Origin of the sequence: Streptomyces sp. NBC_01445, from assembly GCF_035918235.1 — a bacterium.
In the GTDB taxonomy this organism is placed as follows: domain Bacteria; phylum Actinomycetota; class Actinomycetes; order Streptomycetales; family Streptomycetaceae; genus Streptomyces.
The window spans coordinates 8,161,475-8,210,000 of sequence record NZ_CP109485.1; the positions used below are offsets into that span (position 1 = coordinate 8,161,475).

Annotated in this window: 36 protein-coding genes and 1 pseudogene (2 of these 37 cut by a window edge); 14 read left to right on the forward strand and 23 right to left on the reverse strand. The window is 71.7% G+C overall.

Going from position 1 to position 48,526, the window contains the following annotated elements:
* The 5 genes in view from OG574_RS37185 to OG574_RS37205 are tightly spaced (at most 33 nt apart) and all read right to left on the reverse strand, a layout consistent with a single transcriptional unit that may run on beyond the window.
* Positions 1-600 carry the 5' portion of a biotin-dependent carboxyltransferase family protein gene (locus OG574_RS37185; protein ID WP_326776775.1) on the reverse strand. The gene continues 270 nt to the left of window position 1, outside the view, so only the first 600 of its 870 coding nucleotides appear in the window; it begins with the start codon at positions 598-600; the stop codon falls past the left edge of the window.
* Positions 597-1,217, reverse strand: a complete 621-nt coding sequence (locus tag OG574_RS37190; protein WP_326776776.1) for a 5-oxoprolinase subunit B family protein — start codon at positions 1,215-1,217, stop codon at positions 597-599. The genes OG574_RS37185 and OG574_RS37190 overlap by 4 nt, the downstream gene beginning before the upstream one ends.
* Positions 1,214-2,005 carry a LamB/YcsF family protein gene (locus OG574_RS37195; RefSeq protein WP_326776777.1) on the reverse strand — a complete coding sequence of 264 codons (792 nt, stop codon included), beginning with the start codon at positions 2,003-2,005 and terminating at the stop codon, positions 1,214-1,216. The genes OG574_RS37190 and OG574_RS37195 overlap by 4 nt, the downstream gene beginning before the upstream one ends.
* A gap of 33 nt (positions 2,006-2,038) precedes the next feature.
* Entirely contained in the window at positions 2,039-2,896 is an 858-nt protein-coding gene (locus OG574_RS37200; protein WP_326776778.1) for a putative hydro-lyase, read from the reverse strand.
* Positions 2,893-4,194 carry an MFS transporter gene (locus tag OG574_RS37205; protein WP_326776779.1) on the reverse strand — a complete coding sequence of 434 codons (1,302 nt, stop codon included), beginning with the start codon at positions 4,192-4,194 and terminating at the stop codon, positions 2,893-2,895. Before OG574_RS37205 ends, OG574_RS37200 begins: the two co-directional genes overlap by 4 nt.
* Before the next feature lie 159 nt (positions 4,195-4,353).
* Here OG574_RS37205 and OG574_RS37210 point away from each other — a divergent pair, with 159 nt between their 5' ends.
* From OG574_RS37210 to OG574_RS37225, 4 genes are all read left to right on the forward strand, one after another.
* Positions 4,354-5,058 carry a GntR family transcriptional regulator gene (locus tag OG574_RS37210; protein WP_326776780.1) on the forward strand — a complete coding sequence of 235 codons (705 nt, stop codon included), beginning with the start codon at positions 4,354-4,356 and terminating at the stop codon, positions 5,056-5,058.
* A gap of 105 nt (positions 5,059-5,163) precedes the next feature.
* Positions 5,164-6,690, forward strand: a complete 1,527-nt coding sequence (locus tag OG574_RS37215; RefSeq protein WP_326776781.1) for a hypothetical protein — start codon at positions 5,164-5,166, stop codon at positions 6,688-6,690.
* A 94-nt stretch (positions 6,691-6,784) separates the two neighbouring features.
* Complete coding sequence (locus OG574_RS37220; RefSeq protein WP_326776782.1) at positions 6,785-7,678, forward strand: hypothetical protein; 894 nt, start codon at positions 6,785-6,787, stop codon at positions 7,676-7,678.
* Positions 7,679-7,744: 66 nt separating this feature from the next.
* Positions 7,745-12,436: a hypothetical protein gene (locus OG574_RS37225; RefSeq protein WP_326776783.1), complete on the forward strand. Its 4,692-nt coding sequence runs from the start codon at positions 7,745-7,747 to the stop codon at positions 12,434-12,436.
* A gap of 13 nt (positions 12,437-12,449) precedes the next feature.
* Here the strand turns inward: OG574_RS37225 and OG574_RS37230 are convergent, their stop codons facing one another.
* The 9 genes and pseudogenes from OG574_RS37230 to OG574_RS37270 form a co-directional block, all read right to left on the reverse strand.
* Positions 12,450-14,000 (reverse strand): GMC family oxidoreductase, encoded by a 1,551-nt coding sequence (locus OG574_RS37230; protein WP_326776784.1) that lies wholly within the window; start codon positions 13,998-14,000, stop codon positions 12,450-12,452.
* Positions 13,997-15,562, reverse strand: coding sequence for an APC family permease (locus OG574_RS37235; RefSeq protein WP_326776785.1), 1,566 nt, complete (start codon positions 15,560-15,562; stop codon positions 13,997-13,999). The genes OG574_RS37230 and OG574_RS37235 overlap by 4 nt, the downstream gene beginning before the upstream one ends.
* On the reverse strand, positions 15,559-17,061 hold the full coding sequence (locus OG574_RS37240; protein WP_326776786.1) for an aldehyde dehydrogenase family protein: 1,503 nt from the start codon (positions 17,059-17,061) through the stop codon (positions 15,559-15,561). Before OG574_RS37240 ends, OG574_RS37235 begins: the two co-directional genes overlap by 4 nt.
* Complete coding sequence (locus OG574_RS37245) at positions 17,054-18,154, reverse strand: aromatic ring-hydroxylating dioxygenase subunit alpha (protein WP_398378036.1); 1,101 nt, start codon at positions 18,152-18,154, stop codon at positions 17,054-17,056. The genes OG574_RS37240 and OG574_RS37245 overlap by 8 nt, the downstream gene beginning before the upstream one ends.
* A 41-nt stretch (positions 18,155-18,195) precedes the next feature.
* Positions 18,196-18,351 carry a hypothetical protein gene (locus OG574_RS37250; protein ID WP_326778855.1) on the reverse strand — a complete coding sequence of 52 codons (156 nt, stop codon included), beginning with the start codon at positions 18,349-18,351 and terminating at the stop codon, positions 18,196-18,198.
* Positions 18,352-18,369: 18 nt separating this feature from the next.
* The gene (locus tag OG574_RS37255; RefSeq protein ID WP_326776788.1) at positions 18,370-20,874 is read right to left on the reverse strand and encodes a GcvT family protein; all 2,505 of its coding nucleotides are present in this window, start codon (positions 20,872-20,874) and stop codon (positions 18,370-18,372) included.
* Between the two features lie 80 nt (positions 20,875-20,954).
* Positions 20,955-21,124: pseudogene (locus OG574_RS37260) on the reverse strand (MBL fold metallo-hydrolase); the annotation flags it as partial.
* Positions 21,121-22,206, reverse strand: coding sequence for an S-(hydroxymethyl)mycothiol dehydrogenase (locus OG574_RS37265; RefSeq protein WP_326776789.1), 1,086 nt, complete (start codon positions 22,204-22,206; stop codon positions 21,121-21,123). The pseudogene OG574_RS37260 and the gene OG574_RS37265, both read right to left, overlap by 4 nt.
* Before the next feature lie 203 nt (positions 22,207-22,409).
* Positions 22,410-23,228 carry an IclR family transcriptional regulator gene (locus OG574_RS37270; protein ID WP_326776790.1) on the reverse strand — a complete coding sequence of 273 codons (819 nt, stop codon included), beginning with the start codon at positions 23,226-23,228 and terminating at the stop codon, positions 22,410-22,412.
* Between the two features lie 175 nt (positions 23,229-23,403).
* Between OG574_RS37270 and OG574_RS37275 the strand changes: the two genes are divergently transcribed.
* On the forward strand, positions 23,404-23,724 hold the full coding sequence (locus tag OG574_RS37275; protein WP_116503570.1) for a bifunctional 3-phenylpropionate/cinnamic acid dioxygenase ferredoxin subunit: 321 nt from the start codon (positions 23,404-23,406) through the stop codon (positions 23,722-23,724).
* Between the two features lie 32 nt (positions 23,725-23,756).
* On the forward strand, positions 23,757-24,944 hold the full coding sequence (locus OG574_RS37280) for an NAD(P)/FAD-dependent oxidoreductase (protein WP_326778744.1): 1,188 nt from the start codon (positions 23,757-23,759) through the stop codon (positions 24,942-24,944).
* Between the two features lie 142 nt (positions 24,945-25,086).
* Here OG574_RS37280 and OG574_RS37285 read toward each other — a convergent pair whose 3' ends face one another.
* Positions 25,087-25,524, reverse strand: coding sequence for a hypothetical protein (locus OG574_RS37285; RefSeq protein ID WP_326776791.1), 438 nt, complete (start codon positions 25,522-25,524; stop codon positions 25,087-25,089).
* 414 nt (positions 25,525-25,938) lie between these two features.
* Here OG574_RS37285 and OG574_RS37290 point away from each other — a divergent pair, with 414 nt between their 5' ends.
* The 5 genes from OG574_RS37290 (at position 25,939) to OG574_RS37310 (ending at position 33,957) form a co-directional block, all read left to right on the forward strand.
* The gene (locus OG574_RS37290; RefSeq protein WP_326776792.1) at positions 25,939-28,800 is read left to right on the forward strand and encodes a sensor histidine kinase; all 2,862 of its coding nucleotides are present in this window, start codon (positions 25,939-25,941) and stop codon (positions 28,798-28,800) included.
* Entirely contained in the window at positions 28,797-29,237 is a 441-nt protein-coding gene (locus OG574_RS37295; RefSeq protein WP_100597501.1) for a roadblock/LC7 domain-containing protein, read from the forward strand. The genes OG574_RS37290 and OG574_RS37295 overlap by 4 nt, the downstream gene beginning before the upstream one ends.
* Before the next feature lie 9 nt (positions 29,238-29,246).
* Positions 29,247-29,651 carry a DUF742 domain-containing protein gene (locus OG574_RS37300; protein WP_100597502.1) on the forward strand — a complete coding sequence of 135 codons (405 nt, stop codon included), beginning with the start codon at positions 29,247-29,249 and terminating at the stop codon, positions 29,649-29,651.
* A 72-nt stretch (positions 29,652-29,723) separates the two neighbouring features.
* Complete coding sequence (locus tag OG574_RS37305) at positions 29,724-33,371, forward strand: hydantoinase B/oxoprolinase family protein (protein WP_326776794.1); 3,648 nt, start codon at positions 29,724-29,726, stop codon at positions 33,369-33,371.
* Complete coding sequence (locus OG574_RS37310; RefSeq protein ID WP_326776795.1) at positions 33,352-33,957, forward strand: GTP-binding protein; 606 nt, start codon at positions 33,352-33,354, stop codon at positions 33,955-33,957. The genes OG574_RS37305 and OG574_RS37310 overlap by 20 nt, the downstream gene beginning before the upstream one ends.
* Positions 33,958-34,116: 159 nt before the next feature.
* Here OG574_RS37310 and glpK read toward each other — a convergent pair whose 3' ends face one another.
* The 6 genes from glpK to OG574_RS37340 all read right to left on the reverse strand — a co-directional run bounded on the left by glpK (position 34,117) and on the right by OG574_RS37340 (position 41,141).
* Entirely contained in the window at positions 34,117-35,634 is a 1,518-nt protein-coding gene (gene glpK / locus OG574_RS37315; protein WP_326776796.1) for a glycerol kinase GlpK, read from the reverse strand.
* A 76-nt stretch (positions 35,635-35,710) separates the two neighbouring features.
* Positions 35,711-36,463, reverse strand: a complete 753-nt coding sequence (locus OG574_RS37320; RefSeq protein WP_326776797.1) for an MIP/aquaporin family protein — start codon at positions 36,461-36,463, stop codon at positions 35,711-35,713.
* Between the two features lie 364 nt (positions 36,464-36,827).
* Positions 36,828-38,516, reverse strand: a complete 1,689-nt coding sequence (locus OG574_RS37325) for a GGDEF domain-containing protein (RefSeq protein WP_326776798.1) — start codon at positions 38,514-38,516, stop codon at positions 36,828-36,830.
* A gap of 106 nt (positions 38,517-38,622) precedes the next feature.
* Complete coding sequence (locus OG574_RS37330) at positions 38,623-39,813, reverse strand: lipid-transfer protein (RefSeq protein WP_326776799.1); 1,191 nt, start codon at positions 39,811-39,813, stop codon at positions 38,623-38,625.
* Positions 39,810-40,256: a Zn-ribbon domain-containing OB-fold protein gene (locus OG574_RS37335; RefSeq protein WP_326776800.1), complete on the reverse strand. Its 447-nt coding sequence runs from the start codon at positions 40,254-40,256 to the stop codon at positions 39,810-39,812. The genes OG574_RS37330 and OG574_RS37335 overlap by 4 nt, the downstream gene beginning before the upstream one ends.
* Before the next feature lie 60 nt (positions 40,257-40,316).
* Positions 40,317-41,141 carry a M15 family metallopeptidase gene (locus tag OG574_RS37340; RefSeq protein WP_326776801.1) on the reverse strand — a complete coding sequence of 275 codons (825 nt, stop codon included), beginning with the start codon at positions 41,139-41,141 and terminating at the stop codon, positions 40,317-40,319.
* A gap of 72 nt (positions 41,142-41,213) precedes the next feature.
* Here OG574_RS37340 and OG574_RS37345 point away from each other — a divergent pair, with 72 nt between their 5' ends.
* Positions 41,214-41,747, forward strand: a complete 534-nt coding sequence (locus OG574_RS37345) for an NUDIX domain-containing protein (RefSeq protein WP_100597510.1) — start codon at positions 41,214-41,216, stop codon at positions 41,745-41,747.
* Positions 41,748-41,785: 38 nt separating this feature from the next.
* Here OG574_RS37345 and OG574_RS37350 read toward each other — a convergent pair whose 3' ends face one another.
* On the reverse strand, positions 41,786-44,143 hold the full coding sequence (locus OG574_RS37350) for a glycoside hydrolase family 31 protein (protein ID WP_326776802.1): 2,358 nt from the start codon (positions 44,141-44,143) through the stop codon (positions 41,786-41,788).
* Between the two features lie 214 nt (positions 44,144-44,357).
* On the opposite strand from OG574_RS37350, the gene OG574_RS37355 reads away from it, so the two are divergent.
* Together OG574_RS37355 and OG574_RS37360 are read left to right on the forward strand one after the other, a co-directional pair.
* Positions 44,358-46,334 carry an acetoacetate--CoA ligase gene (locus tag OG574_RS37355; RefSeq protein WP_326776803.1) on the forward strand — a complete coding sequence of 659 codons (1,977 nt, stop codon included), beginning with the start codon at positions 44,358-44,360 and terminating at the stop codon, positions 46,332-46,334.
* Positions 46,335-46,412: 78 nt separating this feature from the next.
* Positions 46,413-47,315 carry a hypothetical protein gene (locus tag OG574_RS37360; RefSeq protein WP_326776804.1) on the forward strand — a complete coding sequence of 301 codons (903 nt, stop codon included), beginning with the start codon at positions 46,413-46,415 and terminating at the stop codon, positions 47,313-47,315.
* A 62-nt stretch (positions 47,316-47,377) separates the two neighbouring features.
* On the opposite strand, the gene ptsP is transcribed toward OG574_RS37360, so the two are convergent.
* Positions 47,378-48,526: the 3' portion of a phosphoenolpyruvate--protein phosphotransferase gene (gene ptsP, locus OG574_RS37365; RefSeq protein ID WP_326778745.1), read on the reverse strand. The gene runs 522 nt beyond the window's last position; only the last 1,149 of its 1,671 coding nucleotides appear in the window; the start codon falls outside the window, past its right edge; it ends in the stop codon at positions 47,378-47,380.

The window sequence follows — 48,526 nt, forward strand, 5'->3', positions numbered from 1 at the left end:
CGCGCGCGTGGTCAGCGTGCGCAGGGACGCCGCCGTGAACCAGTCCGCGCGCGGCCCGAGCGAGATCCGCAGCACCAGTTCGCGGGGCGGCCCCGGCTGCGGGGCCACGTCCACGCGCGCGTGCGTCGACGACACCGTGCCCAGGGGGAGCACCGTGCCGTCCGCGAGGGGGGCGGGGCCGAGCCCGGAGAGCAGGTCGGTCGACCGGCTGCCGAGGACCGGCTCGACGGCCACCCCACCGGCGAACGCCGCGTAACTGCGTACTCCGCAGAGCGCGGGTCCGAGGTCGAGGAGCGCCCCGGCCGGGACCCGTACCGGCGCGCCCCAGGCGACCGGACGCCCGTCCACCGTCACCGCGCACGGCGCGCCCACCACGGCCACCGTCACATCACAACGCGGCTGTACGGCACATCCGTTGAGGGTGGTCTCCAGGACGGCGGCCCCGTGCGGGTTGCCGACGAGCCGGTTGGCGAGGCGGGCCGCCGGGAGGTCGAGCGCACCGGAGTGCGGCACCCCGAGATGCGCGTGCCCGGGTCGGCCCTCGTCCTGCACGGTGGTCAGCGCTCCGGCCCGGACGACGGCCATGGCGCGGTCCGTCACGCGGCCACCTCCGGCACGAAACGGACCCGGGTGCCCGGGGTGAGCAGCGCGGCGGGTACGCGCGCGTGGTCCCACAGCACGGTGTCCGTCGTCCCGATCAGCTGCCAGCCGCCGGGCGACGAGCGCGGGTACACACCCGTGTAAGGCCCCGCGAGCGCCACGGAGCCCGCGGGCACGGACGTGCGCGGCGTCGTCCGGCGCGGCACGTCGTAGCGGGCCGGCAGACCCGTCAGATAGCCGAAGCCGGGCGCGAACCCGCAGAAGGCCACCCGGAATTCGGCCTCCGCGTGGATGCGCGGCACCTCCTCGACGTCAACGCCCCACAGCGCGGCCACATCCGCCAGGTCGGGACCGTCGTAGCGGACGGGGATGTGCACGGCGTCGTCCCCGCGCGGAGGCAGCGGAGGGAGCTTCCAGTGGGGCAGCTGCGCCGCGAGCCGGCCCGCGGGTTCGTCGAGGCCGTCGAGGAGGACCGTGCGGGCCGCGGGTACGATCTCGCGTACGCGCAGCTCGCCCGCGGCGCGGCGGCGCAGCAGCTCGGCGTGGAGCGCCGCGGCCTCCTCGCCTCCGGAGACCTCGACGAGCAGCGCCCGGTCGCCGACCGGAAGGGCCCTCATGCGAAGGCCTCCAACCGGACTCCCGCCGACTCCAGCTGCGCCCGCACCCGTCGGGCGAGGTCCACCGCGCCCGGGGTGTCCCCATGCAGGCACAGGGACCGCGCGCGTACGGAGATCCGCTCGCCGTCGTGCGAGGTGACCGTTCCGAAGCGGGCCAGGCCGACGGACCGCTCGACCACGGACTCGGGGTCCGTCACCACGGCGCCCTCGCTGCCGCGGGGCACGAGTGTGCCCCGCGCGGTGTAGGCCCGGTCCGCGAACGCCTCGGTCACCAGGGGCAGTCCGGACTCGTCGGCCACCTTCAGGAGATGTGACCCGGGCAGCCCGAGGACGGGCAGGGTGTCATCCGCGAGTCGGACGCCGTCGACGACCGCGCGGGCCTGTTCCTCGTCGTGGACGACACGGTTGTAGAGCGCTCCGTGCGGCTTGACGTAGGCCACGCGCGTGCCCGCCGCGCGCGTGAAGACCTCCAAGGCGCCGATCTGGTACGCCACTTCGGCCGCCAGCTCGTCGGGCGGCACGTCCATGGCGCGCCGCCCGAACCCCGCCAGATCCCGGTACGAGACCTGGGCGCCGACCCGGACACCGCGCTCGGCCGCGAGGGCGCAAACGCGGCGCATCGTCGCCGCGTCCCCGGCGTGGAAGCCGCAGGCCACGTTGGCGCTCGTGACGACGGACAGGAGCTGCTCGTCGTCGGTGAGGCGCCAGCGGCCGAAGCCCTCGCCGAGGTCGGCGTTCAGGTCGATGGTCACGGCCGCGGGTGGGGCCTGCGCGGTCAGTGAGGTCATGGAACCCTCTTCTTCCGGTGGGGTGTTGCGGGATCAGGCGACGCGGTACTTCTCGTCGCGTGCGTCGGTCAGGAACATCCGGCCGGGCGCGTGCGTGATGGCGAACGGCGGCCGGGAGGCCATCACCGCGGCCTGTGGAGTGACGCCGCACGCCCAGAACACCGGGATGTCGCCCTGCTGCGCGGCCACGGGATCGCCGAAGTCCGGCCGCCCGAGATCCTCGATGCCGAGCCCGGACGGCTCACCGCAGTGCACCGGGCTGCCATGGACGGCGGGCAGCAGCGCGCTCTCCCGGATCGCCGCCGCGAGATGCTCCGGCGGGACCGGGCGCATCGACACCACCATCGGCCCCTGGAGCCGCCCGGCGGGCCGGCACTGGCGGCTGGTCGTGTACATCGCGACGTTGAGGCCCTGTTCGATGTGGCGCATCGGCACACCCGCCTCGGACAGAGCCCACTCGAAAGTGAAGCTGCACCCGATGAGGAACGACACGAGGTCGTCGCGCCAGTGGCCGACGACGTCCGTCGGCTCGTCGGTCAGTTCGCCGTGCTCCCACACCCGGTAGCGCGGCAGGTCGGTGCGCAGATCGGCGCCGGGAGCCAGCGGGGTGGTCCAGGCTCCCGCGTCCGTGACGTCCAGTACGGGACAGGGCTTGGGGTTGCGCTGGCAGAACAGCAGCATCTCGTAGGCCCAGTCGGCGGGGACCGAGATGAGGTTGGCCTGCGTGTGGCCGCGCGACCAGCCCGCGGTCGGCCCCGAGGCGCCGGCACGGATGCGGGCGCGGGCCTCGGCCGGGCTCCACGCGTGCGCGTGGCTGTCGACGACTTCCGTGCGGGTCGGGAGCGAGTCGGGAGTGACGGACTCCGTGGCGCGGTCCTGCGTGCGGTTCACAGGAGCTCCCTTCCGCGGGTCTCGGGCAGCCCGAAGAGGGCGATCACGGCGAGTGCGTACCCCACCGCACCGAAGATCAGGGCGCCGCCGACACCCCAGCTGTCGGCGAGGTACCCGACGAGCGTGGGGAAGACCGCTCCGACGGCACGCCCGGTGTTGTACGTGAAGCCCTGTCCCGTGCCGCGCACGGCCGTCGGGTAGAGCTCGCTGAGGAACGAGCCGAAGCCGCTGAAAATGGCCGACATGCAGAAACCGAGCGGGAAACCGAGAACAAGGAGAAGGCTGTTGGCCCCGTCGGGGATGCTCGTGTAGACGGCGATGCTCACCGCGGACAGCAGCGCGAAGAGCGCGATGTTGCGCTTGCGGCCGAGAAGGTCGGTGAGATAGCCCCCGGCCAGATAGCCGGCGAAGGCGCCGGAGATCAGGAACGTGAGATAGCCGCCGGTGCCGACGACTGTCAGGCCGCGCTCCGTCTTGAGGTACGTGGGTACCCAGGTGGCGAGCGTGTAGTAGCCGCCCTGGACACCCGTCGACAGGAGGACGGCGAACAGGGTGACGCGCCGCAGGCCGGGAGCGAAGATGGCCGCGAAGGAGCCCTTCTGCGCGCTCGTGTCCAGCTGCTGGGTCGCCTTGGGCGCGTCCTGCACCTGGCGCCGTACCCACAGGACGAGGAGTGCGGGCAGCGCCCCGGTCCAGAACATCACGCGCCACGCGAGGTCGTCGCCGAGGAACTGGAACACCAGCGTGTAGACGACCACGGCGAGCGCCCAGCCGACTGCCCACGCGCTCTGCACCGCTCCCAGGGTCCGGCCGCGGTTCCTGGCCGTGGCGTACTCGGCGACGAGGATCGCGCCGACCGCCCACTCGCCGCCGAAGCCGAGGCCCTGAAGGGCGCGGAAGACCAGCAGCGTCTCGTAGTTGGGGGCGAAGCCGCAGGCCACGGTGAAGACCGCGTACGTGATGACCGTGATCAGCAGGGCCTTCACGCGGCCGATGCGGTCCGCCACGACGCCGGCGACGGCGCCGCCGATCGCGGAGACGACGAGCGTGACCGTGGTCAGCAGGCCGGTCTGGCCGCTGTCGAGCCCGAAGTACGCGGCCAGCGCGACCATGCTCAGCGGCAGCGTGAAGTAGTCGAACGAGTCGAGCGCATAGCCGCCGAAGGCGCCCCCGAAGGCGCGTCGGCCGCGCGGGCCGAGGTCACGCAGCCAGCCGAACGCGCCCTCGGAGGGCGGGAGTTCACCTGGGCGTGCGGGGGAGTCGGTCACGGTCGCGTCGGGCGGTGGGGTCGTGCTCATGGGCACCTCGCAGGAGGGGATTGGGTGCTTCCTGAGTGGGCTGAACCGAGGGGCGCGGTCTGTGCGGGGAACAGCGCCTGTCCGCCAAGGTAGAGGATCGTTGAACGATCCCTCAATACCCATGTTGTTTCGTTCTGGTATCTGCGCTTGAATTCGGGCGTGGCCGAACTGAACGGACTGGCGGACGACCGCGCGCTCCTGGGGCGCACCAGCACCGCCGAGCGGGTCGCGGACATCCTCAGGAGCCGCATCGCGGAGGGGTACTTCCCGCCCGGGACGCGCCTGTCGGAGGACAGCATCGGCGGCGCGCTCGGCGTCTCGCGCAACACGCTGCGCGAGGCGTTCCGGCTGCTCACCCACGAGCGGCTCCTCGTGCACCAGCTCAACCGCGGCGTCTTCGTGCGCGTGCTCACCGTCGAGGACGTCGAGGACATCTACCTCACGCGCCGCCTCGTCGAGTGCGCCGTCGTACGCGGCCTCGGCCGGCCTCCGTACGACCTCGGCGCCGTGGCCGACGCGGTCGCCGACGGGCACCGCGCCGCGAAGGCGCGGGAGTGGAAGGGCGTCTCCACCGCCAACATCCACTTCCACCGGGAGCTCGTGGCGCTCGCGGGCAGCGCGCGGACCGACGAGCTGATGCGCAGTGTCTTCGCCGAACTGCGCCTCGCGTTCCACGTCGTGGACGACCCCCGCCGCCTGCACGAGCCCTATCTCGCCCGCAACAAGGAGATCCTCGAGACCCTGGAAGCGGGGCACCCCGACGACGCCGAACGGCTGCTCGCCCAGTACCTCGACGACTCCCGCGAGGGCCTGGTCGACGTGTACGGCCGACGGGTCGCGGAGGGCGAACGGCCGGACGCCTGACAGCCACTGTTCCCGGCGGTGCGGTGGGTCGCGGGGCGTGCAGTGCGGGCGGTCGCTTCTGCGCCGTTTCGACCGTTGTCAGACCAAGGACCTAGTCTGTGCTCCGTGACTTCGCCTGCCACCACGGAATCCGTTCCGCCCCAGCTCAGCGCGGGGCCGCGGCCCGCACCGGGCCCGGCCGCCGACGAAGGGCTCGCGCGCCGCCTTCGCGCGCTCGCCTGCACCGCGCCGCTGCACGACCTCGACGTGCGCAAGGCCAATCTCGCGGGCGAGTACTCCGGATACGGCATGGCCGAGGTGGCGCTCTCCGCCATCGACCTCGTCACACTCAACATGGACTTCGACACGGGCGCCGACCACGAGCAGATAGTGGCCAGGCTCATCCCCCGAGTCGGCGCACAGGCCCCGCAGCGCCCCGCCGCCGAGCACGAGCGCGTGGCCCGCTGGGTCCTGGAGAACCTGATCAACGTCGGCAGCGTCGACCGCGGCTTCCGCGCCGTGTACGGCACGTTCGCGCCCGACGGCTCCTATGTCCGCAGGGACTACGACTTCAAGCTGATCGAGGAAGTCGCCGGCTACGGGGGCAGCGTCTACCTCCGCACCACCGACGAAGCGGTCAACGTCCTAGTGGGCGCCCTCGACACCGACGTCACCAGCGCCCAGATCGCCGCCGAGGTGAAGCTGGAGGTGCTGATCAACCGCGGCCGTCTCGCCGACGCCCAGCTCGCCGCCGAGCAGGCCAGGTACCGGACGGTGCAGTACTCCGAGACCCTCCGAAGGGCCCTGGACGCGACCCGGAGGAACGTCCGCGCGGTGGACTGGCTGAACGCCGTCCCGGACATGATCGCCGAGGCGCTCGACCACGTCGCCGACCGGTACCGCCACGAGAACGCGATCCTCACGAACATCCGCAAGGCCCGAGACGAGTCCGAGGACCCCGAGCACAAGCGGCGCGCCGCCGAGCTCGTCGACATCGTCAAGGACTGCATCCGCCGGCACACACAGCTCCAGTCCCGCCTCCTCGAAGCGGGTCCCCTGTTCCGCGCCGAGCAGGACCGGCAGGCCTTCGCCGCCCCGTCCGCGCGCACGGGCCTCGATCTGTACGGGCAGCTCGTCGCGCCCCTGCTGCCGCTGCCGGTCGAGCAGGCGAGCCGCGTCACCGACGCGTTCTTCGCGCGCGGGACGGGCATGCGCACGCCCGTGTCCGTACGGGTCGGGGACCTGATCGACATACTGCTGACGCCGCCCCAGGAGCGGGAGCACCTCGGCATCGAGATGCCCGAGCCCGACCTGATCGCGACGCCCGACGACAGCCGGTTCAGCGAGGAGCAGCTGGCGAGCGCCATGGAGCTGCTCGACCTTCCCTCCGACGCGCCGCGCCGGCTCTCCGGACTGCTCGCCGAGGCGCGCCGCCGCGACCCCGAACTGCCTTATCTGGTCGCCCTGCTGTCCGTCCACGCGGCCAGCCCGCCGGTCGGCACGGCCTACCGGCAGGGCGAGGAGAAGCTGCTGTTCGCCGTGGACGACGGCACCGAGCTCGACGACCCGGAGTTCGGCGGCGCCGACCTCATCGTCGGCACGGCCCTCCTGGACGCCGCGGGCATGGCGGCCGACCGGACGGAGGCCGCGTAGTGCCGATCGCATCGCACCGTGCCTCACCGCCGCGCGTCGCTGATACCGACGTCCACCCGAGCCTCGCCGTAGACCCGACCAAGGAGCACCAGCCGTGACCGATCACCCCGCAGAGCACGCCGCGTGGGGCGAGGCGGAGCCCTCGGAGGCTCCGGCGGCCGGCGCGCCCGTCACTCCGGCCGACGCCGCCGACGCGGCCCGCCTCGTGGCCTTCGGCCTCCAGCCCAAGCTGCAGCCCGCCCGCGACCAGGAGTACGCCGAGCTGCTGCGCCGCTACCGCGAGGACCCGCCGTTCGCGCGGCTCGCCGACGCCGTCGCCGCCGGGCTCGGCCTCGTCGTCCTGGAGGTCTCCACGCGCGCGGGGATGGCCGTGACCGCCGCGGAGGACTCCGTATTCGCCGTCCGGATGGGCGACTACGCGCGCCGTACCTCCGCCGACGGCAGCGACCGCTTCCTGCACGGCCTCGCGCACCTCGCCGTCGCCGCGATGGCGTTCCCGCGCCCCGAGGACCTCGCCGACGACGGCTACATCGGCCGCGTCACGGTCAACGGCGTGGACGCCTTCGTCCGCCAGGCCTGTCGCCGCCTGGAGGAGCGCGCCGAGGAGCGGGGCGAGAACACGGACCCGGTCTCCGACGCCCCGGGCCTCGAGGCCGCGTGGCGCATCTGGGCCAGGCGCAGCTCGACCGGCGCGACGAAGGACGCGCGCCGCCTCGCCGGATCCACCACCGGCATCGTCGCCAAGGCCGTCGCGTTCCTCACCGACTCCGGGTTCCTGCAGAGAACGGGCGACGACTCGGGCGGCACCTACCGCACCACGGCCCGCTACCAGCTCCAGGTCCGCGACCTGGCCGGCACCGCCGCCCTCTCCGAGCTGGCGGACCTCGGCATCGTGCCCGTCACGGACGGCTCCGCGAGCCTCCTGCCGCCCGCGGACGAGGACGACGGGGAGCTCGTGGCCGACGCGGGACTCCCGTTCCACTCCTGACCGGCCACGCATCACCGCCCCACGACGTCCCGCCTCACCGACTTACTACGACGAGAGTCCGCCGCCATGTACGAGCTGTCCCGGATTCGCCTCTACTCCATCGGGCCCGCCGGTGCGCGCTACGCCGACACCGTCCTGGACCTGCGGGGCGTCGGCGAGCCCGTGCCCGACCCCGCCCCCACCCAGGCGGAGTTCTTCGAGGACGAGCCCGTCGGGCCGCCGCGGCGGCCGGCGCCCGCGGGCGTGCTCTTCCTGGAGAACGGCGGCGGCAAGTCGGTCCTCCTCAAGCTGATCTTCTCCGTGATGCTGCCGGGCCACCGGAACACGCTCGGCGGCGCCAGCTCCGGCGTGCTGCGCAAGTTCCTGCTCGCCGACGACTGCGGGCACGTGGCCCTGGAGTGGCAGCACACCCTCACGGGCGAGTGCGTCGTCGTCGGCAAGGTCAGCGAGTGGCGGGGGCGGCAGGTCTCGAACGACCCGCGCAAGTTCGCCGAGGCCTGGTACTCGCTGCGGCCCGGGCCCGGCATGAGCCTGGACTCGCTGCCCGTCGCCGAGTCCTCCGCCGTACGGTCCTCGGCCGAGGGCGTCTCGGGCGCGCAGGGACGGCGGCGCACCATGAAGGGCTTCCGGGACGCACTGACCGACGCGGGCAAGGCGTACCCGCACCTCGAAGTGCACTGGGAAGAGATCCACGACCGGTGGAACGAGCACCTGGGCGAACTCGGCCTCGACCCCGAACTCTTCCGCTACCAGCGGGAGATGAACGCGGACGAGGGTGAGGCCGCCGGCCTCTTCGCCGTCAAGAAGGACTCCGACTTCACCGACCTGCTCCTGCGCGCCGTCACCGACACCCGGGACACGGACGGGCTGGCCGACCTGGTCAGCGGGTTCGGCAACAAGCTGGGGCGGCGCGCCGAGCTGATCGCCGAACGCGAGTTCACCGCCGGCTCCGTGGACCTCCTCGGCCGCATCGTGGACGCCGCGGACACCCGGGCACGCGCGCGTGACGTGCACGCCGGAGCCGAGCGCCGCACCCGCACCCTGGCCCGCAGGCTCGCCGCCCGTGCCGCCCTGGAGCGCGGCCGTGCCGCCGACCTCGCCCAGCAGGTCACCGCCGCCGCGCACACCGTCGGCGAGGCGGAGCAGGCCCGCGGCCGCAGCGCCCTGATCGCTTCCGAACTGGCATACCGGCATGCCTCGTTGGCGCTCGCCGGAGCCGAGAAGGCCGCCGCAGCGCAGAAGCGTGAGCTGGCCGACGCGCGCACCCTGCACGCTGCCTGGCAGGCCGCCGAGGCCGTCCTGCGCCACCGCGCCGCCGCCGACCGCTCCGCGCGCGTGGCCGTCGCCATCCGCGAGGCCGAGCGGGACGCCGCCCCGGCCCTCGCCGCCCGCGCCAAGGCCGCCGCCGACCTCGTACGCGCCCTGCACGGAGCCGCCGAGAGTGCCGAGGAGCTGGCCAACGAGGGCGAGGAGCGCTCCGCCGCGCTCCAGGAGGCGGGCGAGACCGCTCACCGCGACGCGACTGTCGCCGCCACGGAGGCGCAGCGCGCCCGCAGCGAGGTCGGGCACCTGCGGCAGCGGCTCTCCGAGGTCGAACAGGAGACCGCCGAGGCGGTACGGGCCGGCTGGCTCGACGACACGGCGCCCGACGCCGACCCCGCGCGCGCGGCGCTCGCCGCGAGCGACGCCGAGAAGACCACGGTCGCCGCCTGGGACACGGCGCGTGACGCCGCACGGCGCGCGAACGAGCACGCACGGGAGACGGCGGGCGCCGAGGCCCGGGCCGAACTCACCGCGGCCCGCGCCGCGGATGCCGCCACGGCCGCCGAGAACGCGTACGGGGCCGAGCACCGCGCCGCCGGTTCCCTCGCGCGCGAAGAGCGCGTCGCGGAGCTGCTCGGACTGTCCGGGGTCCCCGGGATCCCCGCCGCAGGGGTGCCCGCGCCTCGGGGCGCGATGGCCGACGGAGCCGCGACCCGCCACGCGCGCGTGGCGACCGTCACCCGCGACCTCGGCGAAACCCCGCTCACGGCCGAGGAGTTGGACCGCGCGGCCGACGACCTCAAGGCGCTGCTCGACGACGGCGTCGCCTCCGCCGAACGCCAGCTCTTCGACCTGCGCACGGCCGCGGCCGACGACGCCCGCATCCTCGGCGCGCTCGGTGACGGCGGGCTCCTGCCGCCGGGACCCGACGTCCTCGCCACCGTCGAGTTCCTCGGCGAGCACGGCATCCCCGCCCTGCCCGGCTGGCGCTATCTCGCGCAGGCCGTCGACCCCGTGGACCACGCGCGCGTGCTCGCCGCACGCCCCGAGCTCGTCGACGGCGTCGTCATCACCGACCCCGACACGCACGCCCGGGCCCGCGAGGCACTCGCCGGCGCCGCCCTGCTGCCCCGCTCCGCCGTCGCCGTCGGCACGGCGGCCGCCCTGCTCGCCCCGACACCCCACGAGGAGACCGGCGACAGCGGCGTCTTCCTCGTGCCGCCGAACCCGGCGATGCACGACGAGCACGCCGCCGACGAGGAGCGGCAGGCGCTGCGCACGCGCGCGACCGAGCGCGACGAGGAGATCCGCGCCCTGGCCGCCCGGCTCTCCAAGGACCGGGAGCTCGCCGCCCGTATCGGCTCCTGGCGCACCGGCTGCCCGGACGGACGCCTCGCCGAACTGGCCGCCGCCGCACAGGAGGCACGCGCCTTCGCCGACGAGACCGAGGCCGAGCTCGCCGAGGCCCGCACTGTCCGCGCCGAGGCCGAAGAGACCGCGGTCGAGGCGACCCGCGTACGCGACGAGCGGCAGGACGCGGCCCAGCGCGCGCGGCGCGTCGCCGACGCCCTCGCGGGACTCGCGTTCCGGCTGCGCGAGCGCGCCGGCTGGCAGGTCAAGGTGCGCGAACTCGCCGACGAGGCCGTCGAGTCGGAGGCACGCGCCCAGACCTGCCTGGAGCGCGCCCGTTCCGCCGACGAGGACCGCAGGGCGGCACAGCGCGCAGCCGACGACGCCCGCCGAACCGCCCGTGCCCTGCGCGCCGAACGCGCGGAGATCGCCGGCGCCCCCGACGACGTACCGGCGGACCCCGAGCAGCCCTCCCCTCAGACGCCGAAGCCGTCGCTGCCCGCGCTGCGCGAGGCGTACCGCGCGGCCTCCCAGGTCTACGAGAAAGTCGGCGTCGGCGCCGACCTGCGCGCCGAGCAGGCCCGCGCGGAGAGCGACGAGAGCGCCGCTCTCGCCGAGCTCGACCGGCTCAGTAACAAGGTCCGCACCCGCGCGGCCCAGCTCCTGGAGTCCCCGGACGGCTCCGACGGACCGTCACGGCAGGCCGCCGCGGCCCGCGCCGACGAGCTGGTTCAGCTCCTGGAGGCCCGCGTCTCCACCGCGAGCGAGCAGCTCGGACGCCTGCGCGGCGAGGCCGAGCGGCACGCACCCGAGGACGGCGACGACGCCCACACCGAGCTGCCCGACGACCTCGTCCCCACCGGCGCCGAGCACGCCCAGACGCTCCTGCGCACCGCCACGGGCGAACTCGCCGCGCGCACCGAGGCGTTGACCGTGGCCCGCGCCGCCCACAGCGAACTCCTCGACGCCCACCGCGCCGCCGAGGACGCGACCGGCGGCTTCGAGGAGACCGCAGCGCTCCTCAAGGACCTGCTGCGCGAGCATCCCGACCGGCACGAGAGCGAGCAGGACGAGCCCGAGCCCTATCCCGGCACCCTCGAAGAGGCCCGGCACGCGGCGGCCGAGGCCCGACGCTCCCTGCGCGGCTGCGCCGCCGACCTGTCCGCCGCCGAGGCCGCCGTGCGCGAGGCGAGCGACATCCTCGTACGGCACGCGAACGCCACCCGCTACGAGCAGGTGCGCACGCCGGCCCGGCAACAGATCCGCGAGCTGCCCGCCTCGGCGCTGCCCGAGCACGCGCAGAAGTGGGCGGACGCGTTCGCGCCCCGGCTGCGCGTACTGACCGACGAGCTGGAGCAGTTGGAGCGCAACCGCGACTCGATCGTGGACCGGCTGCGCGGGCTCGTCGAGTCGGCGCTCGCCACACTGCGGTCCGCCCAGCGCCTGTCCCGCCTCCCGGAAGGGCTCGGCGAGTGGTCGGGCCAGGAGTTCGTGCGCATCCGCTTCGAGGAGCCCGACCAGGCGACCCTCGTGGAGCGGCTCGGCGAGGTCGTCGACGAGGCGACCCGCGCCGCCGTCAAGAAAAACTCCGACCTGCGCCGCGACGGCATGTCCCTGCTCCTGCGCGGTGTCGGCGCGGCGCTCCAGCCCAAGGGCATCGCCGTGGAGATCCTCAAGCCGGACGCCGTGCTGCGCGCCGAGCGGGTCCCCGTCGGACAGATGGGCGACGTGTTCTCCGGCGGCCAGCTCCTCACCGCGGCCATCGCCCTGTACTGCACGATGGCCGCCCTGCGCTCGAACGACCGGGGCCGCGACAAGCACCGGCACGCGGGCACGCTGTTCCTCGACAACCCGATCGGCCGCGCCAACGCCACGTACCTGCTCGAACTCCAGCGGGCCGTGTCGGACGCGCTCGGTGTGCAGCTCCTGTACACCACCGGCCTGTTCGACACGACGGCACTCGCCGAGTTCCCGCTGGTCATCAGGCTGCGCAACGACGCGGACCTCAGGGCCGGGCTGAAGTACATCAGCGTCGAGGAGCACCTGCGGCCGGGCCTGCCGCAGCAGGACCCGGCCGAGGAGACCGTGCACGGAGAGATCACGGCAACGCGCATGTACAAGCGCCCCGCGAACCAGCCCGGTTAGAGAGCCGGTCGCATCAGGCGTCCGCGCGCAGCAGATCGGCGCACTTCTCGCCGATCATCATCGTCGTGATGCACGGATTGACCGTGACGAGGTCCGGCATCACGGAGCCGTCGGCGACGCGCAGGCCCTCGGTCCCCTTCACGCGCAGCCGCGCGTCGAGCGGGGCCGAGGCATCGTCGTCCGCGCCCATCTTCACCGTGCAGGCCGGGTGGTAGACGGTGTTGTGCGTCTTGTGGATGTAGTCGAGCAGCTCGTCGTCGGTGCGGACATCAGGCCCGGGGGCCAGCTCCGCGCCCGCCCAGCCGCCGAGCGCGGGCTGCTCCGCGATGCGCCGCGCCAGCTTCAGCCCGTACGTCATCACGCGCGCGTCGTGCTCGTGCGTGAAGTACCGCGGGTCGACGAGCGGCTTGTCCCGGTAGTCGCGGGTGCGCAGCCGCACGGTGCCGCGTGACTTCGCGCGTGTCACGTTGGGCGTCAGGCAGAAGGCGTTCTCCGACGTCGGATAGCCGTACCGCGCGGTGTTCATGTCGAAGGGCACGGAGCCGTAGTGGAACATCAGGTCGGGCCGGTCGAGGCCGGGCTCGGTGTCGTAGAAGATGCCGGCCTCCCACCACTGGCTGGACGTGGTGGTCATCGGCTGCTTCGCCTCCCACATGATCACGCCCTCGGGGTGGTCCTGGAGGTTCTCGCCGACCCCGGGGGAGTCCACGAGCACGTCCACGCCCCTCTCGCGCAGATGACCGGCCGGGCCTATCCCGGACAGCATGAGGAGCTTGGGCGAGTCGATGGAGCCGCAGGAGAGGACCACCTCGCGGCGGGCACGCACCGTCCTGGTGTGGATGAGGTCGGGGTCGAGGTACTCGGCGCCCACGCAGCGCCGGCCCTCGAAGACGAGCCGCTTGGCCCGCACCCCCGTCCGCACAGAGAGGTTGGGCCGCCTGCCCATGACCGGGTGCAGATAGGCGACCGAGGACGACTGGCGGATGTTGTTCTCGTCGGAGTTGATCTGGAACCAGTTGGCGCCGCGCACCACCGTGCGGCCCGTGTTGAACGGCGTGGTCGGGATGCCCGCCTCGGCGCAGGCCGCCAGCAGCGCGCTGCCGCACGGGTCCGCGCCCTTGAGGGAACGCAGCTTCACCGGGCCGGAGCGGCCGTGGTGGTCCCCGGGGGCGTCGTTGTTCTCCAGGCGCTTGTAGAGCGGGAACACGTCGGCGGCGCCCCAGCCGGCGCACCCCGCAGCCGCCCAGTCGTCCAGGTCCTCGGCCGGCGCCCAGAAGGCGATGCACGAGTTGTGGGACGAGCAGCCGCCGAGGACCTTGGCGCGCGCGTGGCGCATGAAACTGTTGCCGCTGGTCTGGGGCTCGACCGGGTAGTCCCAGTCGTATCCGGAGTCCAACAGGGCCATCCAGCGGTCCAGTTGGAGGACGTTGTCGTCGCCGACGTCGCTCGGTCCCGCCTCCAGGACGCACACGCTGACGGACGGGTCCTCGGACAGGCGCGCCGCGACGACGTTTCCGGCGGTGCCTCCGCCGACCACGACGTAGTCGAAGACGTCAGAGTTCATGGGGTGGTGACCTCCTCCATTGGGGCAACGGTTCGGGCGGGCTCGGCCGCGTGTTCGGTGAGGACACCGGTGCGGTGTCGCTGGACGAACCAGTAGTAGGCGAAGCCGCCGCCCGCGATCACTCCGATGAACAGGACGGCGCCCCAGCGCAGATACCAGTGGTAGGGGGCGGCGGCGTTGTAGACGGCCGCGCGCGGCCAGATCAGGTTGAGCGTCATGGCGCCGCCCCACAGCACGGCGATGATGTTGACGGGCAGTCCCCAGCGGCCCAGGGAGAACTTCCCGTCGCCCGCCGGCTGCCACTTGCCGCGCAGCCGCGCCACCAGCATCGGGGCGGTGACCAGCAGATAGGCGAGGTAGATCATGATGATGCCGATGCTGGTGACCACGGTGAAGATCTGCGGCTGGCGGATGTTGACGACCAGGATCGCGAGCGCCAGTACGCCGATGACCACGGCCGGCACGACCGGCGTCTTGAACCGCGGGCTGACCCGGCCGAGGACCGACGACGCCGGCAGGTTGTTGTCGCGCGACATCGCGAAGGCGAGGCGGATGGCCGCGGTGTGCACGGCGAGCGCGCACACCGTGACCGCGATCAGCACGCACCACAGCATCGCCTTGCCGGCCGTCGGGCCGAGCACGTCGAGGACGACGTACTGCAGGCCGTCCGTCGACAGCTTCTCGCCGGTCAGGCTCGACACGCTCATCAGGGCGAGCAGCAGGATCAGCCCGCCGAGGACGAACGAGGCGACGATCGCGCGGATGATGGCGCGCGGCGCGCCCCGCGTCGGGTCGAGGGACTCCTCGCCGAGCGAGGCCGCCGTGTCGAAGCCGTACATCACGTACGCGGAGGCCAGCGACGCGACGAGGAACGCGCTCAGATAGCCGAAGGGCTGGCCGTGGCCCGCCCCGGCCGTGTGGGTCACGACCTGCGGGCCGCGCACGATGTGCACCGCGAACAGCACGATCAGGACGACGGTCGCGATCAGTTCGAGGAAGACGCCGGCCGTGTTGATGGTGGCCATCAGCTTCACACCGAAGGCGTTGACGAGCGTGGTGAAGAGGATCAGTACGGAGGCCAGGACGACGGCGTTGGTCGCGACGTCGTACGGGCCGGTGCCGTCCCCGATGAACTGGAAGGCCGACGAGATCTGCGGCAGCGTCAGCTGGTAGGCGAGCGCGACGGCCGCGATCGACACGACGGAGGCGAGCAGCATCATCCAGCCGGCGAGCCAGCCGATGTGCGGATTGCCCACCTTCTTCGCCCAGTTGTAGACGGAGCCCGCGACGGGATAGCGGGCGGCGAGTTCGGCGAAGCACAGGGCGACCGTGAACTGGCCGCCGAACACCATCGGCCAGGACCACCAGTACGCCGGGCCGCCGTTCGCGAATCCGAAGTAGAAGAGCTGGAAGGTGCCGGTGAGGATGGAGATGTAGCTGATGCCCGCGGCGAAGGTGTGGAAGTTGCCCAGCGTGCGCTTGAGTTCGGGCCGGTAGCCGAACTCGGCGAGCTCGGCGTCGTCCCCGCTCCGCGTCTCCTGTGTGCTCTCGTCCTGGCTCATGACGGGTCACCGTCCTCGGGACACTCCGGCGGCGCGCCGAACCAGCCCTGTGCGACGGGCTGCGTATTGCGCCAGATGTGCTTGGTCTCGCGGTACTCGGCGAGCCCCGAAGGGCCGAGTTCTCGGCCGGTCCCGGACTGCTTGTAGCCGCCCCACTCGGCCTGGGGGACGTACGGGTGGTAGTCGTTGATCCAGACCGTTCCGAGGCGCAGGGCGCCCGCGACGCGCGCCGCCTTCGCCTCGTCGCTCGTCCAGACGGCGCCCGCGAGCCCGTAGATCGAGTCGTTCGCGAGCCGCACCGCCTCCGCCTCGTCGGTGAACCGCTCGACGGTCAGGACCGGGCCGAAGGACTCGTCCTGCACGACGGACATGCCGCTCGTGCACTCGTCGAGGACGGTCGGCAGGTAGTAGAAGCCCTGCTCGTACGCGGCCGGCTCGGGCCGTGCGCCGCCGCAGCGCAGCACCGCCCCCTCCTCGATGCCCCGTGCGACATACGCCTCGACCTTGGCGCGGTGCGCGGCCGAGATCAACGGCCCCGTCTGCGCGTCGTCGTCGAACGGGCCGCCCAGTCTGATGAGTTCGGCGCGCTGCACGACCTCGTCCACGAAGCGGTCGTGCAGCGAGTCCTCCACCAGGAGCCGAGCGCCGGCCGAGCACACCTGCCCCGAGTGCAGGAACACCGCGGTGAGCGCCATGTCGACGGCCGCGTCGAAGTCGGCGTCCGCGAACACGATGTTCGGGTTCTTGCCACCGAGTTCGAGGGCGACCTTCTTGACCGAGCCCGCCGCGGCGGCCATGAGCAGCCGTCCGGTCTGCAGACCGCCCGTGAACGACACGAGGTCCACGTCCGGATGGTCGCCGAGCGGCGCGCCCGCCTCCGGGCCCGCGCCGAGGACCAGATTGGCGACGCCCGCGGGCAGCCCCGCCTCGTCGAGCAGCCGCATCAGATGGATCGCCGTGTGCGGGGTGAGCTCGCTGGGCTTCAGGACGAAGGTGTTGCCGGCCGCGAGCGCCGGGGCGACCTTCCACGCGGTCTGCAGGAGCGGGTAGTTCCAGGGGGTGATCAGGGCGCACACCCCGACGGGCTCGTACAGGACCCGGCTCTCGGCGCCCGCCGTCCCCGTTTCCACGACGCGCCCGGTGTCGGCGGTCGCGAGCCGCCCGAAGTAGCGGAAGCAGTTCGCGATGTCGTCGATGTCGTACGCGCTCTCGACCAGCCGCTTCCCGGTGTCCAGGGACTCGGCGCGGGCCAGCGCGTCCTTGTCGCGCACGAGCAGGTCCGCGACGCGCAGGAGGAGGTCGCCGTGTTCGGCCGCCGACATCCGGGGCCACGGGCCTTCGTCGAAGGCGTGGCGGGCCGCGGCGATTGCGTCGGCGGTGTCCTTGGCCCCCGCCTCGTCGACCACGGCGACGAGCGAGCCGTCGGCGGGGCAGCGGATCTCACGGGTCCGCTCGTCGCGGGCGGTGGTCCATCCGCCGCCGATGAACAGGTCAGGCATGGGCACCGCCCAGCTTCGAGGTCAGCCATTCATGGAAGATCCCGATGTGGTGCTCGGTCGGGACGAGTACGCCGCCGCGCCGGTAGGCACGGGAGTCCATCGACGGCTGGGTCCGCTCACAGGCCTCGAAGTCCTGGGCGTTGACCCGGTGGAACAGCTCCACGGACTTGGAGACATCGGCGCCCGACTCGACGACCTCGGGCGCGTACAGCCAGTCGCACTCGACGACCGTGCGGTCCTCGGCCAGCGGGAACATCCGGTGCAGGATCACATGGTCGGGGACGAGGTTGATGAAGACCGTCGGCCGCACGGTGATCGCGTAATAGCGGCGGTCCTGGTCCTCGGCGACCTCGGGCAGCCGGCCGAAGCCCTCGCTGCCGTCGACGGTGAAACCCTTCACGCCGTCCCCGAACTCGGCGCCGTGGCCCACGTAGTACTGGGCGGCGTAGCCGTCCGCGAACTCCGGCAGGACATCGGTCAGTTCGGGGTGGATCGTCGCGCAGTGGTAGCACTCCATGAAGTTCTCGACGATCAGCTTCCAGTTGGCCTTCACGTCGTACGTGATGCGCTTGCCGAGAGCCAGATTCTGGGTGTGGTACCGCTCGATCGAGGCCGTGTCGCCGAGCCGCTCGACGGCATCGCCGATCACCGTCTCCTCGAAGGAGGGCGGCTCATCCGCCAGGCTGACCCAGGCGTAGCCGAGCCACTCGCGCAGGGCGACCTTGACCAGGCCGTACTCGGTACGGTCGACGTCCGGCATCTGCACGAGGTTCGGCGCAGCGATGAGCTTGCCGTCGAGGTCGTACGTCCACGCGTGGTACGGGCACTGGAGGTTGCGGCGGACCTGGCCGGACTCCTCCGTGCACAGGCGGGCGCCGCGATGGCGGCAGACATTGAGGAAGGCCCGCAGTTCGCCGGTGCGGGAGCGGGTGATCAGGACGTTCTCGCGGCCGACCTGGACCGTGCGGAACGTGCCCGGCTTGTCGAGGTCCGCGGCGCGTACGGCGCAGAACCACATCGACTCGAAGAGGCGTTCCTGTTCCTGCCGGAAGATGTCCGGATCGGTGTAGTAGTGCCCGGGCAGCGTGGCCATCAGGCTGGGGGAAATCGGGGTCGTCGTCACGTGCGGACTCCTCAGGCGGGCGCGGCGGCGAGGCGGCTGGGGTCGAAGAGGTCGATGGGGTACGCGGTGGCGCCGGTGAGCGCGAGGTCGGCGACGATCTCACCGACGACGGGCACGGACTCGGTGGCCCGCTCGCGGAGGCCGAACACGTCATAGGTGCGTGACATGTCCGGACCTCCGCGCGATCAGCGGCGGATGCGGGTCATCTTCGGGTCGAACAAGGGCTCGTCGGCGACCGTCGCCGGGACCTTCTCGCCGAAGTACTCGATGTGGACGCCCGTGCCGGAGGGGAGCGGCGGCAGCCACGCGTACGCGACACATCGGCCCAGCGTGTAGCCGTACGAGGCGCTGGTGACGTAGCCGGACGGGACCCCTTCGACGTGGACGGGCTCCTTGCCGAGCACGACGGCCGCCGGGTCGTCCAGGAGGAGCGGCGTGAGCCTGCGGGCCGGCTGCTCGCCCTTGCGCTCCAGCGCCGCCCTGCCCAGGAAGTCACCGCGGTCCATGCGGACGGCGAATCCGACGCCCGCCTCGTACGGGTCGTGCTCCTCGGTCATGTCGTGGCCCCAGGAGCGGTAACCCTTCTCCAGGCGCAGGCTGTTGAAGGCCGAGCGCCCGGCCGCGATCACGCCGTGTTCCCGCCCCGCCTCCCACAGCGTGTCCCACAGTCGCAGCCCCAGGTCGGCGGTGGTGTACAGCTCCCAGCCCAGCTCACCCACGTACGACAGGCGCATCGCGGTGACCGGCACATGGCCGAGGTAGGTCTGCTTGGCGCGGAAGTAGCCGAAGCCCTCGTGCGAGAAGTCGTCGCGGGTCAGCGGCTGGACGAGGTCGCGGGCCAGCGGGCCCCAGACGCCGATGCAGCAGGTCCCGGAGGTGATGTCCCGGATCTGTACTCCCCCACTTTCGGCTTCGCTCGAGCGGGAGGTGCCCCCACCGGGCGCGTGGCGCGTGAGCCAGTCCAGGTCGGCGGGGGAGTTCGCGCCGATCTGGAAGCGGTCCGGCGCGAGACGGGCGACGGTCAGGTCGGACCGGATGCCTCCCGCCTCGTTGAGAAGGAGCGTGTACGTGACCGCGCCCGGCTTCTTCGCGAGATTGTTCGACGTCATGCGCTGGAGGAAGGCGAGGGCACCCGGGCCCGTGACCTCCAGCCGGCGCAGGGGCGTCATGTCGTAGAGGGCTACCTTCTCGCGGGTGGCCCTGGCCTCGGCGGCCGCGATGGGCGACCAGTAGCGGGCCGACCAGGCGTCGCGTTCGGGCAGGTCGCCGGTGGGCAGGTCCGTGTTCGCCTCGTACCAGTGCGGACGCTCCCAGCCGCCGCCCTCCAGGAAGTACGCGCCGAGCTGCTCCTGGCGGGCGTGGAAGGGGCTGACCCGCAGCGGGCGCGGCTGCTCGGCCGGCTGGAGCGGGTGCAGGACGTCGTAGACCTCGGTGAACTGCTGCGCCCCGCGGTCGTGCACATAGGAGGGGGAGCGCTGGGCGTCCTCGAACCGGGTGAGGTCGCACTCGTGCACGTCGACGGAGGGCCGCCCGTCGACCATCCACTCGGCGACGGCCTTGGCGACGCCCGCGGAGTGCGTGACCCAGACCGCCTCGGCCAGCCAGAAGCCGCGCAGCGCCCGGGTCTCGCCGAGGACCGGCATCCCGTCGGGCGTGAAGGAGAAGACGCCGTTGAAGCCCTCCTCGATCTCGGTCTCACGCAGCGCGGGGATCAGCCACCGGCAGTCCTCCCAGCTGGGCGCCCAGTCCTCCTGGGTGAAGGGCAGCGACGACGGCATGTCCAGCTCGGTGGCCCGCGCCGTGTCGTAGTCGAGCACCTTGAACGGATCGATGGGCAGGGGCTTGTGGGCGTAACTGCCGATGCCGATGCGGTCGGTGTGCTCACGGAAGTACAGATCACGGTCCTGGAAGCGGAGGATCGGCTTCGAGGCCTCCGTGCGGGGGCCGTTGGCTCCGTCGAGCTCCGCCATCGGCTCGGTCTTCGCGTACTGGTGCGCGAGGGGCAGGAGCGGGACGTCCACGCCGGCCATACGGCCGATCACCGGGCCCCAGAATCCGGCGGCGGAGACGACGTGGTCGGCGGGGAAGGTGCCGCGGTCGGTGACCACCGCCGTGACCCGGCCGTCCTCCTGCTCGATGCCGGTGACTGTGTGCCGGTCGAGGAAGGTGGCGCCGCGTTCGCGGGCGCGTTGCATCTGGGCGCGGGAGGCAAGGAGGGCGCGGGCCAGGCCGTCGTCGGGGGTGTGGAAGCCGCCGAGTACGGCCGACTCGTCGATGAGGGGCCACAGTTCCTTGCAGCGCGCGGCACTGACGAGTTCGCCGCGCACGCCCCAGGAGGCGGCGTAACCGGCCTTGCGGTGCAGGTCGGCCCAGCGCTCGGGGGTGGTCGCCAGCTCCAGGCCGCCCACCGGGTTGAAGCAGGGAAGTCCGTCCACCTCAAGGGTCTTGAACTTCTCCACTGTGTACCGGGCGAACTCCGTGAGGGTCTTGGACGGGCCAGTCTGGAAGACAAGGCCCGGCGCGTGCGAGGTGGAGCCGCCGGGGGCCGGCAGCGGGCCCTGTTCGAGGACGGTGACGTCGGTCCAGCCGCGGGCGGTGAGCTCGTCGGCGAGGGAGCAGCCGACGATTCCGGCGCCGATGACGACGACGCGAGGGCTGGATGTTCCGGGCTTTTCGGGTGTGCTGGACATGCCCCTCCTCATGCTGGTGGGGATGGAATGGCCTTGTGCGGCAGGTATGTCGGCGCGCGCCGCGGGGTGCAGGAGGACGGGTCGCCGGTCGCGGCGGCGGCCGTGATCGCCGACGCGTCGTGTGCGGCGTCGACGGTCAGGACCTCCTCGTCGTCGCCGATCAGTCAGACGTTGTTCTCGACGTCGAACGTCCGTCCAGGCTGAGCGTGCCCGAGGTGACGACGCGTTCGGTGCGGGCCGCGGGGCTCACAGGACCACCACCGAGCGCAGCACCTCGCCGCGGTGCATCTTCGCGAACGCCGCCTCCACCTGGTCGAGGGCGATCGTCTCGGACACGAACGCGTTCAGGTCGAGCAACCCGTAGAGGTACTGGTCGATGAGGACCGGGAAGTCACGGCTCGGCAGGCAGTCCCCGTACCAGGAGGACTTGAGCGATCCGCCGCGCGAGAACAGGTCAATGAGCGGAATGTCCACCGCCATGTCCGGCTCGGGCACTCCGACCTGGACCAGCACGCCCGCGTGGTCGCGCATGTAGAACGCCTGCTTGTACGTCTCCGGGCGGCCCACCGCGTCGATGGCGATGTCGACGCCGAACCCGCCGGTGAGCGCGCGCACCGCCTCGATCGGGTCCGTGCCACGGGAGTTGACCGTGTGCGTGGCGCCGAACCGCTCGGCCTGGTCGAGCTTCTTGTCGTCGATGTCGACGGCGATCACGCGGCGCGCGCCGTTGAGGCAGGCGCCCGCGATGGCCGCGTTGCCGACGCCGCCGCAGCCGATGACGGCGACGGTGTCGCCGCGCTGGACGTTGCCCGTGTTCACGGCCGCGCCGTAGCCGGCCATCACGCCGCAGCCGATCAGGCCCGCGGCCTCGGGACGCGCCGCGGGGTCGACCTTGATCGCCTGTCCGGCCGCGACCAAGGTCTTCTCGGCGAACGCGCCGATACCGAGCGCGGGGCTCAGCGGCGTTCCGTCGAGCAGCGTCATGGGCTGCGTCGCGTTGCGCGAGTCGAAGCAGTACCAGGGGCGGCCGCGACGGCAGGAACGGCAGTTGCCGCAGGGGGCGCGCCAGGCGAGCACCACGTAGTCGCCGGGGGTGAGGTCGGTGACCCCGTCGCCGACGGACTCGACGGTGCCGGCCGCCTCATGGCCGAGCAGGAACGGGAAGTCGTCGTTGATGGCGCCCTCCCGGTAGTGCAGATCCGTGTGGCAGACCCCGCATGCCTGCACCTTGACCAGAACCTCGCCCGGACCGGGATCCGGCACGACGATCGTCTGTACCTCGACGGGTGCGCCCTTCTTCACAGCGACGACGGCGCGGACCTCATGTGGCACGACCAAACTCCTCTGCTGTTGCGCAATGCACGCTCAGTTGCGCGATGAGGAACATCTTGGAAACGCCATCAAGGCCCCGTCAAGGGGTGGGAGTTAATGCTTGGCAAAACGATCGGCCGCACCGAAACCTCGTCGACACACGCAGAACGCGGGGCCAGGTTTCCCTGACCCCGCGTTCAGTAACCGTGCTGCGGAACGTCCTGCTAGAAGCCGTATCCCATCCGGCGCGACAGTTCGGTCGAAGCCGCGACGGTGCGTTTGGCCAGCTCGGGGAGGTGTTCCTCGGTCAGCCGGTACACGGGACCCGACGCGCTGATCGCGCCGATGACCTTTCCGTCGTGGGCGAACACGGGGGCCGCAACCGCGGCGAGGCCGACCTCCAGCTCCTCCACGGCGACGGCGTACCCCTGGTCGAGCACGGCCTCCAGCTCGGCCCGCAGTGACGCCGTCCCGGTCGCTGTGTGCGGGGTGAAGCGCGCCAGCGGGCGGGCGAGCAGGCCCTCGCGCAGCGCGGACGGCAGATGGGCGAGCAGCACCTTGCCGCTCGATGTGGCGTGCAGGGGAGTGCGTCTGCCCAGCCAGTTCTGCGCCGTGACGGAGGCGGAGCCGCGCGCCTGCATGATGTTGACGGCGACATCGTCGTCGAGGATCGCGATGTTGACCGTCTCGCCCAGCTCGTCGGCCAGTTCACGGCAGACGGGCACGCCCTCCTGCGAGATGTCCAGGCGCACTGCCGCCGCCCCCGCGAGGTGCAGTACCCCCGCCCCCAGGTAGTACTTGCCGCGGTCCTTGGCCTGCCCGACCAGGCCGCGGTTCTCCAGCACTCCGAGCAGCCGGAACGCGGTGGACTTGTGCACGTCCAGCTCGTCGGCGATCTCGGTGACGCCCGCCTCGCCGAGCCGGGCGAGGATCTCGAGGACGCTCACCGCGCGGTCCACGGACTGGACGGAGGCGGCCGCGCCCTTCGGGGCCTTCTCCGGTGCCGTCGTGCCTGGTTCAGCCTGCGATTCCTTGCGGGTCATCACTCAACTCTCACCACCTTGCGACCCCTTGGCGGGTCGCATCTTCGAGAAGCCCTTGACGCGGCGGGCACCCCGACCGGATTCTGTTGCGCATAGCGCTCCCTCGTGCGCCATACGGAACGCCATGTTACCGAACAGTCCTCAGTCAGACAGTCCTGGACCAAGAGGGGGGCCCGTGATACCCGTCTGCCGCCTTGAAGACCTCCCCGAGGGCGGATCCGTCCGCATCGACACAGCACCGCCCATCGCCGTCTTCAATGCTGACGGTGAGCTGTACGCCATCGACGACACCTGCACCCACCAGGACGCCTCCCTGTCGGAGGGCTGGTTGGAGGGCTGTCTGGTCGAATGCCCGCTCCACGAGGCTTCATTCGATCTCCGTACCGGGCGGCCGACCTGCCTGCCCGCCCGCCGCCCCGTACGCACCCACCGGGTGACCGTCGACGACGGCGTGGTCCACGTCCATCCTGCCGCCGAGGAAGGAACCGCCGCATGAGCACTGTCAACGGAATGAGCACGGGATCCGGCATGAGGACCGTGACCGTGGTGGGCGCCTCGCTCGCCGGACTGTACGCCGCCCGCGAGCTGCGGGCCCAGGGCTTCGACGGCCGTCTCGTGATCGTGGGCGAGGAGCCGCACCGCCCGTACGACCGCCCGCCGCTGTCCAAGGACTTCCTCATCGGGAAGGCCGGCGAGGACCAGCTCGCCCTCTCCGACGTCGACGAGACGCTGGAACTGGGCGCCGAGTGGATGTTCGGCGTACGGGCCCGCGGGCTCGACGCGCGCGGACGCACGGTCCTCCTGGAGGACGGCCGCACTGTGTCCACGGACGGGGTCGTCATCGCCACCGGGGCGAGCGCCCGCCGGCTGCCCGGACCCACCCTCGCGGGCGTGCACACGCTCAGGACTCTCGACGACGCGCGCTCCCTGCGTGCCGAACTGCTGCGCGGGCCGCGGCGCGTGGTCGTGATCGGCGGCGGGTTCATCGGCGCCGAGACGGCCTCTTCGTGCGCCGCGCTCGGCCACGCGGTCACCGTCGTGGAGGCGGCGCCGCTGCCGCTCCTGCCCCAACTCGGGCCGGAGATGGCCGCGGTGTGCGCGGGGTTCCACGCGCGCGGCGGGGTGGAACTGGTCACGGGCGTCGGGGTCGCGGCACTCCACGGCGACCTCGCGGTCCACGGCGTGGAACTGGCCGACGGGCGAGTGCTGCCCGCCGACGTGGTCGTCGTCGGCATCGGGGCCGTCCCCAACACGGGCTGGCTCGCCGGTTCGACGCTCGCCCTGCGCGACGGGGTGCTCTGCGACGACGGCGGCGTCACGGCGCTTCCTCAGGTCGTGGCCGTGGGTGATGTGGCACGCGTGGGCGGGGCGCGGGCCGAGCACTGGACGAGCGCCACGGCCCAGCCGCGCGTCGCCGTACGCAATCTGCTGGCGGGCCGCACTGTCGAGACCGTCCGGCCACTGCCGTACTTCTGGTCGGACCAGTACGGCTCACGCATCCAGTTCGCCGGGCGCAGGAGGGACGGGGACCTGGTCCGCGTCATCGAAGGCGCCGTGGAGGACGGGAGCTTCCTCGCACTCTACGAGCGCGAGGGCGAGACCACGGCCGCGCTCGCGGTGAACCGGCCGCGACCGTTCACACGGGTGCGCCGAGAGCTGGCGCGAGGCGAGGCGCGACCGGTCGTGCAGAACGTCGCGGAGCCGGTGGCGCTGTGACGATGACTCTCGCCTTCGGCGTGCGTAGGTAGCTGACACCTGCCCCAGCGCTACGCAACCGTCACCGATCCCACCCCACCTAACTACCTACCTACGCAGACCCACGCGCGCGCGTAACTACCGACCTACTACCTACACGCGCCTATGTATGCGTCAACTGTCCGGCCCCGCCACGCCTCCGTATGCGTTCCGGGGCCGGACGGCCCTGCGCGCGTGCCTGCCGGCGCGCCTGGCGACGCTCCCTGCGCAGCTGCCGTGCCGTGCTGTTGGGCGCGGACACCACGCCGTTGCGCTGATTCCACACCTGTCGGGTCACCCAGACGTCCAGCACGCCCCAGGTCGCCACGACCGTGCTCCCCACGCTGCTCAGCACCATCGGGAACGCCAGCCATGAGTCGGCCAGGGTGCACAGGAACGCGATCACCGCCTGCATCAGCGTCAGCGCGACGATGAGCACCGCCCGTACCGCCGCCGTCCGCACCGGATCCGGCAACCGGCGTCGCCTCGCCGGCTCCTCGACCCACAATTCCCCGCGCCGCTCTGCCGTGCCCATCAGTTCGTCACTCCCCACCGCCGTCACAGCCCGCCGCCCTGGGTGCTCCCGCACCGAGGCTCTCCGATGGCTGCCCGGATTGCGCCGCTTTACGCTGCCCGCTCACCTCGTGCGGGCCTCATCACGTATGACCCGTAAGGAAGGACGTACGGCGGCGTCGAAAGATTCCCCCGGATTGCGGCGGTCATTTGCTTGCCGCCGAAGATCGATCGATTCCGGCCAACTGCCTTCCCTGACCGGCCGGATGGTGCCGGATTTTGAGCGCCGCTTTGCGGGGTGCAATCTCCCGCAATGCCCGGACACATGATGACGTCCCACGCCACTCGCCACCGGACAGCATCCGGACAGGCCTTCGAGTTGCACCTGCGTCAGTAGTAGGCTCGCGCCGTTTGTTGCCGCACATGTGTACCCCTGACCACAGGGGTCGATCTGGGGGAGGCCATGCGCTTTCGCGGGAAGTCCATCCGCCGGAAGATCGTGGCGTTGCTCCTGGTGCCGCTGGTGTCCCTGACCGCCATCTGGGCTTTCTCCACGGTGATCACGGGCCGCGCCGCGACTCAGCTGGTTTCGGCGGGGAAGGTCGCCGACGAGATCGGCTACCCGATCTCCGACGCCGCGCGGACCCTTCAGGACGAGCGTCGCCAGACCCTTGTCTACCTGGCCGACCCCCGGGCCTCCGACGCCCTCTCCAAGCTGCGCAGCCGCCGCAGCGCCTCCGACGAGGCGATGGCCCAGATCAGGACGAAGGCCGAGAACGCCGGGATCCGCGACGACATGAGCGACGACTCCCGGCGCCGCATCGGCGCCGTCGTCGAGGGATTCGACGGCATCGAGTCCCTGCGCCGCAACGTCGACGAAGGAACCGTCACCCGCGAGCAGGCCCTCGACTTCTACAACCGCCTCATCGACCCTACGTACGACTTCCTGCTCACGCTCAGCAGCTTCGACAACTCGGCGATGGACCGCCAGGGCCGCGCCGTCATCGGCGTGCTCCGCGCGCGTGAACTGCTGTCCCGCGAGGACGCGTTGGTCGGCTCGGCGCTCGTCGCCCGCCGGATCACACACAAGGAACTGCGCCAGGTCTCCGACCTCGTAGCCCAGCGCGGCATCCTGTACGAGACCAGCCTCGCGCTGCTCCCCGGCGACGACCGCGCCGAGTTCGAGCGCTACTGGAAGAGCGCGGACACGGCGGCTCTGCGCACGGCGGAGAACACCCTCGCCGACTCCACGGCGGGCACCCCCCGGGGCGTCACCGCACGTGCCTGGAACAACGCTTCGGGCCAGGTGCTCGACGAGCTCGTCAAGCGCGACACCGCCGCCACGGAGCGCTACCAGGACCGGGCGCGCCCCGTCGCCATCAATGTCTTCCTGCAGGCCGGAGTAGCCGGTGTGCTCGGCCTGCTCGCCCTGCTGCTCTCGCTGTTCCTGTCGGTTCGCATCGGCCGCAGCCTCGTCCGCGATCTGCGGCGGCTGCGCCTGGAGGCCCACGAGGCGTCCGGTGTGCGGCTGCCCAGCGTGATGCGCCGTCTCGCGGCAGGCGAACACGTCGACGTGGAGACCGAGGCCCCCCGCCTGGAGTACGACAAGAACGAGATCGGGCAGGTCGGCCAGGCGCTCAACACCCTTCAGCGCTCCGCCGTCGAGGCCGCCGTCAAGCAGGCCGAACTGCGCCACGGTGTCTCCGAGGTCTTCGTCAACCTCGCCCGGCGCAGCCAGGTGCTCCTCCACAAGCAGCTCACCCTGCTCGACACGATGGAGCGCAGGACCGAGGACACCGACGAACTCGCCGACCTGTTCCGCCTCGACCACCTGACCACGCGCATGCGGCGCCACGCCGAAGGCCTGGTGATCCTCTCCGGAGCCGCCCCCTCCCGGCAGTGGCGCAGGCCCGTCCAGCTCATGGACATCGTCCGGGCCTCCGTCGCCGAGGTGGAGGACTACGAGCGCGTCGAGGTCCGGCGCCTGCCGCGCATCGCCGTCACCGGCCCCGCCGTCGCCGACCTCACCCACCTCGTGGCCGAACTCCTGGAGAACGCCACGGTGTTCTCGCCGCCGCACACCGCCGTCCACGTCGTCGGCGAGCGCGTCGCGAACGGCTTCACGCTGGAGATCCACGACCGGGGCCTCGGCATGGCGGCCGACGCGCTCCTCGACGCCAATCTGCGGCTCGCCGAGACGCCCGAGTTCGAACTCTCCGACACCGACCGGCTCGGCCTGTTCGTGGTCAGTCGGCTCGCTCAGCGGCAGAACGTCCGCGTCTCGCTCCAGCCGTCTCCGTACGGCGGCACGACCGCGATCGTCTTCATCCCGGACACCTTGCTCACCGACGCCCCCGACACCGAGGGCGCCGGCTTCCGTCTCGACCGTCCCAACAGCGCCGGGCGCGGCAAAGCCCCGGGCGTGCGCTCCCCGAAGCTCTCCACGGCGGGCAGCCCGCTCCCGGGTCTTCCGGCCTCTCTCCTGGACGGGCCCGTGGAGCTGGAGGCGCCGCTTGCGGCGTCGGACCTCGCGCCCTTCCCCGGCGCTCTCGATGACGAGGACAGCGAGCGGGGCGGGCTCTTCCGGCCGCGCCGCCGCCCCGCCGGGCTCCCGGGCGAGCAGCACCAGCACGCGCGCGACGACTTCGAGGACCGGGCCGAGCCCACCCACCGGGCCGGCGGCCCCGACGGCGACGACGCGCCCGTGCCGCTGCCGCGCCGCAGGGCACCGAAGCTCGTCAGCTCGCACGGCAGGCCCGTCACCCACACGAGGCCCGGCGAGTCGGAATCGGACAACCAACGCACGGACGGCCGACCCGAGAACCCGGGCAGCGTCCCACGGGATCCCGAGGCCTCGACCCCGGACACCCCGGGGGACGCGTACCGCGCGGAAGCCCCGGAGGGACCCCGCGAGCGCCGTCTCACTTCGGCGTCCGCGCCGGATCTGCCGCGCAGGCGCGCCCGTGCCGAGGCATCGGAGGACGCGGCTCCCGCACGCCGCCCGGAGCCGGTGCGCGACCCCGCGCCGGAACCGGCCGACGACGCCCCCGCGCCGAGCTTGCCGAGTGGCCTGCCCCGCCGTGTGCGCCAGGCCAATCTCGCCCCGCAGCTCAAGGAAGGACCCGACCTGCGCGCCGACCGCGCCGCGGACCGGGAGGGGCCCAACCACTCGGACAGCCCCGCCGAGCGCGACGCCGACGAGGTCCGCAACCGGATGGCCTCGCTCCAGCGGGGCTGGCGCCGCGGCCGTGAGGAGAACGCCGCAGGCGACGACGCCTCCGACGGCACAGCACAGGGAACGACATCTGAGGGGGACGGTCGATGACCGCACCGAAGGCCGCCGCACACACCACCGCGAACGGCGGTTCCGGGGAGCTGAACTGGCTCCTGGACGACCTGGTGGAGCGCGTCGCCAGTATCCGTAAGGCGCTCGTGCTCTCCGGGGACGGCCTGCCGACCGGGGTCTCGAAGGACCTCACCCGGGAGGACAGCGAGCATCTCGCCGCCGTCGCCTCCGGCTTCCACAGCCTGGCCAAGGGGGTCGGCCGGCACTTCGAGGCGGGCAGCGTCCGCCAGACCGTCGTGGAGCTGGACGACGCCTTCCTCTTCGTCACGGCAGCCGGCGACGGCAGCTGCCTCGCCGTCCTGTCGGACGCGGACTCCGACGTCGGTCTCGTCGCGTACGAGATGACCTTGCTGGTCAAGCGGGTCGGCGTGCATCTGGGGACCGCTCCTCGCACCGATCTGTCCGCCGGCGGGTAGTGGGCCGGTATGAGCCCTGACGGGGAGGGGACGCAGGAGACGCACCACTGGTTCGACGACGACGCCGGACCGGTGGTTCGCCCGTACGCCATGACACGCGGCCGCACCACCAGCGCGGCCCAGCATCGCCTCGACCTGATCGCGGTCGTCGTCGCGGAACACCGCATCGGCGACCCCGCAGCCGACCAGACGCTGTCCCCGGAACACGTGGACATCGTCGGACTGTGCCGCGACAGCCCTCAGTCGGTGGCCGAACTCGCCGCGGAACTCGACCTTCCCATCGGCGTCGTACGCGTCCTCATCGGCGATCTCGTCGACGAGGAACTGGTCCATGTGACCCGGCCCGTACCCCCTGCCGAGCTCCCGGACGAGAGTATTCTGCGCGACGTGATCAACGGTCTCAGGGCGCTCTGACCCACGCGTACACCGAGGCCACACACGGGGGTGGGGACCAGGCGAGCAGCGGGGCGAACAACGGAGACGCGCGTGACAGGCTGGCAGTTCTGGATCGACCGAGGCGGCACGTTCACCGATGTCGTCGCGCGGCACCCCGGCGGACGCCTGCTCACCCACAAGCTCCTGTCCGACAACCCCGCCCGCTACCGCGACCCCGCCGTCGCAGCGATCCGCGAACTTCTCGACAGCGAGGGCGAGTCGGGGCACGCCCGCGTCGACTCCGTCCGCATGGGCACCACCGTCGCCACCAACGCCCTCCTGGAACGCAAGGGCGAACGCACCGCCCTGGTGGTCACCCGGGGCTTCCGTGACGCCCTGCGTATCGCGTACCAGAACAGGCCCCGCATCTTCGCCCGCCGCATCGAGCTGCCCGAGCTGCTCCACGAACGGGTCATCGAGGCCGACGAGCGCATCGACGCCCACGGGGCCGTCCTCACTCCCCTCGACACGGACGCCCTCGAAGTGTCGCTGCGTCAGGCGTACGACGACGGGATCAGGGCCCTCGCCGTCGTCTGCATGCACAGCCATCTGTACCCCGACCACGAGCGGCAGATCGGCGCCCTCGCGGCCCGGATCGGCTTCCCGCAGATCTCGCTCTCCAGCGAGGTGAGCCCCCTGATGAAGCTCGTCCCGCGCGGGGACACGACGGTCGTCGACGCCTATCTGTCGCCGGTCCTTCGCCGCTACGTCCAGCAGGTGGCGGACCAACTCACGGGCGTACGCCTCATGTTCATGCAGTCCAACGGCGGGCTCACCGAGGCCGGGCAGTTCCGCGGCAAGGACGCCATCCTGTCCGGCCCCGCCGGCGGCATCGTCGGCATGGCCCGGGTCTCCCGCCTCGCCGGATTCGACCGCGTCATCGGCTTCGACATGGGCGGCACGTCCACGGACGTGTCGCACTACGCGGGGGAGTACGAGCGCGTCTTCACCACGCAGATCGCCGGCGTGCGCCTGCGCGCCCCCATGCTCGACATCCACACCGTCGCGGCCGGCGGCGGCTCCGTCCTCCACTTCGACGGCAGCCGCTACCGCGTGGGCCCCGACTCCGCGGGCGCCGACCCCGGACCCGCCTGCTACCGCGGCGGCGGCCCGCTCACCGTCACCGACGCGAACGTGGCCCTCGGGCGCATCCAACCCGCCTATTTCCCCCGGGTGTTCGGCCCCGAGGGCGACCAGCCCCTGGACCACACCCTCGTACGGGACCGCTTCGCCGCGCTCGCCCGCGAGATCCGCGACCGCACCGGCGACGACCGCACCCCGGAGCAGGTCGCCGAGGGCTATCTGCAGATCGCCGTCGCCAACATCGCGAACGCCGTGAAGCGGATCTCCGTCCAGAAGGGCCACGACGTCACCCGCTACGCCCTCACCACGTTCGGTGGGGCCGGTGGCCAGCACGCGTGCCGAGTTGCCGACTCGCTCGGCATCCGCACCGTCCTAGTACCGCCCATGGCGGGAGTCCTGTCCGCGCTCGGCATCGGTCTCGCCGACACGACCGCCATGCGCGAGCAGTCCGCCGAGGCACCGCTCGAACCGTCCGCCATGCCGCACGTCCACAAGACCGCCGACGACCTGGAGGGCGCGGCCCGAGCCGAACTCCTCGCCGAGGACGTGCCCGAGGACCGCATCCGCGTCACCCGCCGGGCCCAACTGCGCTACGACGGCACCGACACCACGCTCACCGTGGAACTCACGGACCCGGACACGATGCGCGCCGCCTTCGAAGAACGCCATCGCGCCACCTACTCCTTCACCCTCGACCGCCCTCTCGTCGTCGAAGCACTCTCCGTCGAAGCAACCGGCCTCACCGCACCCCCCGATCTGTCCGCCCTCGCACCCCGCTCGGCCCCGCCCGCCGCCCCGGAGACCGTCAGCCTCCACACCGGCGGCGCCTGGCGCGACGTGCCCCTGCACCGACGCGACCAACTGCCGCCCGGCGAAAGTGTCACCGGACCCGCGATCATCGCCGAGTCCGGCTCCACGACGGTCGTGGACGACGGCTGGCGGGCGGCCGTGACGGACGACGGCCACCTGATCATGGAACGCGCGGCGGTCACGGAGAGTTCCGACATCGGCACGGCAGCCGACCCCGTACTCCTCGAAGTCTTCAACAACCTCTTCATGTCGATCGCCGAACAGATGGGCGCGCGCCTGGAGTCCACCTCCCAGTCGGTCAACATCAAGGAGCGCCTCGACTTCTCGTGCGCACTCTTCGACCCCGACGGCAGCCTTGTCGCGAACGCCCCCCACATCCCTGTCCACCTGGGATCCATGGGCACCAGCGTCAAGGAGGTCATCCGCCGCCGCGGCACGCGCATGCGGCCGGGCGACAGTTACGCCGTCAACGACCCCTACCACGGGGGCACCCACCTCCCCGACGTCACTGTCATCACCCCGGTCTTCGACACGGAGGGTGAGCGGATCCTGTTCTACGTCGCCTCGCGCGGCCACCACGCGGAGATCGGCGGCATCGCCCCCGGCTCCATGCCCGCGGGCAGCCGCACCATCGACGAGGAAGGCATCCTCTTCGACAACTGGCTGCTCGTCGAAGGGGGCAGCTTCCGCGAGACGGAGACCCTGGGCCTGCTCACCGGCGGCCCCTATCCGTCCCGCAACCCGCGGACCAACCTCGCCGACCTGCGCGCCCAGATCGCCGCCAACCAGAAGGGCGTCGACGAAGTCGCCCGCATGATCGACCACTTCGGGCTCGACGTCGTCCAGGCGTACATGAAGCACGTCCAGGACAACGCCGAAGAGGCCGTGCGCCGCGTTGTCGACGCCCTGCAGGACGGTGAGTTCGCCTACGAGACCGACTCCGGCGCCACGATCCGCGTCCGGGTCACCGTGGACCGCGAACAGCGCGGCGCGACCGTCGACTTCACCGGAACATCGCCACAGCTCGCCACCAACTTCAACGCGCCCTTCGCCGTCGTCAACGCGGCCGTCCTGTACGTCTTCCGCACCCTCGTGGACGACGACATCCCCCTCAACGACGGCTGTCTGCGCCCCTTGCACATCGTCGTCCCCCCGGGCTCGTTCCTCGCCCCCGAGCCACCCGCCGCCGTCGTCGCCGGCAACGTGGAGACCTCCCAGGCCATCACCGGAGCCCTCTACGCGGCCCTGGGCATCCAGGCCGAGGGCTCCGGGACGATGAACAACGTGACCTTCGGCAACGAGAGCCACCAGTACTACGAGACCGTGGCCTCGGGCTCCGGGGCAGGTGACGGCTTCCACGGAGCGCCCGTCGTACAGACCCATATGACCAACTCGCGTCTCACCGACCCCGAGGTCCTGGAGTGGCGACTGCCCGTCCTGCTCGAGGAGTTCGCCGTGCGGCGAGGCAGCGGGGGCCCCGGACGGTGGCGCGGCGGCGACGGCGCCGTACGCCGCCTTCGCTTCCTCGAACCCATGACCGTGTCCACGCTCTCGCAGCACCGCAGAGTCCCGCCGTACGGCATGGCGGGCGGCGGGCCGGGAGCCCTGGGCGCCAACTCCGTGGAGCACCCCGACGGCACGGTCGACCGGCTCGCCGGCAGCGACTCGGCGGACGTGCTCCCCGGAGACGTACTCGTCATCGAAACCCCCGGAGGCGGCGGATACGGTCCGCCGCCGCCCGCCGGGAACGACCACAGCGACAGCAGTGAGGCAGGAGAAGAGACCCATGATCTTCGGGCGTTCTGAGCGCGGCAAGCCCCCCGTGGAGCCCGTCACGCTCAAGATCCTCGTGGCCGGTGGATTCGGCGTGGGCAAGACGACGCTCGTCGGCGCGGTCAGCGAGATCAAGCCCCTGCGCACCGAGGAGTTGCTGAGCGAGGCGGGCCGCCCGCTCGACGACACCCGGGGCGTCGAGGGCAAGCGCACCACCACGGTCGCCATGGACTTCGGGCGGATCACGCTCCGCGAGGACCTGGTGCTCTACCTCTTCGGCACGCCCGGGCAGGACCGCTTCTGGTTCCTGTGGGACGAGCTGGCGACCGGCGCTCTGGGAGCCGTCGTTCTCGCCGACACCCGCCGCCTGGAGGACTGCTTCGCCGCCGTCGACTACTTCGAGCGGCGCTCCATACCGTTCGTGGTGGGCGTCAACTGCTTCGAGGGGTCGGCCCGTTACCCGGCCGACGCCGTACGCCAGGCCCTCGACCTCGACTCCGACGTGCCCGTTCTGATGTGCGACGCGCGTGAGAAGGAGACCGTCAAGGAGGTCCTCATCGGCGTCGTCGAGCACGCGATGGCCGTGGGTGCGCGCCGCCGCCAGCCGGTCACCATCTGATCCGTCGGCGCGGTAACGGACCGCATGGCAACGGACCGCATGGCAACGGTCGGTATGGGAACGGCCCGCACCCTCGCCGACCGGGGTGCGGACCGTCGTCCACGCGCGCGTGGCCCTCGCCAGGACCACGTGCCAGTCACAAGAGGCGCACGCCGACCGTCACGCCTCGTCGTCGTGCCAGCCGAAGCTCTTCTCCACGGCCTTGCGCCAGTTGCGGTACTCGCGCTCACGCGTCCCGCCGTCCATCGCCGGCGTCCACTCCGCGTCGCGCTGCCAGTGCGCCTTGAGCTCGTCCAGGTCGTTCCACACCCCCGTCGCGAGCCCGGCCGCGTAGGCGGCGCCCAGGCACGTCGTCTCCGACACCCGAGGCCGGATCACCGGCACCCCGAGGACATCCGCCTGATGCTGCATCAGGAGATTGTTCTTGGTCATGCCGCCGTCGACCTTCAGCGTCGTGATCTGCACGCCGGAGTCCTGGTACATCGCGTCGACGACCTCGCGCGTCTGCCAGCTCGTCGCCTCCAGGACCGCCCGCGCCAGATGGGCCTTGGTGACGTACCGGGTCAGCCCCGTGACGACACCCCGCGCGTCCGAGCGCCAGTACGGCGCGAACAGGCCGGAGAAGGCCGGCACGATGTAGGCGCCGCCGTTGTCACTCACACTCGCCGCGAGCGTCTCGATCTCGTCGGCGGTGCGGATGATCCCGAGCTGGTCGCGGAACCACTGGACCAGGGCGCCGGTGATCGCGATCGACCCTTCGAGGCAGTACACGGGGGCCTCGGAGCCGATCTTGTACCCCATGGTGGTGAGCAGCCCGTTCTTCGAGGGGACGGGCCGGTTCCCGGTGTTGAGCAGCAGGAAACTGCCCGTGCCGTACGTGTTCTTGGCCGTCCCCGTGTCGTAGCAGGCCTGCCCGAAGATCGCCGCCTGCTGGTCGCCGAGCGCGGACGCGACCGGCACGCCGGAGAGCTGGCCGACGGCCGTCCCGTAGACCTCGGCCGACGACCTGATCTCCGGTAGCACCGCCTCCGGCACGTTCATCGCCGACAGGATCCCCTGGTCCCACTGGAGCGTCTCCAGGTTCATCAGCATGGTGCGCCCGGCGTTGGTGACGTCGGTGACGTGCACGCCGCCGTCCGTGCCGCCCGTCAGATTCCAGATGAGCCAGGAATCGATGGTGCCGAACGCGATCTCGCCCCGCTCGGCGCGGGCGCGCAGCCCCGGCACGTTGTCGAGCAGCCAGGCCGCCTTGGGCCCGGAGAAGTAGCTCGCGAGCGGCAGGCCGGTCTGCTCCCGGAAGCGGTCCTGCCCGTCCGTGCCGCCCAGTTCGTTGCACAGCGCCGACGTACGGGTGTCCTGCCACACGATCGCGTTGTGCACGGGCCGGCCCGTGGCCCGGTCCCAGAGGACCGTCGTCTCACGCTGGTTGGTGATGCCGAGCGCGCTGAGGTCGTCGGCCCGCAGCCCGGCCTTGGCGAGCGCGCCGGCGACCACGGCCTGCACCTTGGACCAGATCTCGGTGGCGTCGTGCTCCACCCAGCCGGGCTTCGGGAAGATCTGCCGGTGCTCGCGCTGGTCGACGGCGACGATCTCGCCGCCGTGGTTGAAGATGATGCAGCGGCTCGACGTGGTGCCCTGGTCGATGGCGGCGACGTACTTCTCATCGTTGTCGGGCATGTGACTCCCCTTCGTCTTCGTCCGAGGTCCCCGCGCGCGGGGACGCGAAAGCGGCGTGGCGGCTGCGCGGCCGCGGTCAGAACGCCGCGTTGTAGATGAGCCCCGCCAGCGCGCCGCCGATCAGCGGCCCGGCCACCGGGATGATGGCGTAACCCCAGCCGGACGTGCCCTTGTTGGGGATCGGCAGCAACGAGTGCACGATGCGCGGGCCGAGGTCGCGCGCCGGGTTGATGGCGTACCCGGTGGGCCCACCGAGCGAGAGACCGATCCCGACGACCAGGAATGCCACGACGAGTACGGTCGTGCCGGACTCCCCGAGCCCCTTGGTGAGCCCGAACGCGAGGATGGGCAGCACGAGGGCGACGGTCGCGATGATCTCGGTGATCAGGTTGGCCACGGGGTTGTTGATCTCGGGGATCGTGGAGAAGATCCCGAGTGTCGGAGTGGGCCCGTCGTCTTCCGCTTCGCCGTCGGCGGACTCCGATGTGACGTTGGCGTTGAACTGGGCCAGATAGACGAGATAGGCCAGCACGGCGCCCAGCATCGCGCCGACCATCTGGCCGAGCAGATAGACCCAGACCTTGTCCCACTTGCCGGTGTCCACGGCGATACCGATCGTCACCGCCGGGTTGAGCTGGCCCCCCGACAGGGGCGCGGCGGTGTACGCCCCGGCCAGTACGCCGAAGCCCCATCCGAACGCGATGACGACCCATCCCGAGGCTCTCGCCTTGGAATGCTTGAGCGTGACCGCGGCGCACACGCCGGCGCCGAACAGAATCAGGATCGCGGTCCCGATGACCTCACCGACGAAGATGTCTCCATTGCTCATGGCGGCTCCTAGGCCCTCGCCCGGAGCGGTACGCCCCGGTCCTCAGTGCAGGGTGCGTTTTCCATGGCTGGTTCTGGATGGCTCTGGCTGCAACGGTCGACGGCAGGCGTTCCCGCGCCCCGCCCGGCGCCCGCGACAAGCGTTCCCGCTCAGCCGGATCGCTCGTATCGCCGCAGGAAGAAGGCCCTGACCTGCCTGGACGCGACAGGAGGAGCCCGACGGACAGGCTGGGGCCCTGAGCGGCGGTGGGACGACGTGCGGCGATGCCGACTGACACGGGGAAGTGTTCACCGGCCGTGATGGAGCGTCAAGGTCGCGGACGGGAACGGTTGGGCGGCGCCCGCCCGTACGGCCCGCGCCCGCCTCATCCCGTGGCTGCCCGGCCCGATTCCGCTTCCGTGCGCGGTCCTGTCCCCGCCCAGGCGGCCCCGGACACCGGGGCCGCCCCCGAACGCATACCCCGCCGCACCTCGTGCCCCGGCGTGTCCGAGCGGCCGATGACCCAACTCGCCCCCGGCAGCGCCTTGGCGGCCTGCTTGAGCGGCGCCAGCGACGCGGCCGCCTGCCGGTGGTCGGCGACGCTGCCCGCCGCGCACAGCACCGTGGCGAGCGACATCGTGACGGGCCTACCGCCCGCCACCCAGGGCACGTCGAGTACCGCTGACGCCAGTGGATCGAGCCCGTCCGGATCGGCCAGGACCAGGAAGTCGTCGCCCCCGATGTGCCCCACCCTGGTCGCCTCCGACGCGGCCCGTTCCAGGGACCTGCCCACCTCACGGATCAGATCGTCACCCGCGGCGAACCCCGCCCCGTCGTTGACCTGTTTGAACCCGTCGATGTCCAGCCAGCTCAGGGCGAATCCGCGCCCCTGCGCGATCCGCCGGTCCACCTCGCCCGTGATGGCGTCCGAACCGGGCAGCCGCGTCAGCGGATTGAGCGCCGCCGCCTCCTCGACCCGGCTCTCGGCCAGCGCGCGCACGAGATCGGCGAGCCGCACGATGCCCACGCAGCGGCCCCGCTTGTCGACGACCGCGACGTCGTCGGCCGTACGGCTGCGCTCGCCGTCCGCGAGTACGTCGAGGACCTCCCAGGCAGTGGCGTCCACGCCCACCGTGCGCGGTCGGTCCCCGTGGCGGGCGGCCGGCCGGTCGGCGTAGAGCGCGTGCCCGTAGCGGCCCGACAGGGACAACAGGAAGCGGTCCCGCTGCACCGAGCGCACCGGTGCGCCCGCCGAGTCCACCAGGAGCACGCCCGACACGTCGGGAGACCCGGTGAGCAGGGCGCGTACGCGCCCCGCCGAGGCCGATGCGGGCAGCAATGCGGCGGGCCGCACGAACTGGCGCACCGGCGGCCCCGAAGGCGGCGGCGACGCCACCGGGGGAGTGAGAGCCGGGACGTACACATCGGCCGCCGGCAGCCGTGACGGCGGCGCGAACAGCTCGCCCTGGGCCAGCTGCGCACCGGCCTCCCGAGCGGCGCCGCACTGCAACTCCGTCTCCACGCCCTCGACGGCGAGCAGCGCGCCCAGCCCCTCGCACAGCGTCCGCATCGCGCTCACCGACGCGCGACGCGACAGCAGCGACGCATCGAGCTTCACGAGGCCCGGCGCCAGGTCGACCAGGAGCCGCAGTGGCAGGTCGCCGTCACCCACGCCGTCCGCACAGATCCGGAAGCCCTCCTCGCGCAGGACCGTGACCCCCTCGAGGAGCGCCCGGTGCGGCACGTGGGTGAACGGGGGACCGATGTCGACCGTCACTTCCCAGGGCAGCCGCCCCACGTCCCGGACGGCGTCCCGGAGTGCGGCGAGACCACCGAGGTCCGCCACCGTCCCCGCGAACACATTGATGTGAAGCGGCAGCAGCGTCTCCCGCTGCGCCGCCGCGCGCACCGCCAACGCGGCAAGCCGGCCGTCGAGTTCAGGGTCGCGCCGGGCCTGTGCCAGCACGTCGCCGACCTCCGGACGGGCGAGTATCTCCAGGGCCGCCACGGCGCCGGTCGTCAGGTTGACGACCGGCTGGAAGGCGAAACGGAGAGCGTCCGTCCAGGAAGGCACGGAAGCATAATGGCGCCCCCGGCGCGCGCCCAGGCGCAGTTCACGAGCTGTTCACGCACCCTTTTCGGCCGAACACGCAGCGTACGGATCCATAGGAGGCTGCCGGTCAGCGGACCGCGACCACGGACGAGCCGTGCCCGAACAGTCCCTGATTCGCCGTGATTCCCACGCGCGCGTCCGCCACCTGCCGGGCGCCCGCCGTGCCGCGCAGCTGCCATGTCAGCTCGCAGACCTGGGCGATGGCCTGTGCGGGGACCGCCTCTCCGAAGGACGCGAGTCCGCCACTGGCGTTCACGGGTATGCGCCCGCCCGGCGCCGTCGCCCCCTCCCTCAGCAGCTTCGCCGCCTCGCCCTCGCCGCACAGCCCCAGATCCTCGTACCACTGGAGCTCCAGAGCGGTCGACAGGTCGTACACCTCGGCGAGGGAGAGGTCTTCCGGGCCGATTCCGGCCTCCTCGTACGCGGCCCGCGCGATGGAGGCGCGGAAGGTAACGCCGTCCGGCTCGACGGCCGCGGCCGAGTCGGTGGCGATGTCCGGGAGGTCGAGCACCGTGTTCGGATACGTCGGCGTGACCGTCGACACCGCGCGGATCCGCACCGGGTTGCGTACTCCGTGTTTGCGCGCGAAGTCCATGCCGCACAGCACGAGCGCGGCCGCCCCGTCGGACGTGGCGCAGATGTCCAGGAGCCGCAGCGGATCGGCGACGACCGCCGACGCGGCCACCTCGTCGGCCGTCACCGTCTTGCGGTACCGGGCATTCGGATTGAGCGCGCCCGCCGCCGCGTTCTTCACCTTGACCTGTGCGAAGTCCTCCAGGGTGTCCCCGTGCACGGCCATGCGCCGGCGCGCGTACAGGCCGAAGTACGCCGGGTTGGTCGCGCCGAGGACCCGGAACCGCAGCCAGTCCGGATCGTCGTGCCGGTCCCCGCCCGCGGGCCGGAAGAACCCCTTGGGAGCGGCGTCGGCACCCACCACGAGCACGACGTCGGCGAGCCCCGCGAGGATCTGCGTACGCGCCGCGTTGACCGCCTGGGCGCCCGAGGCACACGCCGCGTACACGCTCGCGACCCGCGCGCCCTGCCAGCCGAGCGCCTTCGCGAACGTCGCGCCCGCCACATAGCCCGGGTACCCGCCCCGCACCGTGTCCGCGCCCACGACGGAGTCCACGTCGCGCCAGTCGACCCCGGCGTCGGCGAGCGCCGCCCGCGCCGCCACCGTCCCGTACTCGACGAAACCGCGCCCCCACTTGCCCCAGGGGTGCATGCCCGCCCCGAGCACCGCCACGTCGTCCGTCATGCCGCCACCCCCGTCGGCCGCCAGTGCCACGCCGTCCAGGTCGTGTCCCCGTCCTCGTCGAGCACGCCGGGCACGACCTCCACCTCCATGCCCACCTCCAGGTCGGCCACGGAGACTCCGGGAACCGCCTGCCCGAGCACCACCATGCGCTCCGCCTCCAGCTCCACAGCGATCAACGCGTACGGCTGCCATGGAAGTTCCGGATCGGACACGTACGGCGCGGGCGGCCGGTACCGGCTGTCCGTGTACGACCAGACCCGGCCGCGCGGGGAGAGCGGCACGGAGAGCAGCTCCCCTCCGGCGCAGCCGGGGTTGCGGCAGAAGGTGTCCTCGCGGGGGAAGAAGACCGAGGCGCAGGCCGAGCAGCGCGTGCCGAGCAGCCGGAAGTCCTCTCCCTCCCCGGTGAACCAATCGGCCACGACAGGTGTGCGCGTACGCGACAAGGCCCCTCCCGCGCTGGATTCCGACGACGCCACCAGAACACCAGCAGATCTGATGGACCGTCAGAAGTGTGCCATGGGCCCGCCGCTCAGGGAACGCCGCGAGATGGGGAAGTCGAAGTACCTGTCCGGGAAGAGCTCCGGCTTGTACGTGAAGTGCCACCACTCCTCGGGCAGGTTCACGAACCCCTGCGCGGCCAGGGCGTCCCGCAGGAGGTCACGGTTCGCGCGCTGCGCCCCCTGGATCCGCGGGTCATCGGTGTGGGCGAGCGTGTCGAAGCAGTCGAAGCCCGTACCCATGTCCACCGAGTTGTCGGGGAAACGGTCCTTCTTCGGTCCGTAGCAAGGCGCCAGCCGCTCACCGGGCACGTACGCGCGCGTGGGCACCGCCGGCAGTTTCACGACGGTCAGATCGAGCGTGGAGCCCCGGCTGTGCCCGGACTTCTCCGCGATGTAACCGTCGGCGAACAGTCGCGTCTTGTCGACCTGCGGATAGAACTCCGCCTTCATCCGCTGGTCGTCGAGGTCCTTGGCCCAGCGCACGAAGTGGTCGACCGCCCGCTGCGGCCGGTAGCAGTCGTACACCTTCAGCGAGTAACCCCGCTTCAGGAGCCCCGCCTGCGCCTTGTGGAGCGCCTTCGCGGCAGGTTCGGTGAGGATGCACATCGGCTTCTCGTAGCCGTCCACAGGCGCGCCGACGAAGTTGTGCGGAGTGATGTAGCGGATCTCCTGGATGATCGTCGGGTCGACGTCCCGCAGCGCCACGAACTGTGCGGGAGCCTTGGGTTCGGGCTTCGCCTGCGCGGCGCTGGGAGCGGTGGCGGTCCACAGGAGCGCGGCGGCAGCGGTGACGGCGAGTCTGCGTACGGCAGTTGCTGTTCGTGTCATGAACCCTGCATCTATCAGGATCAAGGGTGGCCAGGGAAGAGCGGCGCTTCGCGATCGGATACAGTCCGCGGCGTGTCAGCACCCCACCACATAACCAACGCCGTTCCGGATTCTCACTGTTCGAGCTGTGGAACCGCCTACGGACCCGACGTCTCGGGATGGCCGCGCACGTGCCCGGCCTGCGCCGACGTGAGCTACCGCAACCCCCTGCCGGTCGCGGTCGCCCTCCAGGCCGTCTATGACAGCCGCGGTTCCGCTCTCGTCGTGATCACCCGGACCATCGCCCCCGCGCGCGGGGGAGTCGCCCTGCCCGGCGGGTTCGTCGACCACAGGGAGGACTGGAAGGACGCCGTCGTCCGTGAGCTCAAGGAGGAGACGGGCATCGAGGCGGCGAGCCGCGACGTGCGCCTCGCCGACGCGATGAGCTCGCCCGACGGACACCTGCTCCTGTTCGGCCTCCTCCCGGAACGTCCGGCCGCCGAACTGCCCGAGCCCGCCGTCACGGACGAGACCGAAGGCTGGCACCTCCTGCGCCGCCCTGCCGAACTCGCCTTCCCCCTCCACACCCTGGCCGCCCGCGCCTGGTTCGAGGGCCGCTACGTGTGACGCGCACCGCCGCATGACCTCCCCAGCCCTCTGAACGCTCAGAGCCCGCGGATCCGCACCGGGTACGCGGGCTCGGCCGGCCCTCCCTCGTCCTGCCGCTCCACCACCAAACTGCCCCCGCTCCACCGCGTGGTGTAGCGCTGGACGTCCGGCGCCTGCCAGCCGTCACCGACGTCGGGCACGACAACCCCGCCGCCGGTACGCCCCTGCGCCGGAGCCCACACCTCAAGGCACAGCTCCCCGTCCTCGCCCCGCACCGGGATCACCGCGCCCGCCCGCGCGAAGACGGGAACACGGGACAGCGGCGCGTCCACCAGAACCTGACCGGGCCCCTCGTGAGCCTGCCCGCTCTCCGTGTCGTACCAGCGCCCACGTGGCAGTCGCACCGCCCGCCGGTCCGCACCCGGCTCCAGGACCGGAGCCACCAACACGGAGTCACCCAACAAGAACGCGTCCTCGCAGTCCCGCAACGCCCTGTCCTCCGGAGCGTCCCACCACACAGGCCGCACATATGGAGCGCCCGTACGCCGCGCGAGATGAGCCAGCGTCACGAAGTAGGGCAGCAGCCGTCTGCGCTCGACGAGCGCCACGCGCGCGTGCCCCAGCACCTCGTCACCGAACTCCCACGGCTCCCGACGCCCCGCCCGCAGCGCCGCATGCGTACGGAACAGCGGCAGATACGCACCCAGTTGGAGCCACCGCAGATACAGCTCAGGGGACGGATCCCCGTCGAACCCGCCCACGTCCGGGCCCGAATACGGCACTCCGCACAACCCGAGGCCCAGCACCAGGGACAACGACGCGCGCAAACCGGGCCACCCCGTGGCCACATCCCCGGACCACGTCCCTCCATAGCGCTGCATCCCCGCCCAGCCCGAGCGCGAGAAGAGGAACGGCCGCTCCTGGGGCCGCAGTTCACGCAGCCCCTCGTACCCGGCGCGCGCCATGCACAGCCCGTACACGTTGTGCGCCTCCCGATGGCAACCGCCCCGCCCCTCAAGGGAGTGCCGTGCCGAGCGGGGCAGCGTCGGGTCACCGAACGCGGCGAACGACGCCGGCTCGTTCATGTCGTGCCAGAACCCCGAGAACCCCTGGGCGAGCCGCTCCTCGTACAGGCCGCCCCACCACTTGCGCACCGCGCGGTCGGTGAAGTCGGGGTACACGGACTCACCCGGCCACACCACGCCACGTACCGGTCTCCCCGCCGCGTCCTTCACAAAGGCGTCCACGGACGCTCCCGCGTCGTACACGGCGTTACCCGCCTCCGCCTTGACCGCGGGGTCGACGATCGACACCAGCCGCACACCTTCCCCGCGCAGCTCCTCGGCGAGCCGCGGGAGCCCCGGATACGTCTCCTGGTCGACGGTGAACACCTGAAACGCGTCGAGATGATCGATGTCCAGATGCACCGCGTCGAGCGGAAGCCCCCGCTCCCGATAGCCCGCGACGATCCGCCGCACTTCGTGCCCCCCGCCGAAGCCCCAGCGCGCATGCTGATACCCGAGCGCCCAGGCCGGCGGCAGCGCGGGCGCACCGGTCAGCGACGCCCACGCGCGCAGCACGCGCGCGGGGGCACCCACCATGACCCAGCAGCGCAGCGGCCCGCCCTCCATCCGGACCTCGCAGGTCCCCGCCCGGTCGTGCCCGGAACCGGCGCCCTCCGCGCCCTCCGACAGGGTCACCGTGCCGTCCCACGAGTTGTCGTGGAACACCAGATGGGTGCCGGCGTCGGCAACCACCATCTGCACCGGCATGGTCAGATACAGCGGATCGTCACCAGGCCCGAAGGAACCGCCCGGATCGGTGTTCCACAGCCGGTACGCGCCGTCCCGCAGCCGAGGCCCCGAGGCCCGGCCGCCCAGCCCGAAGAACCGCGCGTCGGCGGCCACCTCGGACCGCTGCACCCACCGCGCCTCGCCCCCGTCCACGGGCTCCCACCAACGTGGCGGCAGATCACGCCGCAGCACCACACCGCCCGGAGTGCACACGGAGACGGCGCCGTGCCGCGACACGACGACGGTCACCCGCTCCGCCACCACCCGCCAGCCGCCGTCCTTGTCCGGCTCCAGGACAGCCCGGGGATCCGGCAGCGGACAGGAACCCGCCAGTGCGTACGACGGCTCCGGGTCCGCCCCGTCCCAGCCCCAGAAGACCGCGCCCGTCACCGTCACCGTGATTCGCAGCCGGGAGCGCGTGAACCGGACGACACCACCACCGGGCGCCGGCTCGGCCCCCGTCACCGGACCCGGCACCCGCGCCCGCTCCGGCCCCCGGCGCCGCAGACCCACCGCATCGGCCCGCTTCCTGCGCCACGAGGACCGCACCGCCCGCAAACCCTGGACCGCACCCACCAAGCCAACCGCCCTCACCGCGCGTACCAGGTCACGACCGTTCATGCTGCTCACCCTGTCATTGCGGGGCGCGCAATAGTGAGTCGTTCAACTGCCGTTCATCCGTGGTGGCAGCACATCTTCACGACACGGACTATGTGGGGCGCAACCTGGTGCGGAAGTCGATCACGTGGCATCGTCCCTGTCAGCCGCGTCACGCGCACACACCGGCCCGTGCGCGGGACCGACGCACACCACGCGTACATCCGGGAGCCGCCCCATGCCGTCCGCAGCGAATCCGACGCCGCTCTGGAAGCCCGACAAGGAATTCATCGCCGAAGCGCAGATCACGCGCTTTCAGGCCTGGGCGTCCGAACACTACGGAGCCCCGGCCGACGGCGGTTACGAAGCGCTGCACCGCTGGTCGGTGACCGAACTCGACACGTTCTGGAAGGCTGTCGCCGACTGGTTCGACGTCCGGTTCACCACCCCGTACGCGCGCGTGCTCGGCGACCGTTCCATGCCCGGAGCCGAATGGTTCCCCGGCGCCACCCTGAACTACGCCGAACACGCCCTGCGCACCGCCACGGACCCCGAGCGCGCGGACACCCCGGCCATCCTCCACGTGGACGAGACACACGAACCTCGCCCCGTGACCTGGGCGGAACTGCGCCGCCGGGTCGGCTCGCTCGCCGCCGAACTGCGCGCCATCGGCGTGCGCCCGGGCGACCGCGTCAGCGGCTACCTGCCGAACATCCCCGAGGCCGTCGTCGCCCTCCTCGCCACCGCGGCCGTCGGCGGAGTCTGGACGTCCTGCGCCCCCGACTTCGGCGCCCGCAGTGTCCTCGACCGCTTCCAGCAGGTCGAACCCGTCGTCCTGTTCACCGTCGACGGCTACCGCTACGGCGGCAAGGAGCACGACCGCCGCGACACGGTCGGCGAACTCCGCGCCGAACTGCCCACTCTCCGCGCGGTCGTCCACATCCCGCTGCTAGGCACGGACGCCCCCGAAGGGGCCCTTGAGTGGTCAGAGCTCACATCCGCCGACACTGAGCCCGTCTTCGAAGCCGTCCCCTTCGACCACCCGCTGTGGGTTCTGTACTCCTCAGGAACGACGGGACTCCCCAAGGCGATCGTCCAGTCCCAGGGCGGCATCCTCATCGAGCACCTCAAACAGCTCGGCCTGCACTGCGACCTCGGCCCCGGCGACCGGTTCTTCTGGTACACGTCCACCGGCTGGATGATGTGGAACTTCCTCGCCTCCGGCCTCCTCACGGGCACCACGATCGTCGTCTACGACGGCAGCCCCGGCTACCCCGACACCGGCGCCCAGTGGGCCGTCGCCGAACGCACCGGAGCCACCCTCTTCGGAACCTCGGCCGCTTACGTCATGGCGTGCCGCAAGGCCGGCGTCCACCCCTCGCGCGACCACGACCTGTCCCGCGTCAAGTGCGTCGCCACGACCGGCTCGCCACTCCCACCCGACGGCTTCCGCTGGCTCCACGACGAGGTGCGCGAAGACCTCTGGATCGCCTCCGTCAGCGGCGGCACGGACGTCTGCTCCTGCTTTGCCGGAGCCGTCCCGACCCTGCCCGTCCACATCGGCGAACTCCAGGCCCCCTGCCTCGGCACGGACCTCCAGTCCTGGGACCCGCAGGGCAAACCGCTCATCGACGAAGTCGGTGAACTCGTCGTCACCAACCCCATGCCCTCGATGCCGATCCGCTTCTGGAACGACCCCGACGGCAGCCGCTATCACGACAGTTACTTCGACACCTACCCCGGCGTCTGGCGGCACGGCGACTGGATCACCCTCACCTCCCGCGGTTCGGTCGTGATCCACGGCCGTTCGGACTCCACCCTGAACCGCCAGGGCGTCCGCATGGGTTCGGCCGACATCTACGAGGCCGTCGAACGCCTCCCCGAAATCCGCGAGTCCCTCGTCATCGGCCTCGAACAGCCCGACGGCGGCTACTGGATGCCCCTGTTCGTCCACCTCGCGCCCGGCGCCGTACTCGACGACGACCTCCGAGCCCGCATCAAGCAGACCATCCGCGAGAACCTCTCCCCGCGCCACATCCCCGACGACATCATCGAAGCCCCAGGCGTCCCGCACACCCTCACCGGCAAGCGCATCGAGGTCCCCGTCAAACGCCTCCTCCAGGGCACCCCCCTCGAAAAGGCCGTCAACCTCGGCTCGGTGGACAGCGTCGAACTCCTGCGCTTCTACGAGGACATCGCCCGCAACCGCCCCTGACCGAACCCGGTTCCCCCGCCGTTGTCAGTGCCCCCGATTACTCTGAGTGAGCATTGACTACAGCTCTCAGGGGGAACCATGGCGCACACCCAGAACACCCAGCACGCCGGCATGCGACGCGTCCTGCGCCGTGAAGTCGCGGGCATCATCGGCCTGCTCGCCGACGAACGCGACTTCACGGCAATGCGGAGCTACCGCACCTTCGCCTTCGACGACCACGACACGTACCTCCAGCAGGTGGAGAACCTCCTCCAGACCCTCGCCGCGCAGGGCGGACACACCACCGTTGCCCTCTTCGACCCCGAGGAGTACGCGGAGTTCTGCGCCGAGACCGGCCTCGAACCGGACACCCCCGCCAGCCGCACCCGCTTCACCGCCGAACTCGCCGTCATGGGCACCACCGTCCCTTACGAGGGACAGCCCCTGGCCGACCTCCTGCCCGACCTGGTCGACGAGGCCGTCCGCCAGGCCACCTGGGAGTACGCCTCGTCCGTCCTCGCCCGGATCGGACCGTGCGGCGCCTGCGGCCGGGACATCGGAAGGGACGCCTTCGCCCGCGCCTCGCACCTCCTGACGCGGGTCCTAGACACGGCAGGCACCGGCGCCCACCACCTCGTGTGCAGCATTCCCACCGACGCGGAATCGGTGCTGTCGGTACTCCACGTCGACCGCTGCACCGAGGACAGCACACGACTCGACGAGAAGGAGGCGCTCGAGTTCACCACGGTCCTCGCACTCGGCATCGCCACGGCAAGCCCGGGCGGCCTGGTCATGCGCACCACTGCCCCGGACACGGACGACCGCGTCCAAGGCTGGCGCCTGCGCGACGAACGCCTGCTACCGCTCACCGCGGCAGAAGTCTTCGACGCCTACTGCACCGACGCCCAGTCCGGCGACCTCGTCGCACCCGAGTCCGGCGTCGACTACTGCGCGGCACCCGATCTCGGGGACACCGGCCCCGAGGTCGGGCACACCCACTGAAACGACCGTGGGGCGCTCCACCACGAAGGTGAAGCGCCCCACGACGGCGAACCGGCTTGTGGCTACTCGCCGGACAGCACGGCCTGAGCGGCCTTGCGGGCCTCCTCGGCGGAGTCCGAGGCACGGGCGGCCGAGGCCGCACGCTCGCACTGCGCCAGCGTGTACTTGCCGAGTGTCGCCCGCACGTAAGGAATCGACGCCGCACCCATGGAAAGGGAGGTGACGCCCAGACCGGTCAGGACACACGCGAGCAGCGGGTCGGATGCGGCCTCACCGCAGACGCCACAGCTCTTGCCCTCGGCCCTCGCCGCATCCGCGGACAGGGCGACCAGGTCGAGCAGCGCGGGCTGCCACGGGTCCTGAAGCCGGGACACCGCACCGACCTGCCGGTCAGCGGCGAACGTGTACTGCGCCAGGTCATTGGTCCCCAGGGAAAGGAACTCGACCTCCTGAAGGATCGAACGCGCCCGCAGAGCGGCCGACGGAATCTCGACCATCGCGCCGAACTTCGCCTCAAGCCCCGCCTCACGGCACGCGTCGGCGAAGGCCTTCGCGTCGGCACGGTCGGCGACCATCGGCGCCATGACCTCGAGGTAGACCGGCAGGCCCTCAACAGCCTTGGCCAGCGCGGTCAGCTGCGTACGCAGCACCTCAGGGTGCTCGAGCAGCGAGCGCAGTCCACGCACACCCAGAGCCGGGTTCGGCTCGTCGGCGGGCGTCAGGAAGTCCAGCGGCTTGTCCGCACCGGCATCGAGGACGCGCACCACGACCCGGCCCTCGGGGAACGCCTCGAGAACCTTCCGATACGCCTCGACCTGCTTCTCCTCGGAAGGAGCGCGGCTGCTGTCGTCCAGGAACAGGAACTCGGTACGGAAGAGCCCCACACCCTCCGCACCGGCCTCGACCGCGGCCGGCACGTCGGCCGGACCGCCGACATTGGCAAGGAGCGGCACCTTGTGACCGTCAGACGTCGCACCGGGACCGGACGACGCGGCCAGCGCGGCCTTCCGCGCGGCGGAGGCGGCCTCCAGCTCGGCCCGCTTCTCCGGACTCGGATCGACGAAGATGTCGCCGGTGCTGCCGTCGACTGCGATCACCGTGCCCTCGGCGAGCTCACCCGCACCGGGCAGCGCGACCACGGCCGGCACCCCGAGCGCACGCGCCAGAATCGCGCTGTGACTGGTCGGCCCGCCCTCCTCGGTGACGAAGCC

Coding starts and splice junctions, on each gene's coding strand:
- OG574_RS37190 (WP_326776776.1), bottom strand. CDS start 1,217: ATGAGGGCCCTTCCGGTCGGCGACCGGGCGCTGCTCGTCGAGGTCTCC.
- OG574_RS37195 (WP_326776777.1), bottom strand. CDS start 2,005: ATGACCTCACTGACCGCGCAGGCCCCACCCGCGGCCGTGACCATCGAC.
- OG574_RS37205 (WP_326776779.1), bottom strand. CDS start 4,194: ATGAGCACGACCCCACCGCCCGACGCGACCGTGACCGACTCCCCCGCA.
- OG574_RS37225 (WP_326776783.1), top strand. CDS start 7,745: ATGTACGAGCTGTCCCGGATTCGCCTCTACTCCATCGGGCCCGCCGGT.
- OG574_RS37230 (WP_326776784.1), bottom strand. CDS start 14,000: ATGAACTCTGACGTCTTCGACTACGTCGTGGTCGGCGGAGGCACCGCC.
- OG574_RS37235 (WP_326776785.1), bottom strand. CDS start 15,562: ATGAGCCAGGACGAGAGCACACAGGAGACGCGGAGCGGGGACGACGCC.
- OG574_RS37240 (WP_326776786.1), bottom strand. CDS start 17,061: ATGCCTGACCTGTTCATCGGCGGCGGATGGACCACCGCCCGCGACGAG.
- OG574_RS37245 (WP_398378036.1), bottom strand. CDS start 18,154: ATGGCCACGCTGCCCGGGCACTACTACACCGATCCGGACATCTTCCGG.
- OG574_RS37250 (WP_326778855.1), bottom strand. CDS start 18,351: ATGTCACGCACCTATGACGTGTTCGGCCTCCGCGAGCGGGCCACCGAG.
- OG574_RS37255 (WP_326776788.1), bottom strand. CDS start 20,874: ATGTCCAGCACACCCGAAAAGCCCGGAACATCCAGCCCTCGCGTCGTC.
- OG574_RS37270 (WP_326776790.1), bottom strand. CDS start 23,228: ATGACCCGCAAGGAATCGCAGGCTGAACCAGGCACGACGGCACCGGAG.
- OG574_RS37280 (WP_326778744.1), top strand. CDS start 23,757: ATGAGGACCGTGACCGTGGTGGGCGCCTCGCTCGCCGGACTGTACGCC.
- OG574_RS37290 (WP_326776792.1), top strand. CDS start 25,939: ATGCGCTTTCGCGGGAAGTCCATCCGCCGGAAGATCGTGGCGTTGCTC.
- OG574_RS37295 (WP_100597501.1), top strand. CDS start 28,797: ATGACCGCACCGAAGGCCGCCGCACACACCACCGCGAACGGCGGTTCC.
- OG574_RS37300 (WP_100597502.1), top strand. CDS start 29,247: ATGAGCCCTGACGGGGAGGGGACGCAGGAGACGCACCACTGGTTCGAC.
- OG574_RS37310 (WP_326776795.1), top strand. CDS start 33,352: ATGATCTTCGGGCGTTCTGAGCGCGGCAAGCCCCCCGTGGAGCCCGTC.
- glpK (WP_326776796.1), bottom strand. CDS start 35,634: ATGCCCGACAACGATGAGAAGTACGTCGCCGCCATCGACCAGGGCACC.
- OG574_RS37320 (WP_326776797.1), bottom strand. CDS start 36,463: ATGAGCAATGGAGACATCTTCGTCGGTGAGGTCATCGGGACCGCGATC.
- OG574_RS37330 (WP_326776799.1), bottom strand. CDS start 39,813: ATGACGGACGACGTGGCGGTGCTCGGGGCGGGCATGCACCCCTGGGGC.
- OG574_RS37340 (WP_326776801.1), bottom strand. CDS start 41,141: ATGACACGAACAGCAACTGCCGTACGCAGACTCGCCGTCACCGCTGCC.
- OG574_RS37350 (WP_326776802.1), bottom strand. CDS start 44,143: ATGAACGGTCGTGACCTGGTACGCGCGGTGAGGGCGGTTGGCTTGGTG.
- OG574_RS37355 (WP_326776803.1), top strand. CDS start 44,358: ATGCCGTCCGCAGCGAATCCGACGCCGCTCTGGAAGCCCGACAAGGAA.
- OG574_RS37360 (WP_326776804.1), top strand. CDS start 46,413: ATGGCGCACACCCAGAACACCCAGCACGCCGGCATGCGACGCGTCCTG.